This window comes from Holzapfeliella floricola DSM 23037 = JCM 16512, assembly GCF_001436605.1.
In the GTDB taxonomy this organism is placed as follows: Bacteria; Bacillota; Bacilli; order Lactobacillales; family Lactobacillaceae; genus Holzapfeliella; species Holzapfeliella floricola.
The window spans coordinates 403,700-447,035 of record NZ_AYZL01000020.1 but is presented as its reverse complement, the minus strand read 5'-3'; the positions used below and the strand labels follow the sequence as shown (position 1 = coordinate 447,035).

Annotated in this window: 43 protein-coding genes, 4 tRNA genes, 1 riboswitch and 1 other annotated feature (1 of these 49 only partly in view); of the genes, 41 read left to right on the top strand and 6 right to left on the bottom strand. The window is 34.2% G+C overall.

The window, feature by feature from the left end; genetic code table 11:
• Positions 1–63: 63 nt before the first annotated feature.
• From FC86_RS06425 to metK, 5 genes are all read left to right on the top strand, one after another.
• Positions 64–154, top strand: a tRNA-Ser gene (locus FC86_RS06425).
• 19 nt (positions 155–173) lie between these two features.
• Positions 174–245 (top strand) — tRNA-Glu (locus tag FC86_RS06420).
• 5 nt (positions 246–250) lie between these two features.
• Positions 251–323 (top strand) — tRNA-Val (locus FC86_RS06415).
• Between the two features lie 7 nt (positions 324–330).
• Positions 331–403, top strand: a tRNA-Asp gene (locus tag FC86_RS06410).
• A 55-nt stretch (positions 404–458) separates the two neighbouring features.
• Positions 459–539: riboswitch (SMK box riboswitch) on the top strand.
• Positions 537–1,721, top strand: coding sequence for a methionine adenosyltransferase (metK, locus tag FC86_RS06405; RefSeq protein ID WP_056975237.1), 1,185 nt, complete (start codon positions 537–539; stop codon positions 1,719–1,721). Its footprint overlaps the riboswitch before it by 3 nt.
• A gap of 19 nt (positions 1,722–1,740) precedes the next feature.
• Here the strand turns inward: metK and FC86_RS06400 are convergent, their stop codons facing one another.
• The gene (locus FC86_RS06400) at positions 1,741–2,385 is read right to left on the bottom strand and encodes a phosphatase PAP2 family protein (RefSeq protein WP_056975236.1); all 645 of its coding nucleotides are present in this window, start codon (positions 2,383–2,385) and stop codon (positions 1,741–1,743) included.
• A gap of 285 nt (positions 2,386–2,670) precedes the next feature.
• On the opposite strand from FC86_RS06400, the gene leuS reads away from it, so the two are divergent.
• The 3 genes from leuS (at position 2,671) to FC86_RS06385 (ending at position 7,514) form a co-directional block, all read left to right on the top strand.
• The gene (gene leuS / locus FC86_RS06395; protein WP_056975235.1) at positions 2,671–5,082 is read left to right on the top strand and encodes a leucine--tRNA ligase; all 2,412 of its coding nucleotides are present in this window, start codon (positions 2,671–2,673) and stop codon (positions 5,080–5,082) included.
• Positions 5,083–5,172: 90 nt separating this feature from the next.
• Positions 5,173–6,804, top strand: coding sequence for a putative polysaccharide biosynthesis protein (locus FC86_RS06390; protein WP_056975234.1), 1,632 nt, complete (start codon positions 5,173–5,175; stop codon positions 6,802–6,804).
• Positions 6,801–7,514, top strand: coding sequence for a pseudouridine synthase (locus FC86_RS06385; protein ID WP_056975233.1), 714 nt, complete (start codon positions 6,801–6,803; stop codon positions 7,512–7,514). Before FC86_RS06390 ends, FC86_RS06385 begins: the two co-directional genes overlap by 4 nt.
• Positions 7,515–7,553: 39 nt before the next feature.
• On the opposite strand, the gene FC86_RS06380 is transcribed toward FC86_RS06385, so the two are convergent.
• Complete coding sequence (locus FC86_RS06380; RefSeq protein ID WP_056975232.1) at positions 7,554–8,396, bottom strand: NAD(P)H-hydrate dehydratase; 843 nt, start codon at positions 8,394–8,396, stop codon at positions 7,554–7,556.
• A 167-nt stretch (positions 8,397–8,563) separates the two neighbouring features.
• Between FC86_RS06380 and FC86_RS06375 the strand changes: the two genes are divergently transcribed.
• The 3 genes from FC86_RS06375 to FC86_RS06365 all read left to right on the top strand — a co-directional run bounded on the left by FC86_RS06375 (position 8,564) and on the right by FC86_RS06365 (position 11,673).
• Positions 8,564–9,256: a Bax inhibitor-1/YccA family protein gene (locus FC86_RS06375; RefSeq protein ID WP_056975231.1), complete on the top strand. Its 693-nt coding sequence runs from the start codon at positions 8,564–8,566 to the stop codon at positions 9,254–9,256.
• Between the two features lie 269 nt (positions 9,257–9,525).
• Positions 9,526–11,217 carry an arginine--tRNA ligase gene (gene argS, locus FC86_RS06370; protein ID WP_056975230.1) on the top strand — a complete coding sequence of 564 codons (1,692 nt, stop codon included), beginning with the start codon at positions 9,526–9,528 and terminating at the stop codon, positions 11,215–11,217.
• 3 nt (positions 11,218–11,220) lie between these two features.
• A complete protein-coding gene (locus tag FC86_RS06365) occupies positions 11,221–11,673 on the top strand; it encodes an arginine repressor (RefSeq protein ID WP_056975229.1) in 453 nt (150 codons plus the stop codon).
• A 10-nt stretch (positions 11,674–11,683) separates the two neighbouring features.
• Here the strand turns inward: FC86_RS06365 and FC86_RS06360 are convergent, their stop codons facing one another.
• Complete coding sequence (locus tag FC86_RS06360) at positions 11,684–12,565, bottom strand: RluA family pseudouridine synthase (protein WP_056975228.1); 882 nt, start codon at positions 12,563–12,565, stop codon at positions 11,684–11,686.
• Between the two features lie 86 nt (positions 12,566–12,651).
• Between FC86_RS06360 and FC86_RS06355 the strand changes: the two genes are divergently transcribed.
• From FC86_RS06355 to FC86_RS06335, 5 genes are all read left to right on the top strand, one after another.
• The gene (locus FC86_RS06355; RefSeq protein ID WP_056975227.1) at positions 12,652–14,718 is read left to right on the top strand and encodes a transglycosylase domain-containing protein; all 2,067 of its coding nucleotides are present in this window, start codon (positions 12,652–12,654) and stop codon (positions 14,716–14,718) included.
• A gap of 28 nt (positions 14,719–14,746) precedes the next feature.
• Entirely contained in the window at positions 14,747–15,094 is a 348-nt protein-coding gene (locus FC86_RS06350) for a YlbF family regulator (protein WP_056975226.1), read from the top strand.
• Between the two features lie 65 nt (positions 15,095–15,159).
• Entirely contained in the window at positions 15,160–16,380 is a 1,221-nt protein-coding gene (locus FC86_RS06345) for a metallophosphoesterase family protein (protein WP_056975225.1), read from the top strand.
• Entirely contained in the window at positions 16,370–18,802 is a 2,433-nt protein-coding gene (locus FC86_RS06340; RefSeq protein ID WP_056975224.1) for an ATP-binding protein, read from the top strand. Before FC86_RS06345 ends, FC86_RS06340 begins: the two co-directional genes overlap by 11 nt.
• Before the next feature lie 56 nt (positions 18,803–18,858).
• Positions 18,859–19,770, top strand: a complete 912-nt coding sequence (locus FC86_RS06335; RefSeq protein WP_056975259.1) for a 3'-5' exoribonuclease YhaM family protein — start codon at positions 18,859–18,861, stop codon at positions 19,768–19,770.
• A gap of 46 nt (positions 19,771–19,816) precedes the next feature.
• Here FC86_RS06335 and FC86_RS06330 read toward each other — a convergent pair whose 3' ends face one another.
• The 3 genes from FC86_RS06330 to FC86_RS06320 form a co-directional block, all read right to left on the bottom strand.
• A complete protein-coding gene (locus FC86_RS06330) occupies positions 19,817–20,806 on the bottom strand; it encodes a peptidylprolyl isomerase PrsA (RefSeq protein WP_082618879.1) in 990 nt (329 codons plus the stop codon).
• A 113-nt stretch (positions 20,807–20,919) separates the two neighbouring features.
• The gene (locus tag FC86_RS06325) at positions 20,920–21,252 is read right to left on the bottom strand and encodes a YtxH domain-containing protein (protein WP_056975223.1); all 333 of its coding nucleotides are present in this window, start codon (positions 21,250–21,252) and stop codon (positions 20,920–20,922) included.
• A gap of 25 nt (positions 21,253–21,277) precedes the next feature.
• Positions 21,278–21,703 (bottom strand): HIT family protein, encoded by a 426-nt coding sequence (locus FC86_RS06320; RefSeq protein ID WP_056975222.1) that lies wholly within the window; start codon positions 21,701–21,703, stop codon positions 21,278–21,280.
• A gap of 84 nt (positions 21,704–21,787) precedes the next feature.
• On the opposite strand from FC86_RS06320, the gene FC86_RS06315 reads away from it, so the two are divergent.
• From FC86_RS06315 to gndA, 25 genes are all read left to right on the top strand, one after another.
• The gene (locus FC86_RS06315; protein WP_056975221.1) at positions 21,788–22,516 is read left to right on the top strand and encodes an ABC transporter ATP-binding protein; all 729 of its coding nucleotides are present in this window, start codon (positions 21,788–21,790) and stop codon (positions 22,514–22,516) included.
• A gap of 3 nt (positions 22,517–22,519) precedes the next feature.
• Entirely contained in the window at positions 22,520–23,731 is a 1,212-nt protein-coding gene (locus FC86_RS06310; RefSeq protein WP_056975220.1) for an ABC transporter permease, read from the top strand.
• Between the two features lie 9 nt (positions 23,732–23,740).
• Positions 23,741–24,388, top strand: coding sequence for a tRNA (guanosine(46)-N7)-methyltransferase TrmB (gene trmB, locus FC86_RS06305; RefSeq protein WP_056975219.1), 648 nt, complete (start codon positions 23,741–23,743; stop codon positions 24,386–24,388).
• A 26-nt stretch (positions 24,389–24,414) separates the two neighbouring features.
• On the top strand, positions 24,415–24,738 hold the full coding sequence (locus tag FC86_RS06300; RefSeq protein ID WP_056975218.1) for a thioredoxin family protein: 324 nt from the start codon (positions 24,415–24,417) through the stop codon (positions 24,736–24,738).
• A 23-nt stretch (positions 24,739–24,761) separates the two neighbouring features.
• Positions 24,762–25,406, top strand: coding sequence for a YtpR family tRNA-binding protein (ytpR, locus tag FC86_RS06295; RefSeq protein WP_056975258.1), 645 nt, complete (start codon positions 24,762–24,764; stop codon positions 25,404–25,406).
• Positions 25,407–25,492: 86 nt separating this feature from the next.
• Positions 25,493–26,806, top strand: coding sequence for a UDP-N-acetylmuramate--L-alanine ligase (gene murC / locus FC86_RS06290; protein ID WP_056975217.1), 1,314 nt, complete (start codon positions 25,493–25,495; stop codon positions 26,804–26,806).
• A gap of 47 nt (positions 26,807–26,853) precedes the next feature.
• The gene (gene polA, locus FC86_RS06285) at positions 26,854–29,517 is read left to right on the top strand and encodes a DNA polymerase I (RefSeq protein ID WP_056975216.1); all 2,664 of its coding nucleotides are present in this window, start codon (positions 26,854–26,856) and stop codon (positions 29,515–29,517) included.
• Between the two features lie 19 nt (positions 29,518–29,536).
• Entirely contained in the window at positions 29,537–30,373 is an 837-nt protein-coding gene (mutM, locus tag FC86_RS06280) for a DNA-formamidopyrimidine glycosylase (protein ID WP_056975215.1), read from the top strand.
• Positions 30,363–30,986 (top strand): dephospho-CoA kinase, encoded by a 624-nt coding sequence (gene coaE, locus FC86_RS06275; protein WP_056975214.1) that lies wholly within the window; start codon positions 30,363–30,365, stop codon positions 30,984–30,986. The genes mutM and coaE overlap by 11 nt, the downstream gene beginning before the upstream one ends.
• A 12-nt stretch (positions 30,987–30,998) precedes the next feature.
• Positions 30,999–31,457, top strand: a complete 459-nt coding sequence (nrdR, locus tag FC86_RS06270; RefSeq protein ID WP_056975213.1) for a transcriptional regulator NrdR — start codon at positions 30,999–31,001, stop codon at positions 31,455–31,457.
• A 19-nt stretch (positions 31,458–31,476) separates the two neighbouring features.
• Positions 31,477–32,823, top strand: coding sequence for a DnaD domain protein (locus tag FC86_RS06265; RefSeq protein ID WP_056975212.1), 1,347 nt, complete (start codon positions 31,477–31,479; stop codon positions 32,821–32,823).
• 13 nt (positions 32,824–32,836) lie between these two features.
• The gene (gene dnaI, locus FC86_RS06260) at positions 32,837–33,757 is read left to right on the top strand and encodes a primosomal protein DnaI (protein ID WP_056975211.1); all 921 of its coding nucleotides are present in this window, start codon (positions 32,837–32,839) and stop codon (positions 33,755–33,757) included.
• A 286-nt stretch (positions 33,758–34,043) separates the two neighbouring features.
• On the top strand, positions 34,044–35,978 hold the full coding sequence (gene thrS, locus FC86_RS06255; protein ID WP_056975210.1) for a threonine--tRNA ligase: 1,935 nt from the start codon (positions 34,044–34,046) through the stop codon (positions 35,976–35,978).
• Between the two features lie 44 nt (positions 35,979–36,022).
• Positions 36,023–36,134, top strand: a sequence feature (ribosomal protein L20 leader region).
• A 25-nt stretch (positions 36,135–36,159) separates the two neighbouring features.
• Entirely contained in the window at positions 36,160–36,678 is a 519-nt protein-coding gene (infC, locus tag FC86_RS06250) for a translation initiation factor IF-3 (RefSeq protein ID WP_056975209.1), read from the top strand.
• A gap of 25 nt (positions 36,679–36,703) precedes the next feature.
• Positions 36,704–36,904: a 50S ribosomal protein L35 gene (gene rpmI, locus FC86_RS06245; protein ID WP_056975208.1), complete on the top strand. Its 201-nt coding sequence runs from the start codon at positions 36,704–36,706 to the stop codon at positions 36,902–36,904.
• A gap of 41 nt (positions 36,905–36,945) precedes the next feature.
• Complete coding sequence (gene rplT / locus FC86_RS06240) at positions 36,946–37,302, top strand: 50S ribosomal protein L20 (protein ID WP_056975207.1); 357 nt, start codon at positions 36,946–36,948, stop codon at positions 37,300–37,302.
• Between the two features lie 61 nt (positions 37,303–37,363).
• Complete coding sequence (locus tag FC86_RS06235) at positions 37,364–37,891, top strand: YqeG family HAD IIIA-type phosphatase (protein WP_056975206.1); 528 nt, start codon at positions 37,364–37,366, stop codon at positions 37,889–37,891.
• On the top strand, positions 37,881–39,014 hold the full coding sequence (gene yqeH, locus FC86_RS06230) for a ribosome biogenesis GTPase YqeH (RefSeq protein WP_056975205.1): 1,134 nt from the start codon (positions 37,881–37,883) through the stop codon (positions 39,012–39,014). Before FC86_RS06235 ends, yqeH begins: the two co-directional genes overlap by 11 nt.
• Before the next feature lie 64 nt (positions 39,015–39,078).
• Entirely contained in the window at positions 39,079–39,723 is a 645-nt protein-coding gene (locus FC86_RS06225) for a nicotinate-nucleotide adenylyltransferase (RefSeq protein WP_056975204.1), read from the top strand.
• Positions 39,713–40,303 (top strand): bis(5'-nucleosyl)-tetraphosphatase (symmetrical) YqeK, encoded by a 591-nt coding sequence (gene yqeK, locus FC86_RS06220; RefSeq protein WP_056975203.1) that lies wholly within the window; start codon positions 39,713–39,715, stop codon positions 40,301–40,303. The genes FC86_RS06225 and yqeK overlap by 11 nt, the downstream gene beginning before the upstream one ends.
• Before the next feature lie 13 nt (positions 40,304–40,316).
• Positions 40,317–40,661 (top strand): ribosome silencing factor, encoded by a 345-nt coding sequence (gene rsfS, locus FC86_RS06215; RefSeq protein ID WP_056975202.1) that lies wholly within the window; start codon positions 40,317–40,319, stop codon positions 40,659–40,661.
• Positions 40,662–40,665: 4 nt separating this feature from the next.
• Positions 40,666–41,391 carry a class I SAM-dependent DNA methyltransferase gene (locus FC86_RS06210; protein WP_056975201.1) on the top strand — a complete coding sequence of 242 codons (726 nt, stop codon included), beginning with the start codon at positions 40,666–40,668 and terminating at the stop codon, positions 41,389–41,391.
• A 3-nt stretch (positions 41,392–41,394) separates the two neighbouring features.
• Positions 41,395–42,558, top strand: a complete 1,164-nt coding sequence (locus tag FC86_RS06205) for a nucleotidyltransferase (RefSeq protein ID WP_056975200.1) — start codon at positions 41,395–41,397, stop codon at positions 42,556–42,558.
• A 1-nt stretch (position 42,559) separates the two neighbouring features.
• Positions 42,560–43,108 carry a DUF177 domain-containing protein gene (locus FC86_RS06200; RefSeq protein WP_056975199.1) on the top strand — a complete coding sequence of 183 codons (549 nt, stop codon included), beginning with the start codon at positions 42,560–42,562 and terminating at the stop codon, positions 43,106–43,108.
• 67 nt (positions 43,109–43,175) lie between these two features.
• Positions 43,176–43,336: the 5' end (the start) of an NADP-dependent phosphogluconate dehydrogenase gene (gene gndA / locus FC86_RS06195; protein ID WP_056975198.1), read on the top strand. Its footprint extends 1,264 nt past the window's final position; only the first 161 of its 1,425 coding nucleotides appear in the window; it begins with the start codon at positions 43,176–43,178; its stop codon lies off the right edge, out of view.

Sequence of the window (43,336 nt, the reverse complement as noted above, 5' to 3'; positions counted from 1 at the left end):
GGTAGAGCACTTGACTGTTAATCAAGCTGTCGTCAGTTCGAGTCTGACAACCGGAGTTATTGTGGAGAGTTGTCCGAGCTGGCCGAAGGAGCATGATTGGAAATCATGTATACGGGTTTTCCTCGTATCAAGGGTTCGAATCCCTTACTCTCCGTAATTACATATTTTAATATGGCCCGTTGGTCAAGTGGTTAAGACACCGCCCTTTCACGGCGGTATCATGGGTTCAAATCCCGTACGGGTCACTTTCGGAGGATTAGCTCAGCTGGGAGAGCATCTGCCTTACAAGCAGGGGGTCACAGGTTCGATCCCTGTATCCTCCATAACTTAGGTCCCATGGTGTAGGGGTTATCACGCCTGCCTGTCACGCAGGAGATCACCGGTTCAAATCCGGTTGGGACCGTAAAAAAGATCAGCTATAAGCTGGTCTTTTTTTATAACAAATTTTAATTACTGTTGATTCTTACTTGTGTTCCCGATAGGATCTAGTTAAATACTAGATATGCCTTGTAACCGAATCGAAGGGGGAAATAAAAATGGAAAAATATTTATTTACATCTGAGTCTGTTTCTGAAGGTCATCCAGATAAAGTAGCTGATCAAATTTCAGATGCTATTTTGGATGCTTTACTAGAACAAGATTCAAATGCCAGAGTTGCTTGTGAAACCACTGTAACAACTGGCTTGGTTCTGGTAGTTGGTGAAATTAGTACAACCGCTTATGTTGATATTCAAAGCGTTGTACGTAACAAAATCAAAGAAATTGGATACAATGATCCAAGCCTAGGTTTTGATGGCGAAAACTGTGCTGTTTTAATTAATATTGATGAACAATCACCTGATATTGCTGGTGGTGTTAATGATTCTTTAGAAGTTCGTGAAAATAAAACTGATAAAGATGAGTTTGACCAAATTGGAGCTGGTGATCAAGGACTAATGTTTGGTTTTGCGGTTGATGAAACACCTGAATTAATGCCATTACCAATCTCATTAGCACATCAATTAATGAGAACAATTTCTCAAAAAAGAAAAACTAATAGCTTATCTTTTTTAAGACCAGATGCTAAAGCTCAAGTAACTGTTGAGTATGATACAAACAATAAACCTGTACGAGTGGACACAGTTGTCTTAAGCGTACAGCATGATGAAGTAGTTACAAATGATGAAATTAAATCAGAAATGATTAATATTATTTCTGAAGTTATTCCAGCAAATTATTTAGATAAAGATACTAAATATATTATTAACCCTAGTGGTCGTTTTGTTTTGGGTGGACCAAAAGGAGATGCAGGATTAACAGGGCGTAAAATAATTGTTGATACCTACGGTGGATATGCTCGCCACGGTGGCGGTGCTTTTTCTGGTAAGGATGCTACAAAAGTAGATCGTTCAGCCAGTTATGCAGCACGCTATATTGCCAAAAACATTGTTGCTTCAGGCCTTGCTACAAAATGTGAAGTACAATTAGCTTATGCTATTGGTGTGGCACAACCTGTAAGTATTATGATTGACCCTTATGATAGTAGTGACTATTCAAATGAACAATTAGTAAAAGCTGTTCGTAAAGTTTTTGATTTGCGTCCAGCAGGTATTATTAAAATGTTAGATTTGAAGAAACCAATTTATCAAAAAACAGCTGCTTATGGACACTTTGGTCGTCCAGATCAAGACTTTCCATGGGAAAGAACAGATAAAACTGATGAACTAAAAGAAAATATCTAAGTAAAAAGTCTCGCTTAAATTAAGCGAGACTTTTTTTATTAAGCAAACACGTATAAAAGATGGCAGTACCAACAATGGCTAGTAAAAAACCGCCAATAACATCGGAAGGATAATGAACACCAACAATCACACGGCTTATTCCTATTAGTAGTGGAAATAAAACACAGCAGATTTTAAAAATAAATTGCAGTTTTTGAGGAATATAGGGTTTGTAAACTAGGTAAAATACACTAAAAAGAAATAAACTATTCATTGCATGGCCACTCGGAAAAGAAAATCCCCTAGCATTGACAAGGTGCATAATTGATGAAGGCCTTGGACGCGCAATCCACTCTTTTAACAATAGGTTGGTTAGTAAAATGCTGAGACCAGAGCCTGCCATAAGTAGACCAAGCTGATATTTTTTTTGATAAAATAAAAATCCAAAAGTAACGGCACTAATTGCAACCATGGGTAGTGGATTACCAAGCAAAGTAATCGCAATAACCAAATTTTTATAATGATAAGTAAACTGATTTTGTAATAGTTGAGTAAATAATATATCGACTTTTGAAATAAATTCAGCATGATTTGCTACTAAGATTAACCAGATAATAAAAACAAAAAGACTAGCAATGCCCAAGTACATCCATTTATTTTTAAAAGACTTTGAATTAAAAATCATAAATGACTCCTTGTATTTTTTTTACGATGTGATAAAGTATAGTTATTATATCGCAAATTATTTCAGAGTAGTAATTATTTTAGTAACTGAGCAGAAAGTATGCGGGTGATGCGAGCATATTGTTACCATAATGAACTTACTGATTGTTTTTGGTTTGCACGTCTAGTCAGCGTTAAAGACATTGAGGTGTTGTACAACTATTGTGCAAAACTTAGGTGGTACCGCGAAATTAACTCGTCCTATGATTATTAATCATGGGACTTTTTTATTTAGGAGGAACAAAATATGAGTTATGAACATTTAAATATTGAAAAAAAATGGCAACATTATTGGCAAAAAAATAAAACGTTCAAAACGACAACAGATTCATCAAAGGATAACTTTTATGCTTTAGATATGTTTCCATATCCTTCAGCTAAAGGACTTCACGTTGGACACCCTGAAGGTTACACAGCAACCGATGTTGTTTCAAGAATGAAACGTGCTCAAGGATACAATGTCTTGCATCCAATGGGATGGGACGCTTTTGGATTACCTGCTGAACAATATGCGTTAGATACTGGACATGATCCAGCAGAATTTACAGATGAAAATATTGAACGTTTTAGAAAACAAATTAATTCACTAGGATTTTCATATGATTGGGACCGTGAAGTTAAAACAACTGATCCAAAATACTATAAATGGACACAATGGATTTTTGAGCAACTTTACAAAAAAGGACTAGCTTATGAAGATGAAGTTGCGGTTAACTGGAGTCCTGACTTAGGAACAGTTGTTGCTAATGAAGAAGTTATTGATGGTAAAACTGAACGTGGTGGTTTCCCGGTTTACCGTAAGCCAATGCGTCAATGGATGTTAAGAATTACAGCATATGCTGAACGATTACTTGAAGATTTAGAATTAGTTGATTGGCCAGAAAACATTAAAGAAATGCAACGTAACTGGATTGGTAAATCAACCGGTGCACAAATCAAATTTAACATTGATGAAACTGATAAAGATTTCAGTGTTTTCACAACTAGACCCGATACACTATTTGGTGCAAGCTATGTTGTATTAGCACCTGAACATAAACTAGTTGCACAAATTACAACTTCTGAACAAAAAGCAGCTGTTGATGAATATGTTGAAAAAACAGCGTTGAAGAGTAACTTAGATCGAACAGATTTAAACCCAGAAAAAACAGGGGTATTTACAGGTTCTTATGCGATTAATCCAGTAAATGGCGACAAATTACCAATTTGGATTGCTGATTATGTTTTAGTTAGCTACGGGACAGGTGCTGTAATGGCAGTTCCTGCTCACGACGAACGTGATTTTGAATTTGCTCAAAAATTTGATTTACCTGTTAGAGAAGTTGTTGAAGGTGGCGATGTAACACAAGCTGCTTATACTGAAGACGGCACACATGTTAACTCAGGTTTCTTAAATGGCATGGACAAAGCCCAAGCCATTGAAAAAATGATTGATTGGTTAGAAGAAAATCAAGCTGGAGAACGCAAGGTTAACTACAAACTACGTGACTGGACATTTTCACGTCAACGTTACTGGGGTGAACCCATTCCTGTTATTCACTGGGAAGATGGCGAAACGACGCTAGTACCTGAAGAAGAATTACCATTGACGCTCCCTAAAACATCAGATATTAAACCATCTGGAACAGGGGAATCACCACTTGCACGTATTGAAGATTGGTTGAACGTTGTTGATGAAAACGGTCGTAAAGGTCGTCGTGAAACAAATACAATGCCACAATGGGCTGGTAGTTCATGGTACTACTTAAGATACATTGATCCACACAATGAGGAAAAATTAGCTGATTACGATAAATTAAAACAATGGTTACCAGTTGATTTATACATTGGTGGGGCAGAACACGCCGTTCTTCACTTACTATACGCGAGATTCTGGCATAAATTCTTATATGATATTGGTGTTGTCCCAACTCCAGAACCATTCCAAAAATTATTTAATCAAGGGTTGATTTTGGGTGCTAACCATGAAAAAATGTCCAAGTCAAAAGGAAATGGTGTTAACCCTGATGATGTGGTACAAGAATATGGTGCAGATGCCTTGAGAATGTATGAATTATTCATGGGCCCCTTAGATGCTTCAACCAGTTGGGCAGCTGATGGTCCAAACTCAACACGTCGCTTCTTAGATCGTGTATGGCGTTTGATTGTTAACGAAGAAACACATGAACTTTCTAAAAAAATTGTAGATGCACCAACAGAAGATTTAGATAAAATCTATCACCAAACTGTGAAGAAAGTTACAGAAGATTTCGAAGCGCTTCACTTTAATACTGCAATTTCTCAAATGATGGTATTCGTTAATGAAGCTAATAAAGCAAAAGCACTTAACCGTGAAATGGCTGAAGGATTTGTTAAATTACTTGCCCCAATTGCCCCACACATGATGGAAGAAATTTGGCAAGTTCTAGGTCATAATGATAGTATCAGTTATGAACCATGGCCAACATTTGATGAATCTAAACTAGTAGAAGATACTGTTGAAATGATTATTCAAATTAACGGTAAGTTGAAGAGCAAGATGATGGTGTCAGTTGAAGCTACTAAAGAGACTATTGAAAAACAAGCTCTTGCTGATGAAACGATTCAAGCTCAAATTGGTTCAAAGGAAATTCGCAAAATGATTGTGGTTCCACAAAAAATTGTGAATATTGTGGTTTAAAATTTTATATAAATTAAGCAAAAAGCACTTTTTATAAAGTGCTTTTTGATATTATAGAGATATATCAAAATATCTAAGTAAGGAATCAATATGCAAGAAAATAATCAAAATCAAACCACGTCAAAGAATACTCTTTTAAGAGGGTCCGCTTGGATGACGATGGGCTCTATCTTTTCACGTATTTTAGGAGCACTTTATATTATTCCTTGGTTTGCCTGGATGGGTAGTCATGGCAATATCGCCAATGCACTGACGGCAAGAAGTTATAATATTTATAGCTTATTCATCATTATTTCAACTGCTGGAATACCAGGAGCTATTGCCAAACAAGTTGCCCATTATAACGCTTTAAATGAGTATGGTGTTGGGCGAAAGTTATTTCATCGAGGCATCATGTTAATGCTTGGGTTGGGAGTTATCTCAACTATTGCGATGTATTATTTTTCGCCATTATTAGCAGGAGATGATCCGCGTCAAATTCAGGTTATGCAAAGCCTATCTGCTGCGTTATTGCTAATCCCAGTTATGAGCTTAATCCGAGGGTATTTCCAAGGGTACAATGATATGGCGCCAGCGGCACTGTCTCAGTTTGTAGAGCAGCTATTCCGCGTGATTTATATGTTGGGTGCAACGTACATTATTATGAAATTACATAGTAGTGGCGATTACGTGTTAGCAGTTACGCATTCAACTTTTGCGGCAGCTGTAGGTGCCCTAGCAGGACTAGCATTGTTAATTTTTTACTACTACAAAAAGAAATCACAAATGGATTACCTTGTACTCAATAGTGATAATGCAATCAGTGTCTCTACTGGGAATTTATTCAAAGAAATTGTTCGACAATCGATTCCCTTTATTATTATTGACTCAGGAATCACGTTATTCCAACTAATTGATCAATACACATTCAATCAATTTATGGGGACTTTTGTGAAAGTTTCAACTGATCAATTAGATAGTTGGTATGCCTTATTCGGATTAAATGCCAACAAGCTAATTATGATTACAATTTCATTGGCTACTGCTATGGCTGTGACTGCAATTCCATTATTATCGGGTGCGCATGCTAGAAAAAACTTTCCAGAAATCACAGCACATATTGATGACACGTTAGAATTATTTTTATTCGTTATGATTCCAAGTAGCTTTGGAATGGCTGCAGTAGCAACTTCTTTATATAGTGTCTTCTATAACTACGATGCTTTAGGTATTAGTGTGTTATACCTGTCATCTTTTGTAGCTATTGCTTTAGGATTATTTACCATTTTAGCTGCAATTTTACAGGGACTTTCAAGAAACAGGCTAGCTATTTTGTATTTAATAGTTGGAATTGTAATTAAGTTAGTCTTACAGTATCCATTAATTGCATTATTCAAAATTTATGGACCTTTAGTTGCAACAGGAATAGGAATGAGCATAACATCATGGTTAATGCTACATCACTTAAAAGTCAGATTTCGTTATAGTGGTGAAAGAACTAAGCGGCGGTTTGCGGGAATTGTTTTGTTTTCAGTATTTATGTTTATTCCAACAAAACTTGTTGAATCTGGATTGATTTGGTTAATGCGTCCAGATGGCAAATTGAGTTACTTATTTATTTTTGTAGTAAGCGTGTTGATTGGAGCTACTGTTTATGGTTATCTGGTACTGAAAACAAGACTAGCTGACCGTATTATTGGCTCAAAGGTGGCAGGCATTAGGAGAAGATTGAAGATATCATGATACGTTTAGATCGATTTTTAGCCAATAGTGGAATTGGTACTCGAGCAGAAGTAAAAAAATTAGTCAAGCAAAAGCAAGTTAAAGTCAATGGCAAGTCAATAAAATCACCTAATCAAAAGTTAAAAGACACTGATCAAGTCATGGTAAACAATCAAATTGTCTCAGCTTTGGTAGATCGCTATTTCATGTTTAATAAGCCAACAGGCGTTATTACTGCTACACGAGATGCCAAGCATCAAACATTCTTGCATTATTTTCGAGAGGAAGTTCATGTTGAAAAGTTAGTAGCAGCAGGTCGACTGGACAAAGATACGACCGGGTTATTAGTTGTGACTGATGATGGGCAGTTTGTCCATGAAATTATTCATCCTAGCAAAAAAGTACCCAAGATTTATCAAGCTGTGATTGATGGACAATTGACTGAATCTGATAAAGAGTTATTTGGTCAAGGGATGCAATTTAAAGATTTTACAGCGCAACCTGCCCAGGTTAAAACGGTTAAATTATTGCCACAAAATCAATCAATAATTGAAGTGACTATTCACGAAGGTAAGTATCATCAAGTTAAACGGATGTTTGAACAAGTCAAAAAACCAGTGCTCCAGCTACATCGGGTACAAATTGGGCAACTCCAATTAGATGAACGCTTAAAGCCTGGCGAGTATCGTGATTTAACTGACGAAGAACTTATAATGCTTAAAACGAAATAAAAAAAGCGAGGACCTATTATATTAAGGCCTTCGCTTTTTTTATTTTTGACTGTAACGACTCATAAAATGTGGAATTTCATCAATAAGCCTTGAAGGTAGTACAACATAGTTTGATTTGCTTAAATGATTGGCAATAAAACTGTGCAGATAAACTGCTGCATAGATTGTGTCGGCTGTTTCACCAAATTGTCCTATAAATGCTGCGATAATACCAGCCAATGTGTCGCCCATACCACCAGTAGCCATAGCAGGAGTGCCAATATCAATGAAATGAGGTTCACATTCATTTTGAAATACGGTTGTTTTTTCAGATTTTAAGACAACCGTGAGATTTTTAGCAATGTATTTTAAGTAGGTTTGGTTAGCTTTTTCATCTTGAAAGTTCATTTTTAATCCTGTTAATCGTTGCCATTCAACTTGATGAGGAGTCATGATGATTTTTTTAGCAGCTCTAGGGGTTAAGGATGTATTTTGGGCAATATTATTTAATGCATCAGCATCTAATACAATCGTTTGATTAGTCGAAATTGATTCCTTAACTAGAGTCATCAGTTTTTTAGCATAGTCATCTTGGCCTAATCCAGGACCCAAAACAACAACGTCAACTTGTTTAATTAACTGTACTAAGGTTTTTTGATCACGCCAATCCACGAACATTGCCTCCGGCACGCTGGCATGTAGGGCGGGTAAATTAATAGAATGTGTAGCCACGCTCACTAAACCAGCGCCTGCATAAATAGCTGCTTTAGCAGCCATTGTGATTGCACCACCATAATTATAATTTCCCCCGATAAGTAGCAGTCTACCATAACTACCCTTATGACTATGAGTTTCCCTTTTTTTGATTGTTTGAGTTAAACTATCAATTGTTATTTCTTCCATCAAAAGAACTCCTCTAATTTGTAATTACTTTCATTCTACTAGAGATAGTCTAAAATTAAAAATGAGATTTGGTTTTGAAAGTTTTAAAAGAGTCTTAAGAGAGAGTGCTAATAAAATTAAAGTTTGATACAATGAAAGACACAATAAATAAAATGGAGGTACTCTATATGGACCATATTGTTACTCACGAACAAACAAAACCTAATAATACACGACAGTTGCTTAATAAAACTTTTCAAAAAGTAGCTGCTGCTGTTTTGATTACAGCTATCACAGCTTTTGCTGGTAATTATGCATTTGCAGGTGTTTTTGCAAAATTTTCACGTTCAATCTCAGGTGCCATCATTTTTATGGTGCTAATGTTTGCCTTAATTTCACAGGTGCAAAAATCAATTCAAAGTCGCCAAGCTAAACGTGGAACAAAATTGTTTTATGGACTAGCTGGATTGAATGGACTATTTTTATCGTATATTTTTTCTTATTTTTCATTAGGAACAATAGGAGCATCTTTTCTAGTCACAAGTGGATTATTTCTAGCGTTAGCACGTTTTGGCTTGACTACTGAAAAAGATTTAATTAGCTGGCAAAAAGGATTATTCATTACATTAATTGGTGTGATAGTGTTATCATTATTTAGCCTATTCATAGGCACAACAGTTGTGAGCTTGATGATTAACATCGCAATACTTGTTTTGTTCAGTCTTTATACTATTTTTGATACTAATCAACTAGTAAGACGCTATGAAAGAATTTCACACAGCGATATCGAAGGTGTGAGTTCGTTGTTTGCCCTAACGCTATATATGGACTTTATCAATATTTATCTATCCATTCTTCAACTCCTAGGAAATAATGATTAGATAATAAAAAACTTGAAAATACAAAAAAAATCGTGTAAAATTTTGTAATTGGAATTACTAAAGAATATGGATTTGAATTTATTTATAAAGCGAGTTATGTTGGTGAAAGATAACAAAATAATTAATCCTGTCGCACTTTAGAACAAACTAAATCAATTATGTAAAGTGGATGTTAAACATCAATTAGAGTGGTACCACGGGATTTTTCTCGTCTCTTTCACGACAGTCGTTGTGGGAGAGTTTTTTTATTTATAGGAGGAATTAAAAGCATGAATTTCAAAGAACGTGTCGTGAAAAGTCTGCAAACTATTTTGCAAGATAAACTAGATGGACAGACAATTGAAAAACTGATTGAAAGACCCAAGTATTCTCACTTAGGTGATTACGCTTTTCCAGCTTTTAGTTTAGCTAAAATTGAAAAAAGAGCACCTCAACAAATTGCCTTAGACTTAGCCAAAGAACTGCAAGGTGATGATTTTGCTAAAGTTGAAGCAGTTGGACCATATGTGAACTTCTTTATTAAACATGATGAACTAACATCAGCTGTTGTTTCTACAATTTTATCAAAAGGCAATCAATATGCTAGTCAAAGTGAATCTAAAGGTAATGTCACAATCGATATGTCTTCACCTAATATTGCTAAACCGATGTCTATGGGACATTTAAGGTCAACAGTTATTGGTAATTCAATTTCATTGATTTTAGATAAAGTAGGTTTTGATCCAATCAAAATTAACCATTTAGGAGATTGGGGGACACAATTTGGTAAGTTGATTGTGGCTTACAAAAAATGGGGTAGTGAAGACGAAGTCAGACAAGACCCTATTAATAATTTGTTGAAATATTATGTTGAGTTCCACGAGGAAGCAGAAAAACACCCAGAATTAGATGATGAAGCTCGTTTATGGTTTAAAAAACTAGAAGATAATGATGAAGAAGCTTTAAAATTATGGCGCTGGTTCAGAGAAGAATCACTAAAAGAATTCCAACGTGTTTATGATATTTTAGGGGTAACTTTTGATTCTTATAATGGTGAAGCTTTCTATAATGATAAGATGGATGCTATTGTAGAAGAATTAAAAGAAAAAGACCTACTGAAGGAATCTCAAGGTGCTCAAATTGTTGATCTTGATGATTTAGACTTATCACCAGCATTAATTCAAAAATCAGATGGGGCCACACTTTACATGACGCGTGATTTAGCTGCGGCTATTTATCGTAAAAATACTTATAACTTTGCTGAATCACTTTATGTTGTTGGAAACGAACAAAGTGAACACTTTAAACAGTTGAAAGCAGTTTTGGGTAAAATGGGGTACGATTGGTCTGATGATATCCGCCATATTCCATTTGGTTTAATCACATCAGGTGGTAAAAAACTGTCTACTCGTAAAGGTAACATTATTTTACTTGAAGAAGTTTTATCTGATGCTGTAAGATTAGCTAAAGCTCAAATCGATGAAAAGAATCCTAACCTGCCTAACAAAGAGCAAGTTGCTCACGAAGTTGGGGTAGGGGCAGTTATTTTCCACGATTTAAGAAATGATCGTCTAGATAACTTTGACTTTAATTTAGAAGAAGTCGTTCGTTTTGAAGGAGATACTGGTCCATATGTACAATATACAAATGCACGTGCACAAAGTATTTTAAGAAAAGCAAACCATACAGTTGATGCAACACCTTCTCAACTGGAACTAACTGACGATTATTCATTTGAAGTTGCTAAAGAATTATTGAAATTCAATGAAATTGTTCAACGTGCAGCTGAAAAATATGAGCCATCAATTATTGCTAAATATGCGATTAATTTAGCACAATTATTTAACAAATATTATGCCAACCAACGTATTTTAGATGAGGATAAGCACCTAAATGCAAGGCTAGCCTTGGTTGAAGCAACCAGTGTTGTTTTAACAGAATCGCTACGTTTACTAGGTGTCAATGCTCCAAAGGAAATGTAAAACATGAAACAAAAGAAACGAAGACAAGATGAACTGTTGAAAATCCTAAAAAGTCATCATATTAAAACACAGTCTGATTTAATGAATTATTTGAATGATAAAGGAATTAATATTACCCAAGCCACGTTATCTCGCGATATGAAGGAATTGGGTATTATCAAATTGATTCAAGATGATAGTCAAATGTCTTACGTTGTTTCGGGAACTCAAGAAATTGATGATTTAACACAGTTAAAAGAGGTTTTCGCAAACAATGTACAAGACGTTTTGCAGATTCAATTTACGGTCATTATTAAATGTAATCCTAATTCTGCTAATGTTTTGAGTGCGCTAATTGATAATCATGGTTATTCAGAACTTGTTGCGAGTTTAGCTGGCTATGATACACTTGTCTGCTATTGTACAGATGAAGAAAAAGCTAAACAGTTAAAAGCAGAATTTCTTAAACTAAAATAAAAAAGCAGCCCTAGGGCTGTTTTTTTATTTTATCGTTATTTGATAGATTAATAATTAATTTTTCAAAAGAAAAGGGATTTACTAATTCGACTTGAAAAGCTTCTAAAGCCATGATCTTATCGGAATTAGCTGATGGATCATAAAGAGGATCATTAATAATAGGCATGTTGTGATGACTAAGGTGGACACGAATTTGGTGAGTACGACCAGTTTCTAAATCGAGTTTAAGTTTTGCAAGTGAACTTGTTTGACTAATAACTGAAAAGTGGGTGACGGAGGGCAATCCATCTGAGCGAACACGTCTTTTTCGTTTATCGGTTTCATCTAGTCCAATCGGATCTAAAATGGTGCCGTTATCTAGAATAGAGGTGGTTTTTCTAACCGTTGCTAAATAAAATCGTTTCATTATTTTAAGAGCTAATTGGCGATTTAAGATGGGCACAACAATTGGATTCTTAGCCAGTAACAAAAGCCCACTCGTCCACATATCTAAGCGATGAATCATATAAACATGTTCATTGGTTTGGTTGAGGTAGTATTCAACATCATTCATTGCGGTGTTATCCTCATCGGGTCGGTTAGGATGAGTTTTTTGTCCAGCAGGTTTATTAATAACAATAATATCGTTGTCTTCATAAACAATATCAGGTAGTTTTTGGCTAGGTAAGTAGGCCTGTGAGGTTTCAACTTGCGTGAAGTTCAAGTTAATTGTGTCGCCAGCACCTACTGTTGTATTAATGGGTTGATAAGAACCGTTCACGGTGACTGCTCTTTCAATTCGTAAAAAATGTTGCCATTTTTTAGGAATATACAATTGTATTAAAAGTTCACGAATTGTGCATGGTGTAAAGGATTTAGGTAGAGTTAATATACGTTTATTTGCTAAAGACATCTTTAAATTTTTTATACCTTTCATTAAAGAAATAAGAATCGGGACTATTTTGTGCTAAAATAACGAGGAAAAGATAGGAGGATGTCATGGAAAGTTATGCCATCAGACTATTAGATCTGACAAAATCAGGTCTGAGTCATTTGAAAAAAGTGAATCATCGCTTCCAACTTGTGAGGTGGCTGATTCTAGCAGGATTGACGCTTACATTGATGATTTCCTTTTATTGTACAGCATTAGTTAAATTGACACCAGTTGGCCAGTTAGGAGATTCTCTAAGGTCAGTAACAACAATTTTTGATCAAAATAGTAATAAAATTGGAGAAATTTCTTACAATAGAGGAGATTATACAAAAATTGACAAAATTTCGCCTTATTTGAAAGATGCGGTTATTTCTACAGAGGATAAAGACTTTTATAACCACAGTGGTTTTAGTCTAACATCAATGGCAAGAGCAAGCTTGAGTTTGGTCACTAAAGGTATGGTTACGCAAGGTGGCTCCACTGTTACCCAGCAACTAGCTAAGAATAGTTTTTTGACGCAAGATCAAACCTTTTGGCGAAAAATTAAAGAGTTTTTTTACGCGGTTCAGCTAGAAAAAGATTACTCAAAAGATCAAATTCTTGAGATGTATTTAAATACGGCTTATTTTGGTAATGGTGTTTATGGTGCCCAAGATGCATCATTAAAATATTTTGGAAAGAATGCGAGTGATTTGACAGTTGCAGAAGCGGCTACCATTGCGGGGATGCTAAAAGGGCCAAACTATTATAATCCAATGGATTCAAAAGAAAATGCAGTAAGTCGTCGAAATCTTGTACTAGAGCTTATGCAGAAAAATAATGTTATTTCAAAAGACCAACTGCAAACTTTTAAAAACCAAGCAATGATTGTGACAGACCGGTATCAAGTATATCAAAGTGCTTTTTCGGATTATAATCAAGCTGTCCTTCAAGAATTGAAGACGCAAAATAATTGGGATTATAATGATATTGCTACTCGTAATCTAAGTATTTATACTTATCTAGATTATAACGTTCAAAGTAATATGAAGAAAACGTATAAAAACGATAGCCTATTTCCGGATAATGCTTCTGACAATCAAAAAGTTGAAGGAGCAGGACTCGCGATGGATCCAAAAACTGGGGCTGTACTTGGAGTTGTAGGTAGCCGTGGTAAAAGTGACTTTAACCGGGCCATTCAGATGCAGCGTCAACCAGGGTCAACAATGAAACCGTTGGCTGTTTACACACCAGCTTTACAAAATGGCTATCAGATAGATTCGAAACTGCAAGATAGTTTACAGGCTTATGGATCAGATAAATATACCCCTAAAAACGTTGATAATCAGTATGAGGGGGAAGTGCCACTATATCAAGCACTGGCGCAAAGTAAAAATGCACCAGCAGTGTGGTTGTTGAATCAAATTGGCTTAAACCAAGGGATACAGTCTGTTAAAAATTTTGGGATTAGTTTAAGTAATGCTGATCAAAACTTGGCTCTTGCATTAGGTGGTCTTCAAACTGGTGTATCATTACTAGATATGGCTAAGGCCTATTGTGCTTTTGCCAATGAGGGGCAATTACCTAATCAAGTTCACACCGTTAAAAAAGTGGTGGGGAATGATGATAAAGTCTTGGTAGATAATACTAATTTAAATACTCATCAAATTATGACACCAGAAATTTCAAAACAGATGACGAGTTTATTGTTGAATGTATTTGATAATGGAACGGGTAAATTTGCTAAGCCTTATGGCTATCGTATGGCAGGTAAAACGGGAACAACAGAAGTTAAATTAAGTGATGGGACAACCAGGGCTAATGATCAATGGATAATTGGCTACACTCCAGACATTGTTTTAGTCAGTTGGATAGGATTTGATAACCCTGATGATACACATTACTTGGGTGGAACCAGTGAAACACAAATATCTTATTTATTTAAACAAGTTGCGCAAAGTGTGTTGCCCTATACAAATAAAACAACATTTAGTGAAAAAAATGCCCAACAGCTTGTTTCTGAACGAAATGTTCAAGGTAATTCAACAAGTTGGGTGGATGATTTAACAAAAAGTGTTCAAAATGTTTTCGATGGTGTTGGTCAAACAATTGGTCAATGGTACAATGGTATTAGAGATAAGGTATCACCTTAATTAATATTAGAAAACAGGAGAATTAATAGTGAATATTTACGACACAATTAACCAATTAGCAGCAGAATTAAAAGAAACTCCAGAATATAAAGATTTACAAGCTTCATACGAAAAATTATCACAAAACGAAGAAGCCTTTAAATTATTTAAAGATGTAAATGATATTCAAAAAGATTTACAAGCTAAACAAATGTCAGGTCAAGAATTGACACAAGAAGACATGACTAAGGCTAACGAATTAGGCCAACAAATGGAAAAAACAGAAGAAATCGTTGACCTAATGAGTAAAGAACAAAGCATGCAACAATTATTCCAAGACATTAATGGTGCTGTTTCAAAATCAATGGATGAACTTTACCACGATTTAAATAACTAGAGAACTTAAAGAAAACGGAATAATACGTTCCGTTTTTTTTTTTATCTGAAAAAGGGGGGTAAAAGATGAAATTTTTACATATTGCAGATGCACATTTAGATAGTCCATTTAAGGGATTGTCTTATTTACCCAGCAAGCTATGGCAATCAGTTTATGATTCGACTTACTTAGCATTTGAAAGTGCTATTAATCAGGCGATAGACAACCAAGTCGACTTCGTTTTAGTAGTGGGAGATACTTTTGATGGGCCTAAGCCATCTTTACACGCTCAAAAGTTTGTTGCAAAGCAGTTTGAAAGACTAAATAAAGTGGGTATTACTGTTTTTTTAACTTTCGGTAACCATGATTATTATAAAGCGGAAAACTATGCTTTTGATTATTCTAATAATGTTGTTATCTTTAATTCAGAAGTTCAGACTAAAAATATTACCACTAAAAAAGGTTTGCCGGTAGACATTGTGGGGTTTAGCTATGTGCAAAATCATATTACAAAAAATATCGTGCAAAACTTTCCAGAAGTATCAAAAAACCATTATACTATTGGAATGATTCACGGAGCATTAGCGACCTCTGACATTAATCAAGATAATTATGCACCCTTTGAAATAGCTGATTTAATCAAAAAAAATTATCACTACTACGCTTTAGGTCATATTCATAAACGAGAGATTGTAAGTCAAAGACCGCTTGCCGTATATAGTGGAAACTTGCAAGGGCGTCATATTAACGAATCAGGTCAAAAGGGATGTTATTTGGTAACAGTTGATGAGCAAACTTTTGAAACTAATCTAACATTTATTCAAACAGGTCAGATTATTTTTGATAAGTTAGTAGTTAAGTTAGACCAGGTAACAGATATTCAGCGACTACAAGACAAAATTGAAAAAGCACTTGATTTAATTACGGTTCAGCAAATGAAAATGGTTAAATTGGTTATTCAAAATAGTCAATTTTTGTCACTTAATGCTAAAGAGATAATTAATCAGACTAATCTTTTAGATGAAATTTCTCAAAATATTGATTATAGTGTGATTCTTTATGATGTTGAGCTTGAAGTAAATCACAAAATTGATATGACTGAAATTGATGAAATTTACTTTGAAGAAGCAAAAGATAGCTTGCTGAATCAAACGATTGTCTCTGAAAAATTAAGACCGTTATTAAAAAAATACTTGCCGGTTGAACAGTTGATTGATCATCCAAATGATTTAACAAAACAAGTGCAACAACTGGTGCAGCTGGAATTAAGTGAGGCTGTGACGAGGAGTGAAGAGAGTGAAGATTGAGCAAATTAGAATTGAAAATTTTGGAAAGTTTTCAGATAAAACATTTAATTTTACGACTAATCAGACCGTTTTTTACGGTGAAAATGAAGCAGGAAAAAGTACATTAGCTGCTTTTATTAGTCAAATTATGTTTGGATTTCCAAATAAAACAACTAAGAAAAAGCAATATCATCCTTCGCCTATGCCTAGTCTTTTTGGCGGTGAGATTGTTTTTTCAGATGGTAATAGTCGGTTTGTTTTAAAGCGTTATCTTAATAAAAAAACAGAAGGTGACTTTTCTGTTTTTAAAGACGATTATGAAGTTGATGCTAGTGTTTTTTTTGATAGAGTTAAACAAGTTAATGAAATGTTTTATCAACAAAGTTTTGTCTTTAATCAAGATACGTTACAAAATATTTATGGCGTTAGTGAAGAAGAATTAATGCAACAGATTTACTATTTGGGTGTTACTAATAGCAAACAATGGCTACAATTAAGTCAAGACAAGGCAAAAAACAGCGCTGATATTTATCGTCCAAGAGGTCGAAAACAACCATTGAATCAGGAAGTTGCCAAATATCATGAGTTAAGTGAATTACTACAAGAAAAAAATGAAGAGTTCAAGACTTATCAAATTTATCAATCTCAATTAGAAGAAAATCAAAGTAGATTAGATGAGTTGCAACGGCATTCTAACCAATTACTTGATTATCTTACACATCAAAAACAAATCAAAGAGAAATATTCGTTACTCGAAGATTATCATAAACTAGAACAGCGAGTTAATATTAGCCAAAAGGGTTTTAAGAATGTTGACTATCGAAAAGTGCAAGAATTAAAATTATCTTTATCACAATTGGATGCTCAAATTGAAAGAGATAAAAATAATTTAGAGTCTACTAAATATAGTCATAACAATGATTCACAAGAAATTTTAAATAAATGGTCAGAAATTCAATATGACTATCAGGAATTCAAACGTTTAGAAAGTTCAGTTAATCAAAAAGAAAATGATTTAGCTTCGATTGTTGACTATACACCACAAATAACAAGAATTGCACAATTATCTGATGAAGAATGTTTGCAATCACAGCGTAAATTAACAGATTTTGAGAGTTCAAAAGATACTAGCTCATCTGGTCAAATAGCTTTAATTGTTAGTATTTTAGGTTACTTTGCAACTATTGTAGGGTTGTTTATTAATCCTAAAGCAACTTTTATTTTGGCGATAGTTTCAACAATTTCTTTGCTTATTCATTTTAAAAATAATGGTCGTGGCGCTCAAAAAAGAAAAGAACAAGAGCGGCATACAGAGTTTAATGAATATCTGGATTATTATCAATTTAATGAAGCTGCAACAATCAACAGTTTAAAAGAGGGATTTGAAAAACGAACTTATTTTAAGCGATTGACTAGTCAAATTGAACAAGATAAACAAAACATGCTGAGTCGAAGTCAGATAATTACTGATTTCATGACTCAGTTTGGGATAGACCCTGATATGAATCAATTCGAGTCTCTTAGAACAAAGATTAGCCAGGTACAACAAAAGCAATTAGATTTGAAACAAGAAGAAAGTGCAAGAGAATTAAAATTAAATAATTTGGAATTATTGCAGAGTCAGAAACAATCTCTTCAGTTTGAACTCAATCAAATTTTAGTAAGAAATCAATTTGAGACAGTCGAAGATTTTGAAAAAGCTTATCAAAGTCATATTCAAGCACAAGAAGATAATATACGACTCAATGCTATTAAAAAAGAGATAGGCTCCTTGTGGCATGATGTTCATGATTACAAAGAGCATAGACAACGTTTTAATCAAGAATTTGATTCAACAGAGCAGTCTTATGAAGAACTAAAACAGCAACAAATTACAGTTCAAAAAGCCATCGCAACGTTAACTGCAAAACAAGATTTACTAGTGAATGATCAAGGAATATTTGATTTGAAACAACAAATTGCACTACAAAAAGAAAAAATCAATCAATTAATAACCGATTGGCTTACACAGGAGTTGACGTCGGAAGTAATTATGAAAATGCTTGATGTTGCTAGTGCTAACCGATTTCCTAATATGATTGAACGTAGTCAAAAGTATTTTGAAATACTAACTGTAGGACATTACAAGCATGTGAAATTCACTAAAAATAGCCTGCAAGTTGTAACTAAAGACAACAAAAAGTTCGAGGTTAACGAATTATCTCGTGGAACAGCTGAACAACTATATTTTGCGTTGAAGTTTGCTTTTATTGAACAGATTAGTGATATGATAAGTTTACCTATTGTGATTGATGATGCTTTTGTCAATTTTGATAATCAAAGAGTTAAGATGATTCAGCAATTACTAGATGAGATAACAGATTATAACCAAGTTTTTATTTTTACAGCGAGAAAAGAAATTAAAGCGTTGTTTAGACCAGAAGATATTATTGAACTAAATTAAAGGAGAAAAGACGGTTGTTTACAAAAAAATTATTAGAATACCAAAGTGGCGAAGAAATGGATACAATTGTGCTGCTTAAACAAGTTGATGTTCGTGTAGCAAAGAATGGCAAGCAATTTTTAGCAATTGTATTCGAAGATAGTTCTGGTGAAATTAGTGGTAAGTATTGGGATGCTTCAAATGAAGATGTCAATTTATATCAGGCCGGAGAAATTGTTGAAGTTAATGGTAGACGTGAAACTTATCAAAATAATCCTCAAATTAGAATTTACAGCTTGCGTCCAGTTATGAAAGAAGAAGGCTATGAGGTTTCACAATTTGTAAGACAGGCTCCTGTTTCTTCAGATAGTTTGCTGGATAAAATGAGTTATTACCAAAATGAAATTGCACACCCTGTTTGGAGCAAACTTGTAAATTATTTAGTTGATAAATATCATAAACGGTTTTTTGAGTATCCTGCAGCTAAAACAAATCACCATGCTTTTGCAGGGGGACTAGCCTTTCATACTGTGTCTATGCTTGACTTAGCGCATCATATGTTGGATATTTATGAAGGTATTAATAAAGAATTGCTTTATTCAGGTATTATTCTCCATGATTTAGCTAAAACTATTGAGTTATCTGGTCCGATTTCAACTGACTATACACTGGAAGGTAATTTGATAGGTCATATTGCATTAATTGATGAAGAAGTTGTCAAAGCTGCTCAAACACTTGAAATTGATGAAGAAACAGAGTCGTTTTTATTGTTGCGACACTTGGTTCTATCACATCATGGGTTAAAAGAGTATGGATCACCGGTAAGACCTCAAATACTTGAAGCAGAGGTTTTACATCGAATTGATGAATTTGATGCTTCAATGAATATGATGACGGAATCACTAAAACAGATTAGTCCAGGTGAATTTACAGGTCGTATTTTTGCTTTGGAAAATAGAAAGTTATATAAACCTTATTATCGCAAATAAAAAAACTCCGAATTTTTCGGAGTTTTTTTATTTGCGATAATGATAATTACTTAGATTCACTTGATTGACTTTGTGAGTCTACTGATGATTGGTTTGTTTGACTTTGTGAGCCTTCACTTGCAGAACTTGAAAGGTCTGTAGATGAACTTGCTGATTGGATATAAGAAGCTAATGCATCACTTAAGTCTTTATCTTTGATACTTGGGTTAGCTTTTGTCAATACTGTTGAAATAACATTTTGCATAACTGAAGTATCTTTCATCCATGATTCGTAAATTTGGTTATCGATATCTTGTTTATGATCTTTTAGATCACCTTTACCAGGGTTATTAGCCATTTTGATGATATGGTAACCATATTGAGTCTTAACAGGCTCAGTTGTGTATTGGTTTGTTTGTAATTTGAATGCGGCTTCTTTAAATGTTGCATCTAAAGAAGTATCTGTATTATCAAATTCAGGTAGTTTACCACCATTTTCTTTAGTTGCTGTATCTGTTGAGTATTGTTTTGCTAACTCATCAAAGTTTTTACCACTGTTTAAATCAGTAATAATTTGTTTAGCAGTGTTTTCATCACTAACTAAAATATGCTGTACAGTAACTTTAGGTTGGTAACTTTCCCAAGCCTTTTGTTCATCTTCAGCTGAAATTTGTTTAAGATCTTTCATAGCAGCCTCAATTAATAAGTTAGTTCTTAAGCTTTTCTTGAAAGTTGCTTCTGTATAGCCGTTAGATTGTAAAATTAGTGAGAAATTTGAACCATATTGGCTACCGTATTTTGAATATTCATCATTAACATTTTGTTCAGATACTTTTGAACCATATTGGTTTTCTAAAGCACCTTGGATAATCATATTAGCTAAAGTTGATTTACCACTTTGGCTAGTCTTTAATTGGGTGTAAAAGTCATCTTGTGTGATTTTACCACCTGAATAGTTGGCCACGGTTTTGTCAGAAGATGAAGAACAAGCCACAAGTGTTAGTGACATTGCTGCAACTCCTGCTCCCGCTACAATTTTTTTCATATAACTTTTCATTATATCGTTACACATCCTTACTTAATTTGTTGCGCCAGTTAGAATATAGCATAATTTAGACTCACATGATATCAAATTTAAAAAAATTCATAAATCTGTCAAACTTTATTTGATTATTTATTACTGTCTAGTTTAGACTCTAAGTCCCTAACTTTTTGTTGAAGTCTAGCAATATGAGGTTCAGCGTAATAATTGAATTCCTCAACATCTTGGGTAAGATCGTCGCTAAACTTTTCAATAGTTTTTACACCTTCATTTTGAAGATAGTTAAGTTTTTGCTGAATTTTTTCGCGCTCACGGTTAATATCATCAAAATCTTGCCCAGTTTCTTTAATACCTTCAGCGAAGTCTTTACCAAAAGTATTGCCTGTATTTTGATTCTTAGTATTAGCTAAAAAGACGCCTGCTGCTGCACCGAGTAGACTACCAAGTAAAAAATTTTTCATTGTTTTTCTCCTTTAAGTAAAGTGACTAAAATTGTGTTTTAATTGATTTGGCTAATTCTTCGTATTTTTCAGGGGTGTAGTGACTTTGGTTTTCGGAAAAATGAATGCTAAAATCATCTTGTTCACTATAGCGTGGAATTAAGTGAATGTGAGCATGAAAGACAGATTGATAAGCAACTTCACCATTATTATTCAAGAGGTTAATGCCTTTGATATCAGTGTTTGACGCTTTAATTGCGCGTGCAATTTCTGGTATATATTGAAAGACATTTCTAGCGTCTTCTCTGTCAAAAGACAAAAGAGAATCACGATGTTTTTTAGGGATAACGAGTGTATGTCCTGGAGTCGTTTGTGAAATATCCAAGAAAGCCTTCACGTCATCATTTTCAAAAATAGTGTAACTTGGTATTTCATTGTTTATAATTTTGCAAAAAATGCAGTTATTTTCCATATTATTTACCTCTAAATTCTACGTTGTTTTTATTTTCATGCTATCATAATATATAGATTTTTTCATTTAGATTAGGAGAATATTATGTCACTAAAATTAAATCAGGTAACGGGCGGTTATGCTCGTGTGCCCGTTATCAAAGACGTTTCTTTTGAAATAAATCCCAGTGAAGTAGTTGGTCTAATTGGACTAAATGGTGCTGGGAAGTCAACGGCTATTAAACATATATTAGGTATTTTAAAACCGATTTCGGGAGAAATTACATTAAATGAACAGACAATGGCACAAGATACCAAACAGTTTAAAAAGCAAATCGCAATAATGCCAGAAACACCTGTGCTTTATTCAGAACTAACTTTAAAAGAACATTTAGAAATGACTATTTTTTCTTACGATTTAGATTACGACAAAGCATTTGAAAGGGCTGAAAAGCTACTTGAAATATTGAGACTAGATAACAAGCTAGATTGGCTACCAGTCAATTTTTCAAAAGGAATGAAGCAAAAGGTAATGATTGTGACAGCCTTTATGACAGACGCATCACTTTTTATTATTGATGAACCATTTACAGGACTTGATCCACTGGCTGTCGAAGATTTATTAAACTTAATTGCTGAAAAAAAGGCAGAAGGTAAGATGGTTTTACTAACAACTCATATCTTATCAACTGCGCGTGATGCGATTGATCGCTTTGTTGTGTTAAACGATGGTCGTGTGGTTTCAAATGGAACATTGGATGATATTAAATCACAATACCAATTGACCGATGGTCGCCTTGAAGACTTATATTCTCAATTGGCAAAGAGAGGTTAAGTTATGAAAGCGTTATATCAGACAAGATTAAAGAAAAATCTAGTTAAACAGTTTCGTTATTTGCAATTAGTTTTTAATGACCACTTTTTGCTAGCTTTAATTATTGGAATGGGTGGTCTACTATTTTGGTATGCCGATGTCATGAAACGTTTGCCTAATAATCAATGGTACTATGGTTTAGTTGTTAGTGTGATTTTATTTATTCCTTATCTTTTTGGAAAATTAGCCACGTTTTTAGATGAGGCAGACCAACAGTTTTTGTGGGCTAAAGACGATGAAATAATGGATTATTTTAAACCGGCCAAGCAATATAGTCTAGCTCTACCAGTGTTTTTTATTTTGTTAATTTCCGTGGTGTTGTTACCATTAGTTTATTTTAAGATGTCTTTTTCATTAATTGGATATATCATAATTGTAATGGGACTGATTACAGCAAAAATTTTAAACATTGAATTGCAAACTAAAAAGCAATTTGCAATAGCACAAAGCTATCGAAAAGTCATTGTATGGAGTCAACCCGTAATACTATTAGCACTTATAGGTTCAATTTATTTATTTTCACCATTATTGTTAATTGTAGCTGTAGTGGGAATTATTTGCAGTCGAGTATTTTTGAATACGGTGCATGTAAATTTTGACTGGCGCCAAGCAGTTCAAGTAGAATCACGTCGCCAAGAATTAATCTATGCTTTTTACAGTTTGTTTACAGATGTTAAAGAACGAACAGCTAAAATCAAACGTCGCAAATATTTAGATTTTACTTTAGATTTGTTTGTTAAAGATTCTAAGAAACAATCGCCACAATTTTTCTTGCTTAAGCGAACATTGATTCGAAATCCAGAGTACTTAAATTTACTAGTCAGAATGACAGCGTTTGCCTTGATTTTGATGGTAATTTTAGATAATAGCTGGTTTACGTTGATTATGGGAATCTTCATTGTGTTTCTAACAGGTTATCAGTTGTTGCCGTTGTATAATCAATATGACCGTCATTTAATGTATTTTGTAATGCCTTTTGACTCAACTAATAAGTTTCAGAGTTTTAAGCAATTATTAACACAGGCACTTTTACTAGAATCACTTATTTTATCTATTGGGATGCTTATTAAGTATGGTGTAGCCGTTAATGTTTGGATTGCGATTGTATCCGTTAATATTTTTGTTATAATATTTACTTATGGGTATTTATCGTTAAAATTAAAAGCTAAAAAGTAGGAGAATATCATGAGATTAAGACGCAAACCGTGGACACGTAATATGATTGAACAAAATCCAGATTATATTTTAGACCGTCCCAAAGCTGGGTTAATTGATTGGAGCAGCCGTTTTGAAAATCCTGATGCACCGCTTTATATTGAGGTGGGATCAGGAAAAGGACAATTTATCATCAATCAGGCTAAAAAACACCCAGATGTTAATTTTGTCGCCATTGAGATACAAGAAGCAGCTATTGGAATGATTCTGAGAAAGCAACTTGAGGAACAGCTACCTAATCTACAGTTGTTTTTAGGTAATGGTGAAGCTTTAACAGATTATTTTGCTGAAAATTCAGTTTCAAAAGTATTTTTGAATTTCTCAGATCCTTGGCCTAAAACAAAACATGAAAAAAGAAGATTAACTTATAAATCTTTTTTGGATATTTACAAAACAATTTTACAACCCAATAAGGGCATTGAATTTAAAACTGATAATCAGTCACTTTACAATTATTCAGTTCAAAGTTTTAATAATTATGGGATGCATTTTGATTTTGTTTCAGTAAATTTACATGATAGTAAAATGGCTGAAGATAATATTATGACTGAATATGAAGAAAAATTTTCAGCTAAGGGACAACCTATTTATGCTTTATATGCACATTTTAGTGCTTAAGTTAAGATGAAAGAGAGACTATAGTTATGGAAAAAATGAGTAATTTATCTCGCGAAGATTTTAAGAAACTAATAGCACAAAAAAACACTGTTGTTTTGATGTTTAGTGCAGATTGGTGTGGCGACTGTCGTTTTATAAAACCTCAGTTACCGGCTATTGAAGCCGAATTTAGTAAGATGACTTTTTATGAAGTTGATCGCGATCAATCGATGGATGTTGTACAGGACTTAAATATTATGGGGATTCCAAGTTTTGTTGTGTTTAGAGATGGTCAAGAAATTGGTAGATTAGTAAATAAAAATCGTAAAACTAAAGAAGAAGTAATTAGCTTCTTATCAAATCTAGGCTAGTTTAAGAGGAGCGTTAATATATGTTGATTTCAAGTTTAAATGCACATAGTTTTTTTGACACATTAATCGTTATTTTAGGACCTGATAAAGGAACTACAAATATAAAAAAAGTTGATGATACAGTTTGCTTAACTAACGAAGATAATCAAGTGATTGGGTATAACTTTTTCAATATTTCAACTTATACAGATATTGATCCAAACCAAAATGGTCAAGTGTTTTTAACTAAACATAATATTGATCAACTAAATAAGAAATTAATTGAAAGCAATTTTGACGCCAATTTAACAGTAGACGATCAGCCCAAAATTGTTTATGGTTTCGTTGAAACATGTGAACCACATCCAGATTCAGATCATATGAATGTCACAACAATTGATGCTGGTCAATTGGGTAAACACCAAATCGTATGTGGTGCACCAAATATTGCCCAAGGACAAAAAGTTGTTGTGGCACTACCTGGTGCAATGATGCCAAATGGTCAATTAATTTGGCCTGGCAAACTGCGTGGTATTGATAGTAGTGGTATGATTTGTTCAGCTAAAGAGTTAGGACTTAAACATGCGCCAACTGCTAGAGGAATTTTGGTGATGCCAGATAAGACAGTAGCCGGAGATGCTTTTAAATCTAATGAAGTCGATGAACTACTTGCAAACGGTGTGATTTAATTCACATCGTTTTTTTGTAATCAAAGTTATCCCTGAAATAAATTTAATGCTATAATTATGGGTGAAAATAGACTGGAGTTATGAAAATGTTAAACAAAAACAATCATTATTATTTTATTGGAATTAAGGGCTCAGGAATGAGTGCTTTAGCTTTGATTTTGAATGACTTAGGTTATCACGTATCAGGTTCTGATATTACAGAATATACCTTCACTCAAAAGGGACTAGAAGATAGACAAATTGAAATGCTACCTTTTTCAGAAGACAATATCAAACCAGGGCTTTCAATTATCGCAGGGAATGCTTTTTCAGATGACCATATGGAAATTAAAAAAGCACACGAATTAGGCTTAAAAGTGGTTAGATACCATGACTTTGTTGGTCAACTGATTAAAAGCTTTACAAGTATTGCCATTGCAGGTGCTCATGGTAAAACAAGTACTACGGGATTAATGGCTCATGTATTGGGTGGGATTGAACCTACAAGTTATCTAATTGGAGACGGTACGGGAAAAGCTGTTAAAGATTCTCGTTTCTTTGCTTTTGAAGCAGATGAGTATCAACGACACTTTATCGCGTATTCACCTGATTATTGTGTGATGACCAATATTGAATTTGATCATCCTGACTATTTTAAAGACTTAGATGATGTTTATGATGCTTTTCAACAAGAAGCTTCACAAGTTAAAAAAGCATTGTTTGTTTATGGTGATTCTAAGTTATTAAAATCATTAAAAGTTGATATTCCCAAATATACTTATGGTTTCAATAAAGACGATGATTTTTGTGCAACAAATATTGAAAAAACTGCCGAAGGATCATCTTTTGATGTTAATCACCATGGTAAAAAATTGGGTCGTTTTATGATTAAACTTTACGGTGATCACAGTATCTTAAACAGTCTAGCCGTTATCGGTGTTAGTTACATGGAAGGGCTAGATATGGCAACAGTTGCTGAAGAACTGTTGACGTTTAAAGGCGTTCAACGCCGTCTGGCAGAATCAAAAGTGAAAGATATGACGATTATTGACGATTATGCTCATCATCCAACTGAAATTGATGCTACGATTTCTGCCGTTCGTCAAAAATATCCTGAAAAAGAAGTGATTGCGGTTTTTCAGCCTCATACTTACACACGTACTAAGCAATTCTTGAGTGAATTTGCAAAATCTCTACAAGAAGCAGACCACGTGTTTGTGACCCCAATTTTTGGCTCTGCTCGAGAACAAAAAGGAACAGTGAAAAGTGAAGATTTAATTAAAAAGATTGAAGGTTCTGCACATTTAATTACTGAAGAAACCGTTGATCAATTGAATCAATTCTCTAATGCTGTTTTAGTTTTTATGGGTGCTGGAGATGTCCAAAAATACGAACGTGCTTACCAAAAACAATACAAATAAAAGCAACCAACTCGGTTGCTTTTTGTGCTTTTAATAAGGAGAAACACATGAGTAAACGGAAAAAATTATTATTAATTGATGGTAATTCTTTAGCTTACAGAGCGTTTTATGCTTTATATAACGTGGTTGATAGATTCGTTAATAACGAAGGCCTTCATACTAGTGCCATTTATAACATGAAGAAAATGCTTGATACTTTACTAGAACATCACCAACCTGATAATGTTCTAGTTGCATTTGATGCAGGAAAAACAACGTTTAGAACTGAAATGTTTGCCGATTACAAAGGAACACGTGCCAAAACACCCCCTGAGTTGTTAGAACAATTACCTTATATTCGTGAAATGTTAGACCATATGGGATTGAAATGGCATGAACAAGATAATTATGAAGCTGATGATATTATTGGTACTTTAGCTAAAAAAGCACAAAGTCAAGATTTTGAAGTAATTGTTGTAACGGGAGATAAAGACTTAACCCAATTAGCAGATACGCATATTCAAGTTGATGTGACTGTAAAGGGTGTTAATGAGATTAAGTCTTACACACCTGATTACTTTGAAGAAGAGCTTGGGATTACTCCTTTACAGCTTATCGATATGAAAGCCTTGATGGGAGATAACTCAGATAATTATCCGGGTGTTACCAAAATAGGTGAAAAGACAGCTCTAAAACTTGTTCAGAAATATGGTTCAGTTAAGGAATTGTATAATCATGTTGATGAAATGAAGAAGAGCAAGATGAAAGAAAATCTTATTAATGAAAAAGAAATAGCTTTCTTATGCTATGACTTAGCAACGATTAAGGTAGATACACCTCTTGATTTTGATTTGGCAGATACAGCTTTACAACCACAAAATTCTGAACAGCTCGTTTCTTTTTATCAAAAAATGAACTTCAAGTCATTTCTAGATAAGGAAGTTCTAGACAGTCAATTTGATCAAAATACACAAGAAGAAATCAGTTACACGGTTTTAAATAATGAAGAAGATGCGCAAAAGCTATCGGATATTGTTGAAGGGCCCGTAATTTTTCAACTAGAGTTATTTGGCGAAAATTACCACGAAGCAGATTTTGTTGGATTTTGTCTAGGAATCAATGGTAAGTACTTTGTTAGTTCAAATATTGAACTCTTGACAACATCTGCAATCAAGCAAATTTTAGAGTCTTCTCGTATTAATAAGTGGGTGTTTGATGTTAAGCGAACCATTGTGGGTCTAAGAAGACTAGGTGTCACATTGAGGGCAGTTGATTTTGATATGCTACTTGTTTCTTATTTATTAAATCCAGACCACAATCAAAATGATTTAGGAGAGTTGGCACAATCTTATAATTATTTTGATGCTAAAAGTGACGTTCAAGTTTACGGTAAGGGTGCCAAAAAATCACTACCTGATGAAGATGGCTTATTTGAACATTTATCTCGCAAAGCTAGAACCATTGAGTCTATAAAATCTGATTTGATGAAGCAATTGACTGAGCACAATCAAGACCAGTTGTTTGATGAAATCGAATTGCCGTTGGCATTTGTTTTAGCAGAAATGGAAATCATTGGAATTAAAGTGCAAGCATCAACGCTGCAAGAAATGTCTGTCATTTTAAGTCAACAGCTACAAGAAATAGAAACTAAAATCTATGAACAAGCTGGAGAAGAATTTAATATTAATTCACCTAAACAGTTAGGACAAATTTTATTTGAAAAATTAAATTTACCGCCGGTTAAAAAGACTAAAACAGGGTATTCAACTTCTGTCGATGTTCTTGAAACTTTGAAAAAGAAAAGCCCGATTGTGAGTGATATTTTAGACTATCGTCAAATTGCTAAAATCCAGTCAACTTATGTTAATGGATTGCTTAAAACGATTCATTCCGACCAAAGAATTCACACGCGTTACCTGCAAACACTAACTGCAACAGGTCGACTATCATCAGTTGATCCCAACCTACAAAATATTCCGATTAGATTAGAAGAAGGACGTAAAATTCGACATGCTTTTGTACCTTCCAATGAGGAATCAGTAATTTTTTCTAGTGACTATTCTCAAGTTGAACTACGTGTTTTAGCTCATATGTCAGAAGATGAAAATATGCAAGAAGCATTCAAGAGTGATTATGATATTCATTCTCATACAGCTATGAAGATTTTTAACTTGTCTTCTCCTGAAGAAGTAGATGGCAACATGCGTCGCCAAGCTAAAGCGGTTAACTTTGGAATAGTTTATGGTATTTCAGACTATGGTTTAGCTAAAAATCTAGATATTTCAAGAAAACAAGCTCAGACTTTTATTGATCAGTACTTTGCACAATACCCAAAAGTTAAACAGTTTATGGATGACACCATTGACCAAGCTAAAGCTGATGGTTATGTTGAAACACTGATGCACCGTCGTCGTTATTTACCTGATATTCATTCTCGCAATTTTCATTTAAGATCTTTTGCAGAAAGAACAGCTATGAATTCGCCAATTCAAGGAACAGCAGCTGATATTATTAAAATTGCGATGATAAACATGCAAAAAGCTTTGCAAGACAAACAGCTAAGAACTAAAATGTTACTACAAGTGCACGATGAGTTAATATTTGAAGTGCCTAAAGATGAATTAGCCATTATTGAAGAGCTAGTACCACAAGTGATGACTTCTGCTATTCAATTAGATGTTCCTTTGGTTGTTGATAGTTCATATGGTCAATCATGGTATCAAGCCAAATAAAAGTGTAAGGAGAAAGTCAATGCCGGAATTACCTGAAGTTGAAACTGTTCGAAAAACCTTAACATCACAAGTACAAGGCAAAACGATTAAATCTGTTGATATTATTTATCCTAATATTGTTTCTGGGGATGCTGATCAGTTTAAAACCAAGTTGAAAGGCAAAACTATTGAAAGAATTGACAGGATAGGCAAGTATTTACTATTTAGAATTAGTCATGATTTAACAATTGTGTCACATTTGAGGATGGAAGGTAAATATCGTTTGGTTTTACCTGAAGATCCTATTCAAAAACATGAACACCTTAGTATTTTATTTACAGATGGTACACAGTTGCGTTATGATGATGTACGAAAGTTTGGCCGTTTACAGTTAGTAAAAACAGGAATGGAACGGGTTGAGACGGGAATTCGACACTTAGGATATGAACCCAATCAAGTTGAATTTACAACGTCATACTTTTATCGAGCTCTTCAAAAAAAGAAGAAAAACATTAAAAATACGCTGCTTGACCAATCTGTTGTTAGTGGACTAGGCAACATTTATGTTGATGAAGTTTTATGGTTGAGTCACATTCATCCATTAACTCGCGCGCAGGATTTAACCGAGTCTGAAGTGGATGATTTGCATCAGGAAATTAACGAAGAGATTAAGCTGGCCATTGAGCTAAATGGCACTACAATCAGAAGTTACCATGACTCTAATGGTAACGAAGGCCAGTTCCAATCTTTTTTACATGTTTATGGCAAACAGGGGATGCCTTGTGAAAGGTGTCAAACTACTATAGAAAAAATAAAAGTAAATGGGAGAGGAACATCATTTTGCCCAAGTTGTCAGGTGGTAAAAAATGACGGATAAAATAGGATTAACAGGATCGATTGCAACGGGTAAAAGTACTGTTGCTGATATTTTTAAATCATACAATATACCGGTTGTTGATGCGGATGAAGTTGCTAGATCACTTATTGAGCCACACAAAAAAGGTTGGCACAATATCGTTGATTTTTTTGGTGAAGATATTTTAAATGAAGATCAAACGATTAACCGAAAAAAATTAGGTTCGATTGTTTTTTCTGACGCAACAAAGCTAAAACAATTAAATCAGATTAATGGTAAACTGATTCGTCAAGAAATAATGCGTCAAGTAGAGCATTTCAACACACCAGAAAATGAGTTAGTGATTGCAGATATACCTCTATTATTTGAGTCTGATTATCGGACTGAATTTGATAAAGTCATGCTTGTTTATACAGATGAGACAATGCAACTGACTAGATTGATGAAACGCAATAAAATGACTGAAAAATCTGCTCAAAAACGTGTTCGGGCACAGTGGTCTATTGAACGTAAAAGAACATTATCTGATATTATTATTAACAACTGTGGAACTAAAAAACAAACTAAAAAACAAATAGAGAAATATCTTAGTGATAACTATCCCCAAATAGTGCTGTCGCAGGATAAACGTTAGGAGAATGATTGCATGCAATGTCCAATGTGTCATCAAAAAACATCTCGCGTGATTGATAGCCGTCCAAGCGATGAAGGCCGTGCAATTAGAAGGCGTCGAGAATGTGAAAACTGTCAGTTCAGATTTACGACTTTTGAACGAGTTGAATTAACACCACTACTAGTTGTCAAAAATGACGGAACTAGAGAAGCTTTCAATCGTGATAAAATAATGGCAGGTCTTATTCGTGCTGCTGAAAAAAGACCTATCAAAAGTGAAGCACTTAATAAAATCGTTGATAGGATAGAAAATGGTATTAGAACCAGTGGTGACATGGAAGTCCCTTCTAAAAAAATCGGCGAATTAGTTATGAGCGAGTTGTCACATTTGGACGATGTTGCTTATATTCGCTTTGCGAGTGTTTATCGTCAGTTCAAGGATGTTAGTGGTTTTATGACTACCCTTGAAGAGATGATGAACAAAGAAGATTAAGATTAAGTAGTCACTAATTATGACTTTATTTAACAATCCTAGGCAGCAATTTTATACGCTATTTCCACAGCAGCTTACTGCGCATGAAATTGAAGTTCTAACCTTACTTTATCAGCCACTAATTGGTGCTAAATCAGTTAGTTTGTTTTTAACACTGAACCAACTGGCGGATAAGATGCCTACTAGATCACAATATAAAACACTGATACAAATACAAGAACAAACAGACTTATCGCTTAATGAGATTGATCAAGCAAGGCAAAAATTAGAAGGTGTTTCTTTGCTCAAAACTTATCAGGATTCAAATGAGGTTTTGGGTCTATTTTTTGTTTTTGAGGTTAAGCCGGTGTTATCCGTATCTGAATTTTTTCAAACTTTTTTATTATCTAGCTTACTATTAGAAAAAATTGGAGAAGTTCGATACCGAAAATTAAAAGAGAAATATGTGCAGCCTAAACCAGTCGTTTTTAATCAACCTAAAGACATTTCGAGTAGTTTTTTTGATATTTTTCACGTTAGAGAAGAACAAGTCCTATCACCGTCACCTGCAGTTCAGGAAATGGCAAGTCAAACCAAAAAGTACTCTCAAAATGATGATAGTCAACTAGATAAAAAACAATTTGCAACAATCGAATGGGGCTTTTTAACTGACTTTTTAGCGGCCTATCATATTCCTGAAAGAGAAATTATGAAGCATCAAAAGCGTTTCTACGATATGATGCGATTTTATGAGATTTCAGAACAGGATCTAGGAAATATTATTGTAAAAACGTTAAATGTTGGAGATGCAACGCTAAATTTCAAACGAATTGAAAACATGCTTGCTGATACCTATCATTCAACAGCTCATGTTGCAAAACAAAATTTACAAACAAAATCAAAGAAACCACAAGATCAAGAATCCTTTAGTATTGAAGAAAAGAAATTAGTTGCAAGCGCTAAAAAAATAACGCCATTACAGTATTTAGAACGTTACAAAAACCAAAAAGGCGGTTTTTCAACATTCAGTGAAAAGCAAATTTTGTATCGTTTAAGTCAAAATGTACATTTATCAGATGAAATTATTAATATGATGATTTGGATTGCCCTGCGCTATGAACCAACGCTAAAACAAAATTTGATGGATAATTTAGCTAATGATTGGCTTCAACAAGGTATAACAAGTGCTGAACAGGTTGTTGAGTACCTAAAAACTAGAGAAAATAAATCGCCTAAAACACATAAAAAAACAAAGTATCAACCTAAAACGACTCATAAAGAAATTGCCACTGATTGGTCTAAAAAAGAAAACCAATCGCAAATTCCAGAAAAAAAAGAACTATCCAACTTGGATAGCTTACTGGAAGAAATTGACTATCCAGATTAAAGGAGGGGTTTAAATGCAAAATATTTCAAGAGTAATTAACCAACTTCTTGAAAAGAAGAATGTCAACATTAGCTTAGATGAACTAATGTCTGATGCAATTAAAGATAAAGATGTCCAAAAATTTATTAAGGATAATAAAGCAAAATTAGATGAAGGTGCTATTGAAAAAAGTAGTGCAAATATTTATGAATATGTGACACAAAAAAAAGCAGTGGAAGATGAGTTGAATAATCCACTATATGGATATGAACCACACTTAATTATGAATGATGGCTTGATTGAAGTAAGCTATGAACCGACTCAGGCATCACTAGATAAATCTAAACAAAAAAAACTAGCTAAGCAGTTAAATTATATTTCATTACCAGATAGCCTGAAGACAGCTTCTTTAAACGACTACAATGATGGTAGTGAAGGCAGATTTGAAGCTTTGGCAGGATGTGCAAGTTTTATTCGAGATTATCTCAACGATGAAATAGGCAAAGGCTTCTTTTTATGTGGGGACTTCGGTGTTGGTAAGACTTATTTATTAGCAGCCACAGCGAATAAGTTGGCAGAAAAAGGGACACCTGTTTCAGTTGTCCATTTTCCAACTTTTGCCTCAACTATCCGATCACAAGTTCAAAATAATACGGCTATCATTGAAATTGAACGTTTGCAAAAAACACCAATTCTAATGTTAGATGATATTGGAGCAGAAACATTGACAGCTTGGATTCGTGATGATGTTTTGGGTGTGATTTTACAACACAGAATGGAACGCCGTTTGCCGACATTTTTTAGTTCAAACTTCTCAATGGCTGAATTAGAAAATCATCTTACTTATGTCAAAGGTGATGTTGAACCAGTAAAGGCTAAACGAATCATGGAACGTATTAAAAGTTTGTCATATGAAGTAACTATTAGTGGATCAAATAGACGTAACCCAGAATAAGTGGTTTATACTTGACACTTTTATTAAATTAGCTATAATAAAGTTATCATATAAAAGATAAGCTGATACATTAATTCCAGAGAAAAAAGCCTTGGCTGAAAGCTTTTGATTGTATTCAGTACCACTTTTATAGCAATATGAATAACACCAATAGGTTGACTACCGTTATCAAGTCTTACGAGAGAGGTTATTTTTTATTAACCTAAATCTTGGGTGGAACCACGTTTATGACGTCCCGATGCAAATTTTTGTATCGGGATTTTTTATTTTTGGGAGGATACATAATATGAGTTTTGAACTAGTATTTCCAGATGGAAACCGCAAACAATATGATGACGCTGTTAGCGTTAAGGAAGTTGCAAAATCAATCAGTACAAGTTTAGCTAAAAAAGCAGTTGCTGGTGTTTTAAATGGGGAACTTCTTGATCTAAATGAAGAAATTTCACAAGATGGAAAAGTTGAAATTGTTTTACAAAATGATGAATTAGGATTACGTGTGTTACGTGACACAGCAGCATTCCTATTCTCATATGTGGCTAAAAAAGCACATAGCGATATTAACTTTGGTGAAAGTAAAGCTATCGAAGATGGTTTTTATGTTGATACAGACAAAGAAAATCAAATTGCTGTAACAGAACTACCAGAATTACAAGAAGCAATGCAAAAAGTAATCAAATCAGGTCTTCCTATCGAAGTTGACATGATGGACAAAGCCGATTTAGAAAAACATTTTGAAAATGATGAATATAAATTGTCATTGCTAAAAGCAATTGATGCTGTTCAAATTAAAGTTTACAAAATGGGTGACTTTATTGATTTTGGTTATAAAGCATTATTGCCAAATGCAAGTGGTGTTAAAGAATTTGCGCTACTTTCAGTAGCTGGTGCTTACTGGCAAGGTAAATCAGACAACCCAATGCTACAAAGAATTTACGGTACAGCATTCTACAAAAAAGCTGATTTAGAAGCTGACTTACAACGCCGCGCAGATATTAAAGAACGTGATCACCGTACTTTAGGTCGTGATTTAGACTTATTCTTCGTAGATCCAAAAGTTGGTGCTGGGTTACCATACTGGATGCCAAATGGTGCAACTATTCGTCGAGTAATTGAACGCTATATTACAGATAAAGAATTGGCTGCTGATTACGAACACGTTTACACACCAATTTTATCTAACCTAGACCTATACAAAACATCAGGACACTGGGATCACTACCGTGAAGATATGTTCCCACCAATGGATATGGGTGATGGCGAAATGCTTGAACTACGTCCAATGAACTGTCCTTCACATATTCAAGTGTTCAAACACCATGTTCGTTCATATCGTGACTTACCAATGCGTATTGCTGAACTTGGTATGATGCACCGTTACGAAAAATCAGGTGCCTTGACAGGACTACAACGTGTTCGTGAAATGACTCTAAACGATGGTCACACATTCGTAGAATTAAAACAAATCAAAGAAGAATTTGTTAAAATCCTGCGTCTAATGATGGAAGTATATAAAGACTTTAACATCACAGACTACAGTTTCCGTTTGAGCTACCGTGACCCTCAAAATACAGAAAAATACTTCCAAGACGACGAAATCTGGGAAACAGCACAAACAATGCTTAAAGATGCGATGGACGATTTAGGATTAGATTACTATGAAGCAGAAGGTGAAGCTGCATTCTACGGTCCAAAATTAGATGTTCAAACTAAAACTGCTCTAGGAAATGAAGAAACACTTTCAACGATTCAACTAGACTTCATGTTACCTGAAAAATTTGAATTATCATACATTGGTAACGATGGGGAAGAACATCGTCCAGTGATGATTCACCGTGGTATTATCGGAACACTTGAAAGATTCATTGCCTATTTAACAGAATTATACAAAGGCGCATTCCCAACATGGATTGCACCTATTCAAGCTCGTATTATTCCAGTTAACTTGGATCTTCACTCAGATTACGCAAAAGACATTAAGAAACAAATGAAGAAACTTGGCTTACGTGTTGATGTTGATTTACGTAATGAAAAAATGAACTACAAAATCCGTGAAGCTCAAACTAATAAAGTTCCTTATACAATTATTGTAGGGGATCAAGAGACAGCTTCAACATCTGTTTCAATTCGCCGTTATGGTCAAAAAGATACAAATACATTTGCTTTAGCCGAATTTTTGGATGCAATTGTAGCTGATGTAAATAACTATAGTCGTGAAAAATAAAAACTTGACAGATATTATATAGTTAGATATAATTTTTTAAGAATGAGAGCAAGTAGAAGTTCCCGCTTCTCGCCTAAGTCAAAGACCTCTAGGCTAATCGATAATAATCTGTTGATTAAAAAGTGGGTGCTTATGCACCCACTTTTTACTTGTCCTCAAATTTTTTTGGAGGTGAACAACCATAGCTAAAGATTTATTAATAAACGAAAGAATCCGTGCTCGTGAATTGCGAGTAATTGCTGAAGATGGTGAACAGTTAGGAATACTAAGTCGTAATGAGGCGTTACAAAAAGCTGAAGAATTAAACCAAGATTTGGTTTTAATTTCACCTAAGGCTAAAACGCCAGTTGCTAAAATTATGGATTACGGAAAATACCGTTTCCAACAACAGAAAAAAGAAAAAGAAAACAAAAAGAAACAAAAGGTTTTCAGTCTTAAAGAAATTAGATTAAGTCCAACGATTGAAACAAACGATTTCAATACTAAACTTAAAAAAATTCAAAAGTTCATTTCTAAAGGCGATAAAGTACGTGTATCAATTCGTTTTAAAGGAAGAGCTATTACTCATAAAGATATTGGGCGTAAAGTTCTAGAACAGATGGCAGAAGCTACATCTGATGTTGCTAATATCGAAGCAAGACCAAAAATGGATGGTCGTAGCATGTTCTTAATGCTTGCACCAAAAGCCGATAAAGATTAATCATACTTTTTAGGAGGAATTATCAATGCCAAAACAAAAAACACACCGTGGTTCAGCTAAACGTTTCAAAAAAACTGCTAATGGTGGACTAAAACGTCACCACGCTTTTACAGGTCACCGTTTCCACGGAAAAACTAAAAAACAACGTCGTCACTTAAGAAAATCAGCAATGGTATCAGCAAGTGATTTTAAACGTATTAAGCAAATGCTTTCACAAGTTCGTTAATATAAAAACAAGATTGTATCGTATTTTAGGAGGAAATTATTATGCCAAGAGTTAAAGGTGGAACTGTTACTCGTAAACGTCATAAAAAAGTTTTAAAACTTGCCAAAGGTTATCGTGGTGCTAAGCACTTACTATTTAAATCAGCTAACTCACAAGTTATGAACTCATACCGTTACGCTTTCCGTGACCGTCGTCAAGTGAAACGTGAATTCAGAAAGTTATGGATTGCTCGTATTAACGCTGCAGCAAGAATGAATGAAATCAGCTACAGCCAATTAATGCATGGTTTGAAATTAGCTAACATCGATATCAACCGTAAAATGCTAGCTGACCTAGCTTACAACGATGAAAAAGCTTTTGCTGACTTAGTATCTCAAGCAAAATCAGCCTTAAAATAAAACTGTTCCCCTGAATAAGAAAGTTCAGGGGCTTTTTTATGGATAAATTTCAGGAGAAAACATGAGCATTTTTAGACCGAAATATACAATTGATACTGTTTATAATCTAAATCCGATAACTTTGAAAAAAATGGATATTAAAACCGTGTTTAGTGATCTTGACAATACATTAGTGGCTTGGAATCAAAAGCAGACACTTGAGAAAATTAGCCAACTAAGAGATAGATTAAGTAAACATGGGATTTCACTTGTTGTGATTTCAAATAATAAGCACGAACGTGTTAATAAGGTATTAGAACCTTTAGGGATTGAATTTATTGCAAGTGCTAAAAAACCATTTAAACGAAATCTGGTTAAAGCAATGGCGCAATATGGTGTGAATCCTGTCGAGTCAATAATGATCGGTGACCAGATTTTAACAGATATTTTAGCTGGGAATTCAGCTGGTATGCAAACGGTTTTAGTCAAGCCTTTAATTAAATCTGATGGCTGGCATACTTGGTTGAACAGATTAGTTGAAAAATTTATCTTAGGGTGTTTAAATTCAAAAGAAAAGATAACTTATCAGGAGGATCTTCATGAACAATGAAACCATTCAATGTATAGGTTGCGGTGCAACTTTACAGAATCAAGATAGCCAAAAATCAGGTTACTTACCAGCATCAGCGTATGAAAAAATTGAAAAAGCTATGCAAAACAACGAAGAAGTAGAAGTTTATTGTCAACGCTGCTTTAAGTTGAGACACTATAATGAAATTATGCCTGTACAAGAAAATGCAGATGATTTCTTGCGTTTATTGAATCATCTACTTGAAACAGATGCTTTAGTACTAAATGTGATTGATTTATTTGATTTTCAAGGTAGCATGATTTCGTCATTACCGCGTTTTGTGGGAGATACACCAATTATTATGATTGGAAATAAAATTGACTTATTCCCCAAAAACACCAACTTACGTAAGGTTAAGGATTGGGTTCGTCAGCAAGCCAACAAGTGGGGAATTTATCCTGAAGAAATCTTATTAACAAGTGGTAAAAAACAAAAAAATGTCGATGAGTTAATCGAATTAATTAAGAAAAAACAGCAAAATCGCGACATCTATGTTGTTGGAAGTACCAATGTCGGGAAATCTACACTAATTAATAGTATTATCAAAACTCTTTCTGGAGTGGAAAATTTGATTACAACTTCAAAATTTCCAGGAACTACTCTTGATAAAATTGAGATTCCACTTGATAATGGAACATCGTTAATTGATACGCCTGGTATTATCCAAAAAGATCAAATCGCACATATTTTATCACCAAAAGACTTGAAATTAGTTGCACCTCAAAAAACTATCAAGCCTAAAGTTTATCAGTTAAATCCTGGTCAAACGCTATTTTTAAGTGGACTAGGTCGTTTTGATTATGTTGATGGCCCAGGTAAACAAAGTTTTATTGTTTATGCTTCTGATGATTTATACATTCACCGCACAAAAACGGAAAACGCAGATGCCTTTTACGAAAAGCATGTAGGCGAACTATTAGTTCCGCCTCAAGCAGAACAATTAGAACAATTAAAACCACTTAAAGGGTTGAGTTATCACACCAAAGAAAAAAGTGATTTGTTATTTGGTGGTCTTGGCTGGATTACAGTTAATGATGATGTTCAAGTTAAAATATTTTCACCAGGAGCACTAGGTTTAGGTACTCGCCGTGCAATTATTTAGGTTTATCAGAGACTTCGTTCATATGCTATAATATTTTTAACAATGAAATGAAGGAGCTTAAAAAATGGTTAGTCACACATCTGCAAAAGCAATCCCATTACATCAAGTTCAAACACAAAGACTAAAAAATAAAAAAAGACAAATCGGGTTAATTGGTGGTACATTTAATCCTGTTCATCAAGCCCATCTTATTATGGCTGAACAGGTCTTATCAAGATTAGGTCTTGATGCTATTTGGTTCTTACCAGATAACATTCCGCCTCATAAGCAAAAAAAATCAGCCATTGACGCCAATTATCGCGTTGAAATGTTGAAACTGGCTATTGAAGACAATGATGATTTTGATTTGAACCTTTCAGAAATTTATCGTGGCGGTGTTAGTTACACGCTAAAAACGATTAAAGCGCTGCAAGAACAGCATCAAGATATTGATTTTTATTTTATTTTGGGTGGAGATATGATTCAAGACTTACCAAACTGGTATAAAATTGAAGAATTATTACCTTTAGTTACTTTTGTAGGTGTTAAACGTCCAGGGTATGAAGTGGCAAGCCCATATCCAGTGATTTGGGTTGATTCACCATTACTTGAAATAAGTTCAACTCAAATTAGAAAGCGCTGTCAAAATCACGAGTCGATTCGTTATTTAGTTCCTAAAAAGGTAATGAATTATATTAACGAGAAGGGGTTGTATCAAGATGAATCTTAAATTTAATGAGACTTATTCTGTACTATCATCAGATGAAATTATTGCAAAATCTCAAAAAAAATTAAGCCATGGTCGGTTTGAACACTGTGTACGTGTTAGCCAAACGGCAAAAGAATTAGCTAAGCATTACGGTGTTGATGAAAATCAGGCGGCACTAGCTGGGTTTGTGCATGATTACGCTAAAGAAGTGTCAGTAGAGGAATACATTGAGACCATTAAAAGTCAAGATTTTGATCAAGATTTATTGAACTACAATCGCGGTATTTGGCATGGTATTGTGGGCGCTTATTACATTGAAAAAGAATTAAAAATAACCAACTCAGCTATTTTAACCGCTGTTAAGCGTCATACAACAGCTGACACCGAAATGACCGACTTAGACAAAATCGTTTTTATGGCTGATTATATCGAACCAGCTCGTCATTTTCCAGGTGTAGAAGAAGCTAGAAAATTAACTAATCAAAACTTAGATTTGGGTGTGGCTTATCAGCTGCAACAAACATTAATTTATTTAATTAAAAACAATTTTAAAGTTTATCCTAAAACATTAGCAAGTTATAATGTTTGGAATGTAAAATAAAAGGAGTATTTTTTTGAAAGATAGTAAACAAATTTTAGATTTAGTAGTCGAAGCCATTGACAATAAACATGGCGAACAAACAGTTGCGTTAGATATGAAAGATTCAAGTGTTATGGCGGACTATCTTGTAATTACACAAGCTAATTCACATCGCCAATTACAAGCAATCGTTGATGAAATTGTAGATGAATCAAAGAAACAATCAGCTGAAATTCTACAAGTTGAAGGTGATAAAAATTCAGAATGGTTATTAATTGATTTGTACGATGTTATTGTAAATGTCTTTTTGCCAGATGCGCGAGATTTTTATGCGTTAGAAAAATTATTTGCTGATGCAAAATTAGTACAATTGGATTAAGACAATGACGTATCAATCCTTTGCCAAAGTATACGATGAATTAATGGACAAGAGCCTTTATCCTAAATGGCTTGATTATGTTAAGCACCATATTCCAAACGGCAGTAAAATTCTTGAAATTGCAGCTGGTGCTGGAGATTTATCTGAACTGCTAATTGATGCAGGTTATGAAGTAACTGTAACTGACTTGTCAAAAGATATGCTTAAACTAGCGGAAGATAAGTTACAGGGAAGAGCCAAACAAATTAAAGTTTTGGATATGTTAGAACTGAATGAAGTTGATCAATACGATGCTATTTTATGTTTTGATGACTCCATTTGCTACATGTCTGATTTAGCTGATGTTACGCAAGTGTTCAATAATGTTTATCGCGCATTGAAGCCTGATGGACAGTTTTTATTTGATGCACATTCGCTTTACCAGATGGATGAATTATTTGATAATTACATGTTCAATGTTGAAACGGACGATTATTTGTTTATTTGGCATAGCTATTTGACTGATGTTGAGCATGCAGTTGTTCATGATTTGAAGATTTTAACACCGGATGGCAAAAATCGTTATCAATCTAAGGAAGAGCTGCATTATGAGCGTACTTATCCATATCAAGACTACATTAGAAGCTTAGATTGGGCCGGCTTTTCAGATATTGAGATGACATCCGATTTTAGTAATCGATTTGACGAAAAGAAGGCAAAACGATGGTTTTTCAAAAGTAAGAAAGGATAAAAAATGAGTGTAACAGGAGTTATTGCTGAATTTAATCCGTTCCATAGTGGGCACGAATTTTTAATGAATCAAGCACGCCTTGTTGCGCAAGATGATCCTATTATTGTAGTGATGTCAGGTAACTATGTTCAGCGTGGGGATATTGCAATTAGTGATAAATGGACAAGAACTGAGGCAGCATTAACTGCAGGTGCAGACTTAGTCGTTGAATTGCCTTTTCATCACGCAGTACAACCAGCAGATAGATTTGCACGGGGTGCAATTGAAATATTAGCTGATTTAGGTGTTGAAACGCTAGTTTTTGGCGCTGAAAATGCGCGACTGAACTTTGAATCATTAGGCCAAAAAATTGGTGAAATCATGCAAAAAAGCGCTGATTTTTCTGACTATACTCAAACTTATGCCGCACAGTATAATGATACGATTGCTAGTGAGCTAGGATATGAAGTCAACCGTCCTAATACATTATTAGCTATTGCATACTCTGTTGCTAATGTGAAATTGAAAACAAACTTGAATATGTATCCTGTTAGACGTTTAGGTGTTGATCATGATCAACCACTTACAAAAAAACAGCCTGTTGCTTCGGCATCAGCTATTAGAAAAGCTTTGAACCAACAACAGGGTTTAGAATCAGAATTCAAAAATTGGATACCTAAAGCAGAACTATCAGCTATTTTAGCACAGCCTAATTTTCCTGATTGGGAAATGCTTTTCCCATTTTTAAAGTATAAAATTGAGTCAACTTCTGCAACCAATCTTGCCAATATTTATCAAATGACTGAAGGCCTTGAAAATAGAATGAAACAGGTTATTCATCAAACCGATTCTTTTGGTGAATTTTTAATGGCACTTAAGTCAAAGCGTTATACTTATGCTCGATTAAGACGACTATCTTTATATTGTTTGCTTAATGTTTCTAGTGAGCAGGTAATGACATATTCACAAAAAAAATACGCACGCGTTTTAGGTTATTCCAAATTAGGTAGACAGCACTTGAAACGAGTTAAAAAGCAGACTGAGTTAACAATTATTAGTCGTGTTAATAAGAAAAACGCTAATTTAGACGGCGATTTAGCACTGGAAGTTCAAGTTGACCGTTTATATGAACAAATGTCTAAACAAACTAGTCAGAATTTTGGTCGTCGACCAATAGAAAGGAAATAAAATGTTAAAATATAATTTTTCCGATTTGATTCGTTACGAGAATCAGTTCACTTCTGTTGAGCAAGATATTGACTTAACGGATGTTTTAAAAGAAAGAACTAAGAATATGATTGAGGAAGCCAAACATGTTCAAGTGACAGGGGAATTGATTAATGACCAACCCTTTGTCATCTCACGTCTACACGTCAAAGTCGACTTGGTGGTACTTTCAACAAGAAGTTTAACGCCTATTAGGTATCCACTTTCTTTTTCTTTTGACGAAGCTTATACCGATACTAAACCGCGCGAAGAAGACTTTGATTTGTATGGTACAATTATCGAAGTTGAAAATGATAAGGTCGAATTACAAAAGGCAATTGAAGATAATATTATTTTGAACTTGCCAACAAAAATTTTGACTGAAGAAGAAAAGCAAAATGATGAAATGCCTTCTGGAAACACCTGGCAGGTCATGAGTGAAGAAGATTACTTTGAACAAAAAGAAAAAACAAAAACTTCACCATTTGCAAAATTGGGTGACTTATTAGAAGATAATGATGATAAAAAATAAAAACATTACTTTATAATCTAGCTATCATCTGATACGATTAATGAGAATAAAACGGAGGGATTTTGTTATGAGCAAACAACCACAAATTGGTGTAATTGGAATGGCTGTTATGGGTAAAAATCTTGCCCTAAACATTGAAAGCCGTGGATACACTGTCGGTATTTATAACCGTACAGCCGCAAAAACCGAAGAAGTAATGGCTGATCATAAAGAAAAGAACGTAGTACC

What these genes read in the sequence shown, in the direction of transcription:
- metK (WP_056975237.1), top strand. Translation starts at nt 537, where the DNA reads ATGGAAAAATATTTATTTACATCTGAGTCTGTTTCTGAAGGTCATCCA.
- FC86_RS06400 (WP_056975236.1), bottom strand. Translation starts at nt 2,385, where the DNA reads ATGATTTTTAATTCAAAGTCTTTTAAAAATAAATGGATGTACTTGGGC.
- leuS (WP_056975235.1), top strand. Translation starts at nt 2,671, where the DNA reads ATGAGTTATGAACATTTAAATATTGAAAAAAAATGGCAACATTATTGG.
- FC86_RS06390 (WP_056975234.1), top strand. Translation starts at nt 5,173, where the DNA reads ATGCAAGAAAATAATCAAAATCAAACCACGTCAAAGAATACTCTTTTA.
- FC86_RS06385 (WP_056975233.1), top strand. Translation starts at nt 6,801, where the DNA reads ATGATACGTTTAGATCGATTTTTAGCCAATAGTGGAATTGGTACTCGA.
- FC86_RS06380 (WP_056975232.1), bottom strand. Translation starts at nt 8,396, where the DNA reads ATGGAAGAAATAACAATTGATAGTTTAACTCAAACAATCAAAAAAAGG.
- FC86_RS06375 (WP_056975231.1), top strand. Translation starts at nt 8,564, where the DNA reads ATGGACCATATTGTTACTCACGAACAAACAAAACCTAATAATACACGA.
- argS (WP_056975230.1), top strand. Translation starts at nt 9,526, where the DNA reads ATGAATTTCAAAGAACGTGTCGTGAAAAGTCTGCAAACTATTTTGCAA.
- FC86_RS06365 (WP_056975229.1), top strand. Translation starts at nt 11,221, where the DNA reads ATGAAACAAAAGAAACGAAGACAAGATGAACTGTTGAAAATCCTAAAA.
- FC86_RS06360 (WP_056975228.1), bottom strand. Translation starts at nt 12,565, where the DNA reads ATGTCTTTAGCAAATAAACGTATATTAACTCTACCTAAATCCTTTACA.
- FC86_RS06355 (WP_056975227.1), top strand. Translation starts at nt 12,652, where the DNA reads ATGGAAAGTTATGCCATCAGACTATTAGATCTGACAAAATCAGGTCTG.
- FC86_RS06345 (WP_056975225.1), top strand. Translation starts at nt 15,160, where the DNA reads ATGAAATTTTTACATATTGCAGATGCACATTTAGATAGTCCATTTAAG.
- FC86_RS06335 (WP_056975259.1), top strand. Translation starts at nt 18,859, where the DNA reads ATGGATACAATTGTGCTGCTTAAACAAGTTGATGTTCGTGTAGCAAAG.
- FC86_RS06330 (WP_082618879.1), bottom strand. Translation starts at nt 20,806, where the DNA reads ATGAAAAGTTATATGAAAAAAATTGTAGCGGGAGCAGGAGTTGCAGCA.
- FC86_RS06325 (WP_056975223.1), bottom strand. Translation starts at nt 21,252, where the DNA reads ATGAAAAATTTTTTACTTGGTAGTCTACTCGGTGCAGCAGCAGGCGTC.
- FC86_RS06320 (WP_056975222.1), bottom strand. Translation starts at nt 21,703, where the DNA reads ATGGAAAATAACTGCATTTTTTGCAAAATTATAAACAATGAAATACCA.
- FC86_RS06315 (WP_056975221.1), top strand. Translation starts at nt 21,788, where the DNA reads ATGTCACTAAAATTAAATCAGGTAACGGGCGGTTATGCTCGTGTGCCC.
- FC86_RS06310 (WP_056975220.1), top strand. Translation starts at nt 22,520, where the DNA reads ATGAAAGCGTTATATCAGACAAGATTAAAGAAAAATCTAGTTAAACAG.
- trmB (WP_056975219.1), top strand. Translation starts at nt 23,741, where the DNA reads ATGAGATTAAGACGCAAACCGTGGACACGTAATATGATTGAACAAAAT.
- FC86_RS06300 (WP_056975218.1), top strand. Translation starts at nt 24,415, where the DNA reads ATGGAAAAAATGAGTAATTTATCTCGCGAAGATTTTAAGAAACTAATA.
- murC (WP_056975217.1), top strand. Translation starts at nt 25,493, where the DNA reads ATGTTAAACAAAAACAATCATTATTATTTTATTGGAATTAAGGGCTCA.
- polA (WP_056975216.1), top strand. Translation starts at nt 26,854, where the DNA reads ATGAGTAAACGGAAAAAATTATTATTAATTGATGGTAATTCTTTAGCT.
- mutM (WP_056975215.1), top strand. Translation starts at nt 29,537, where the DNA reads ATGCCGGAATTACCTGAAGTTGAAACTGTTCGAAAAACCTTAACATCA.
- coaE (WP_056975214.1), top strand. Translation starts at nt 30,363, where the DNA reads ATGACGGATAAAATAGGATTAACAGGATCGATTGCAACGGGTAAAAGT.
- nrdR (WP_056975213.1), top strand. Translation starts at nt 30,999, where the DNA reads ATGCAATGTCCAATGTGTCATCAAAAAACATCTCGCGTGATTGATAGC.
- FC86_RS06265 (WP_056975212.1), top strand. Translation starts at nt 31,477, where the DNA reads ATGACTTTATTTAACAATCCTAGGCAGCAATTTTATACGCTATTTCCA.
- dnaI (WP_056975211.1), top strand. Translation starts at nt 32,837, where the DNA reads ATGCAAAATATTTCAAGAGTAATTAACCAACTTCTTGAAAAGAAGAAT.
- thrS (WP_056975210.1), top strand. Translation starts at nt 34,044, where the DNA reads ATGAGTTTTGAACTAGTATTTCCAGATGGAAACCGCAAACAATATGAT.
- rpmI (WP_056975208.1), top strand. Translation starts at nt 36,704, where the DNA reads ATGCCAAAACAAAAAACACACCGTGGTTCAGCTAAACGTTTCAAAAAA.
- rplT (WP_056975207.1), top strand. Translation starts at nt 36,946, where the DNA reads ATGCCAAGAGTTAAAGGTGGAACTGTTACTCGTAAACGTCATAAAAAA.
- FC86_RS06235 (WP_056975206.1), top strand. Translation starts at nt 37,364, where the DNA reads ATGAGCATTTTTAGACCGAAATATACAATTGATACTGTTTATAATCTA.
- yqeH (WP_056975205.1), top strand. Translation starts at nt 37,881, where the DNA reads ATGAACAATGAAACCATTCAATGTATAGGTTGCGGTGCAACTTTACAG.
- FC86_RS06225 (WP_056975204.1), top strand. Translation starts at nt 39,079, where the DNA reads ATGGTTAGTCACACATCTGCAAAAGCAATCCCATTACATCAAGTTCAA.
- yqeK (WP_056975203.1), top strand. Translation starts at nt 39,713, where the DNA reads ATGAATCTTAAATTTAATGAGACTTATTCTGTACTATCATCAGATGAA.
- FC86_RS06210 (WP_056975201.1), top strand. Translation starts at nt 40,666, where the DNA reads ATGACGTATCAATCCTTTGCCAAAGTATACGATGAATTAATGGACAAG.
- FC86_RS06205 (WP_056975200.1), top strand. Translation starts at nt 41,395, where the DNA reads ATGAGTGTAACAGGAGTTATTGCTGAATTTAATCCGTTCCATAGTGGG.
- FC86_RS06200 (WP_056975199.1), top strand. Translation starts at nt 42,560, where the DNA reads ATGTTAAAATATAATTTTTCCGATTTGATTCGTTACGAGAATCAGTTC.